Annotated in this window: 43 protein-coding genes and 7 pseudogenes; 27 read left to right on the forward strand and 23 right to left on the reverse strand. The window is 68.7% G+C overall.

Features of this window, described 5'->3' with window-relative positions; genetic code table 11:
* The coding region (locus tag ABZ904_RS37425) for a PAS domain-containing protein (protein WP_361828641.1) at positions 1–337 on the reverse strand (337 nt) is incomplete at its 3' end.
* 323 nt (positions 338–660) lie between these two features.
* Positions 661–1,047, reverse strand: a pseudogene (locus ABZ904_RS37430) (hypothetical protein); the annotation flags it as partial.
* 690 nt (positions 1,048–1,737) lie between these two features.
* On the opposite strand from ABZ904_RS37430, the gene ABZ904_RS37435 reads away from it, so the two are divergent.
* Both ABZ904_RS37435 and ABZ904_RS37440 read left to right on the forward strand, forming a co-directional pair.
* Positions 1,738–3,201, forward strand: a complete 1,464-nt coding sequence (locus ABZ904_RS37435; protein WP_359403339.1) for a SpoIIE family protein phosphatase — start codon at positions 1,738–1,740, stop codon at positions 3,199–3,201.
* 136 nt (positions 3,202–3,337) lie between these two features.
* Positions 3,338–3,883 (forward strand): SMI1/KNR4 family protein, encoded by a 546-nt coding sequence (locus ABZ904_RS37440; RefSeq protein ID WP_359403336.1) that lies wholly within the window; start codon positions 3,338–3,340, stop codon positions 3,881–3,883.
* A gap of 27 nt (positions 3,884–3,910) precedes the next feature.
* Here ABZ904_RS37440 and ABZ904_RS37445 read toward each other — a convergent pair whose 3' ends face one another.
* The 3 genes from ABZ904_RS37445 to ABZ904_RS37455 form a co-directional block, all read right to left on the reverse strand.
* Positions 3,911–4,828 (reverse strand): class I SAM-dependent methyltransferase, encoded by a 918-nt coding sequence (locus ABZ904_RS37445; RefSeq protein WP_360994757.1) that lies wholly within the window; start codon positions 4,826–4,828, stop codon positions 3,911–3,913.
* 277 nt (positions 4,829–5,105) lie between these two features.
* The gene (locus ABZ904_RS37450; RefSeq protein WP_359403331.1) at positions 5,106–6,284 is read right to left on the reverse strand and encodes an SPFH domain-containing protein; all 1,179 of its coding nucleotides are present in this window, start codon (positions 6,282–6,284) and stop codon (positions 5,106–5,108) included.
* Positions 6,285–6,294: 10 nt separating this feature from the next.
* Entirely contained in the window at positions 6,295–6,546 is a 252-nt protein-coding gene (locus tag ABZ904_RS37455) for a hypothetical protein (protein ID WP_311700470.1), read from the reverse strand.
* Between the two features lie 354 nt (positions 6,547–6,900).
* Here ABZ904_RS37455 and ABZ904_RS37460 point away from each other — a divergent pair.
* The 4 genes and pseudogenes from ABZ904_RS37460 to ABZ904_RS37475 form a co-directional block, all read left to right on the forward strand.
* A pseudogene (locus tag ABZ904_RS37460) lies at positions 6,901–7,122 on the forward strand (two-component sensor histidine kinase); the annotation flags it as partial.
* Positions 7,119–7,784: a response regulator transcription factor gene (locus tag ABZ904_RS37465; RefSeq protein ID WP_361828645.1), complete on the forward strand. Its 666-nt coding sequence runs from the start codon at positions 7,119–7,121 to the stop codon at positions 7,782–7,784. The pseudogene ABZ904_RS37460 and the gene ABZ904_RS37465, both read left to right, overlap by 4 nt.
* Before the next feature lie 857 nt (positions 7,785–8,641).
* The gene (locus ABZ904_RS37470) at positions 8,642–9,874 is read left to right on the forward strand and encodes a GNAT family N-acetyltransferase (protein WP_359403328.1); all 1,233 of its coding nucleotides are present in this window, start codon (positions 8,642–8,644) and stop codon (positions 9,872–9,874) included.
* A 104-nt stretch (positions 9,875–9,978) separates the two neighbouring features.
* The gene (locus ABZ904_RS37475; protein ID WP_360994769.1) at positions 9,979–10,446 is read left to right on the forward strand and encodes a hypothetical protein; all 468 of its coding nucleotides are present in this window, start codon (positions 9,979–9,981) and stop codon (positions 10,444–10,446) included.
* A gap of 228 nt (positions 10,447–10,674) precedes the next feature.
* Here ABZ904_RS37475 and ABZ904_RS37480 read toward each other — a convergent pair whose 3' ends face one another.
* The 3 genes from ABZ904_RS37480 to ABZ904_RS37490 are packed head-to-tail and all read right to left on the reverse strand — an operon-like array spanning position 10,675 to position 13,619.
* Positions 10,675–11,601, reverse strand: coding sequence for an NADP-dependent oxidoreductase (locus tag ABZ904_RS37480; protein WP_359403319.1), 927 nt, complete (start codon positions 11,599–11,601; stop codon positions 10,675–10,677).
* 58 nt (positions 11,602–11,659) lie between these two features.
* On the reverse strand, positions 11,660–12,946 hold the full coding sequence (locus tag ABZ904_RS37485; RefSeq protein ID WP_361828648.1) for an MFS transporter: 1,287 nt from the start codon (positions 12,944–12,946) through the stop codon (positions 11,660–11,662).
* 34 nt (positions 12,947–12,980) lie between these two features.
* The gene (locus tag ABZ904_RS37490) at positions 12,981–13,619 is read right to left on the reverse strand and encodes an HD domain-containing protein (RefSeq protein ID WP_361828650.1); all 639 of its coding nucleotides are present in this window, start codon (positions 13,617–13,619) and stop codon (positions 12,981–12,983) included.
* A 133-nt stretch (positions 13,620–13,752) separates the two neighbouring features.
* On the opposite strand from ABZ904_RS37490, the gene ABZ904_RS37495 reads away from it, so the two are divergent.
* Positions 13,753–14,721 (forward strand): GlxA family transcriptional regulator, encoded by a 969-nt coding sequence (locus ABZ904_RS37495; protein ID WP_359403310.1) that lies wholly within the window; start codon positions 13,753–13,755, stop codon positions 14,719–14,721.
* Between the two features lie 695 nt (positions 14,722–15,416).
* On the opposite strand, the gene ABZ904_RS37500 is transcribed toward ABZ904_RS37495, so the two are convergent.
* On the reverse strand, positions 15,417–16,307 hold the full coding sequence (locus ABZ904_RS37500; protein ID WP_360994781.1) for a LysR family transcriptional regulator: 891 nt from the start codon (positions 16,305–16,307) through the stop codon (positions 15,417–15,419).
* A 132-nt stretch (positions 16,308–16,439) separates the two neighbouring features.
* Here ABZ904_RS37500 and ABZ904_RS37505 point away from each other — a divergent pair, with 132 nt between their 5' ends.
* The 4 genes from ABZ904_RS37505 (at position 16,440) to ABZ904_RS37520 (ending at position 19,753) form a co-directional block, all read left to right on the forward strand.
* Entirely contained in the window at positions 16,440–16,901 is a 462-nt protein-coding gene (locus tag ABZ904_RS37505) for a hypothetical protein (RefSeq protein WP_359403299.1), read from the forward strand.
* 40 nt (positions 16,902–16,941) lie between these two features.
* Positions 16,942–17,367, forward strand: coding sequence for a nuclear transport factor 2 family protein (locus tag ABZ904_RS37510; RefSeq protein WP_359403296.1), 426 nt, complete (start codon positions 16,942–16,944; stop codon positions 17,365–17,367).
* A gap of 382 nt (positions 17,368–17,749) precedes the next feature.
* The gene (locus tag ABZ904_RS37515) at positions 17,750–18,808 is read left to right on the forward strand and encodes a zinc-dependent alcohol dehydrogenase family protein (protein ID WP_360994785.1); all 1,059 of its coding nucleotides are present in this window, start codon (positions 17,750–17,752) and stop codon (positions 18,806–18,808) included.
* A 342-nt stretch (positions 18,809–19,150) separates the two neighbouring features.
* Positions 19,151–19,753 (forward strand): hypothetical protein, encoded by a 603-nt coding sequence (locus tag ABZ904_RS37520; RefSeq protein ID WP_359403290.1) that lies wholly within the window; start codon positions 19,151–19,153, stop codon positions 19,751–19,753.
* A gap of 487 nt (positions 19,754–20,240) precedes the next feature.
* Here the strand turns inward: ABZ904_RS37520 and ABZ904_RS37525 are convergent, their stop codons facing one another.
* Positions 20,241–23,969, reverse strand: a complete 3,729-nt coding sequence (locus tag ABZ904_RS37525; RefSeq protein WP_361828654.1) for a S8 family serine peptidase — start codon at positions 23,967–23,969, stop codon at positions 20,241–20,243.
* 1,210 nt (positions 23,970–25,179) lie between these two features.
* On the reverse strand, positions 25,180–25,839 hold the full coding sequence (locus ABZ904_RS37530) for a PadR family transcriptional regulator (RefSeq protein ID WP_359403284.1): 660 nt from the start codon (positions 25,837–25,839) through the stop codon (positions 25,180–25,182).
* A 100-nt stretch (positions 25,840–25,939) separates the two neighbouring features.
* Between ABZ904_RS37530 and ABZ904_RS37535 the strand changes: the two genes are divergently transcribed.
* A complete protein-coding gene (locus tag ABZ904_RS37535; RefSeq protein ID WP_361828656.1) occupies positions 25,940–26,428 on the forward strand; it encodes a hypothetical protein in 489 nt (162 codons plus the stop codon).
* Positions 26,429–26,462: 34 nt separating this feature from the next.
* The gene (locus ABZ904_RS37540; protein WP_361828658.1) at positions 26,463–27,659 is read left to right on the forward strand and encodes an NAD(P)/FAD-dependent oxidoreductase; all 1,197 of its coding nucleotides are present in this window, start codon (positions 26,463–26,465) and stop codon (positions 27,657–27,659) included.
* A 411-nt stretch (positions 27,660–28,070) separates the two neighbouring features.
* Here ABZ904_RS37540 and ABZ904_RS37545 read toward each other — a convergent pair whose 3' ends face one another.
* Both ABZ904_RS37545 and ABZ904_RS37550 read right to left on the reverse strand, forming a co-directional pair.
* Positions 28,071–28,916, reverse strand: coding sequence for an alpha/beta fold hydrolase (locus ABZ904_RS37545; protein ID WP_361828660.1), 846 nt, complete (start codon positions 28,914–28,916; stop codon positions 28,071–28,073).
* A gap of 195 nt (positions 28,917–29,111) precedes the next feature.
* Positions 29,112–29,348, reverse strand: a complete 237-nt coding sequence (locus ABZ904_RS37550; protein ID WP_360994803.1) for a hypothetical protein — start codon at positions 29,346–29,348, stop codon at positions 29,112–29,114.
* Between the two features lie 106 nt (positions 29,349–29,454).
* Here ABZ904_RS37550 and ABZ904_RS37555 point away from each other — a divergent pair.
* A pseudogene (locus ABZ904_RS37555) lies at positions 29,455–29,556 on the forward strand (IS630 family transposase); the annotation flags it as partial.
* A 13-nt stretch (positions 29,557–29,569) separates the two neighbouring features.
* Here the strand turns inward: ABZ904_RS37555 and ABZ904_RS37560 are convergent.
* A complete protein-coding gene (locus ABZ904_RS37560; RefSeq protein ID WP_359403269.1) occupies positions 29,570–30,352 on the reverse strand; it encodes a DUF3592 domain-containing protein in 783 nt (260 codons plus the stop codon).
* 572 nt (positions 30,353–30,924) lie between these two features.
* Between ABZ904_RS37560 and ABZ904_RS37565 the strand changes: the two are divergent.
* The 4 genes and pseudogenes from ABZ904_RS37565 to ABZ904_RS37580 all read left to right on the forward strand — a co-directional run.
* Positions 30,925–31,110 (forward strand): annotated as a pseudogene (locus tag ABZ904_RS37565) (leucine zipper domain-containing protein); the annotation flags it as partial.
* A gap of 749 nt (positions 31,111–31,859) precedes the next feature.
* Positions 31,860–32,054: a hypothetical protein gene (locus ABZ904_RS37570; protein WP_360994806.1), complete on the forward strand. Its 195-nt coding sequence runs from the start codon at positions 31,860–31,862 to the stop codon at positions 32,052–32,054.
* On the forward strand, positions 32,051–32,392 hold the full coding sequence (locus tag ABZ904_RS37575; protein ID WP_359403259.1) for a DUF6221 family protein: 342 nt from the start codon (positions 32,051–32,053) through the stop codon (positions 32,390–32,392). The genes ABZ904_RS37570 and ABZ904_RS37575 overlap by 4 nt, the downstream gene beginning before the upstream one ends.
* 8 nt (positions 32,393–32,400) lie before the next feature.
* A complete protein-coding gene (locus ABZ904_RS37580; protein ID WP_359403256.1) occupies positions 32,401–32,688 on the forward strand; it encodes a hypothetical protein in 288 nt (95 codons plus the stop codon).
* Positions 32,689–32,763: 75 nt separating this feature from the next.
* On the opposite strand, the gene ABZ904_RS37585 is transcribed toward ABZ904_RS37580, so the two are convergent.
* Positions 32,764–33,189, reverse strand: a complete 426-nt coding sequence (locus ABZ904_RS37585; RefSeq protein ID WP_359403253.1) for a DUF6223 family protein — start codon at positions 33,187–33,189, stop codon at positions 32,764–32,766.
* A gap of 196 nt (positions 33,190–33,385) precedes the next feature.
* Here ABZ904_RS37585 and ABZ904_RS37590 point away from each other — a divergent pair, with 196 nt between their 5' ends.
* Both ABZ904_RS37590 and ABZ904_RS37595 read left to right on the forward strand, forming a co-directional pair.
* Entirely contained in the window at positions 33,386–34,513 is a 1,128-nt protein-coding gene (locus ABZ904_RS37590) for a histidine kinase (protein WP_361828663.1), read from the forward strand.
* Positions 34,510–35,172 (forward strand): response regulator transcription factor, encoded by a 663-nt coding sequence (locus ABZ904_RS37595; protein ID WP_360994813.1) that lies wholly within the window; start codon positions 34,510–34,512, stop codon positions 35,170–35,172. Before ABZ904_RS37590 ends, ABZ904_RS37595 begins: the two co-directional genes overlap by 4 nt.
* A 92-nt stretch (positions 35,173–35,264) precedes the next feature.
* On the opposite strand, the gene ABZ904_RS37600 is transcribed toward ABZ904_RS37595, so the two are convergent.
* Both ABZ904_RS37600 and ABZ904_RS37605 read right to left on the reverse strand, forming a co-directional pair.
* Positions 35,265–36,461: an FAD-dependent oxidoreductase gene (locus tag ABZ904_RS37600; RefSeq protein ID WP_359403245.1), complete on the reverse strand. Its 1,197-nt coding sequence runs from the start codon at positions 36,459–36,461 to the stop codon at positions 35,265–35,267.
* A gap of 93 nt (positions 36,462–36,554) precedes the next feature.
* Positions 36,555–37,499, reverse strand: a complete 945-nt coding sequence (locus ABZ904_RS37605) for an RNA polymerase sigma-70 factor (protein WP_361828666.1) — start codon at positions 37,497–37,499, stop codon at positions 36,555–36,557.
* 364 nt (positions 37,500–37,863) lie between these two features.
* Here ABZ904_RS37605 and ABZ904_RS37610 point away from each other — a divergent pair.
* From ABZ904_RS37610 to ABZ904_RS37625, 4 genes and pseudogenes are all read left to right on the forward strand, one after another.
* A pseudogene (locus tag ABZ904_RS37610) lies at positions 37,864–37,980 on the forward strand (transposase); the annotation flags it as partial.
* Positions 37,977–38,168, forward strand: a complete 192-nt coding sequence (locus ABZ904_RS37615) for a hypothetical protein (protein WP_360994822.1) — start codon at positions 37,977–37,979, stop codon at positions 38,166–38,168. The pseudogene ABZ904_RS37610 and the gene ABZ904_RS37615, both read left to right, overlap by 4 nt.
* A 378-nt stretch (positions 38,169–38,546) precedes the next feature.
* Positions 38,547–38,888, forward strand: a pseudogene (locus ABZ904_RS37620) (transposase); the annotation flags it as partial.
* A 276-nt stretch (positions 38,889–39,164) separates the two neighbouring features.
* A complete protein-coding gene (locus tag ABZ904_RS37625; protein WP_361828668.1) occupies positions 39,165–41,219 on the forward strand; it encodes a PA14 domain-containing protein in 2,055 nt (684 codons plus the stop codon).
* A gap of 1,055 nt (positions 41,220–42,274) precedes the next feature.
* On the opposite strand, the gene ABZ904_RS37630 is transcribed toward ABZ904_RS37625, so the two are convergent.
* Complete coding sequence (locus ABZ904_RS37630; protein WP_361828670.1) at positions 42,275–46,282, reverse strand: S8 family serine peptidase; 4,008 nt, start codon at positions 46,280–46,282, stop codon at positions 42,275–42,277.
* A gap of 391 nt (positions 46,283–46,673) precedes the next feature.
* On the opposite strand from ABZ904_RS37630, the gene ABZ904_RS37635 reads away from it, so the two are divergent.
* Together ABZ904_RS37635 and ABZ904_RS37640 are read left to right on the forward strand one after the other, a co-directional pair.
* Positions 46,674–46,925 (forward strand): hypothetical protein, encoded by a 252-nt coding sequence (locus tag ABZ904_RS37635; RefSeq protein WP_361828672.1) that lies wholly within the window; start codon positions 46,674–46,676, stop codon positions 46,923–46,925.
* Positions 46,868–47,068 (forward strand): annotated as a pseudogene (locus ABZ904_RS37640) (site-specific integrase); the annotation flags it as partial. The gene ABZ904_RS37635 and the pseudogene ABZ904_RS37640, both read left to right, overlap by 58 nt.
* A 240-nt stretch (positions 47,069–47,308) precedes the next feature.
* Here the strand turns inward: ABZ904_RS37640 and ABZ904_RS37645 are convergent.
* Together ABZ904_RS37645 and ABZ904_RS37650 are read right to left on the reverse strand one after the other, a co-directional pair.
* Positions 47,309–47,800, reverse strand: a complete 492-nt coding sequence (locus ABZ904_RS37645) for a hypothetical protein (protein WP_361828674.1) — start codon at positions 47,798–47,800, stop codon at positions 47,309–47,311.
* Positions 47,801–47,856: 56 nt separating this feature from the next.
* Complete coding sequence (locus ABZ904_RS37650) at positions 47,857–48,570, reverse strand: DUF4145 domain-containing protein (protein ID WP_360994832.1); 714 nt, start codon at positions 48,568–48,570, stop codon at positions 47,857–47,859.
* Between the two features lie 63 nt (positions 48,571–48,633).
* Between ABZ904_RS37650 and ABZ904_RS37655 the strand changes: the two genes are divergently transcribed.
* Positions 48,634–49,296, forward strand: a complete 663-nt coding sequence (locus ABZ904_RS37655; RefSeq protein ID WP_359403230.1) for a M15 family metallopeptidase — start codon at positions 48,634–48,636, stop codon at positions 49,294–49,296.
* A gap of 250 nt (positions 49,297–49,546) precedes the next feature.
* Here ABZ904_RS37655 and ABZ904_RS37660 read toward each other — a convergent pair whose 3' ends face one another.
* The 3 genes from ABZ904_RS37660 to ABZ904_RS37670 all read right to left on the reverse strand — a co-directional run bounded on the left by ABZ904_RS37660 (position 49,547) and on the right by ABZ904_RS37670 (position 51,213).
* A complete protein-coding gene (locus ABZ904_RS37660; RefSeq protein ID WP_360994838.1) occupies positions 49,547–50,032 on the reverse strand; it encodes a DUF1801 domain-containing protein in 486 nt (161 codons plus the stop codon).
* Positions 50,033–50,110: 78 nt separating this feature from the next.
* Positions 50,111–50,755 (reverse strand): glyoxalase, encoded by a 645-nt coding sequence (locus ABZ904_RS37665; RefSeq protein WP_361828677.1) that lies wholly within the window; start codon positions 50,753–50,755, stop codon positions 50,111–50,113.
* On the reverse strand, positions 50,755–51,213 hold the full coding sequence (locus tag ABZ904_RS37670; RefSeq protein WP_361828678.1) for a helix-turn-helix transcriptional regulator: 459 nt from the start codon (positions 51,211–51,213) through the stop codon (positions 50,755–50,757). The genes ABZ904_RS37665 and ABZ904_RS37670 overlap by 1 nt, the downstream gene beginning before the upstream one ends.
* Positions 51,214–51,327: the final 114 nt, after the last annotated feature.

Here is a 51,327-nt window from a genome sequence, read left to right on the forward strand (position 1 = left end):
CCAAGATCCTCCCCTGCGGGCTTTCCAGTCGAGAGGCCGAGACGGAGAACAGGTACTCCGGCCCCGGCGCGCCCTTCGGACGCACCCCCACCAGTCGCCCCTGTGCCGGCGCGCCGCTCTTCAGCACGTCGCCCAGCATCGCCTCCACGTCACCGGGTGCGGAAAGGTCGTATACGTCGGTGATGTGCCGACCGACGATCTGTTGCAGGGGCGCTGCGTGCAGCACGGGCCTGGTGAGGTTGATCCGTAGGATGCGCAGCTCCGTGTCCAGGATCAGCAGGCCTGTAGGGGACTGGTCGAACAGGGCTTCCAGTACTGCGGCGTCCTCGACGGGCAAGATGGCTTCGTTTCGCGCCACGACAACCCACCTCCACTAACCAGACTGCCCCTGGCACCAGCGCGCCGCTTCCTTGCTTCGGGAGACGTGCAGGACGTCGGGGGCCGGATGTGGGTCTGGAGGCGGCCTCCGCGGCTTGGGTCGTCCTCTGAGTGCGCCCGAGGGTGGGGCGCGAACCCGGGAGACAGCGGCAACGAGACAGGGCAGGAGCCGGCCGGACTGAGCCCCGCCCTCTCGTGTCGGCATCCGTCCTGGTCAGCCACCAAATGCGGTAGGTGTTCGGGCGAGTGCCCTCGGCCGGGGCGCCCTGGCCCGGGATGGCGTCAGACCGCGACGGCCTCGCCGATTTCCTCCTCGGCCGCCTCGTCTTCGGCGTCCTGCTTCGCGTTCGCCGGTGGGGCCACTGCCGGGGCAGGGGCGGCGCGACGCTCGGCGACCGCGGCGGCGGCCATCAGCAGCAGTCCCGCGACCAGCCAGAGAACCAGGGTGAGGATGCGGCCGGCAGAGCCTGCCGAATCGAAGTAGAGCAGGCTGCGTGCGCCCTCGACGAAGCCGGCGCCGTTCCAGAAGGCGTGCAGTGCGCCGAAGAAGCCGTTCTGCAACGCGGGCTGGAAGATGCCGCCGGAGCTGGTGAAGTTGAGCATCACGAACAGCACCATCATGGCCAGCGTCGTCCAGCGCTTGAGGAAGGTGTGGAGGGCGATGCCGATGGTTGAGCCCGGGGCGACAGCACCAGCCGGCGTCCCCTCTCGGTCACACGCCATGAGCCCCCACATCCCGCGCCCGTCCGGCTCCTTCCCCAGCATGTGACGACGTTCGACCTCGTCTGGAAGTCGGCCACGGAGAAGATCTGCGCCGGTGACGACTTCTACGCTCCGCCGTACGCGGGGCACGCGCGGGTGCCCGGTGACTCCGCGACTTCGGTCGTGTCCCCCGCGACATCTCCCCCTGCCAGGGGAAGATCGGGATCACCCCGTTCGGGCACGCGGCCTGAAGGCCCACGACCACACATGGGATGAGCGGGTCGGCGCGACCACCCGCGGGAGATGCCCGCACGATCATCACCACCCCGCGTGGCCCTGTGACTTGCGGTTGAGTCCGTCGGAGTGCGTCAGTGACACAGGCGGTGTCGGAGGTGTGCCGGGCGCGCCAGGCGTCTCCGCGCGGCTCGGCCCACCTGGGCGCCCGGGCCTGCCGCGGACGCTTACGAGTGCACGCCCGGAGGGGTCGATGAGCTGCACGGGGGAACCCAGTAGGAGCCGGGCAAAGTGTCGTGCCCACGCTTCTCCGCAGGGTGGCGAACGCCGTCGAAGGCCTCGACCCGGTGAGGTTCCGGCCAGGTCCGTATCGACCGGCAGCGCCACGTGAGCGCTTTACACCAGAGTGAAGGGAGGTGTGGCATGCCTCGTGATCCGGTCAAGGGGCTGACCGCGCTTCTTGCGGCTGTGGCAGTCCCGCTCGCCATCTGCGCGCTTCTGCTGCCCGCCGGAGACGTTCTGTCCCACACCAACGTGGCACTGATCCTGATGTTGGTCGTCGTGACGGTGGCCGCCTTCGGTTACCGCTGGGTAGCGGTGCTCGCGGCCTTGTCCGCCGCGGTGTGGTTCGTCTTCTTGTTCACCGCTCCGTTCGCGAGCTTCACCCGCATAAACAACGTGGACGATGTCATCACCGCCGGGCTGCTGCTGGTCGTCGGCCTTGCGGTCTCTCAGCTGGCTCGCAGCTACACCCGCGAGCGTGCCATCGCCACCACGCTGCAGCGCAGCCTGCTGCCCCGGGTACTGCCGGACACCAGCACCGTCCGGCCGGCGGTCCGGTACGTGCCCGCCGAGGCCGAGGTCGGCGGGGACTGGTTCGACGTGATCCTTCTCCCAGGCTTCCGCACCGCCCTCGTGGTCGGGGACGTGGTCGGCCATGGCCTGCGCTCCGCGGTCACCATGGGTCGGCTGCGCACCGCGGTATGCAATTTCTCCACCCTTGACCTGCCGCCCGACGAGTTGCTGGCCCGCCTCAACGAGGTGGTCAATCAGATGGATGCCGAGGTGGACGCCGGTGAGGAGGGGATCGCGGCTACCTGCCTGTATGCGATCTACGACCCGGTCTCCTGCAACTGCGTGATGGCAAGAGCGGGTCACCTTCCGCCTGCCGTCGTCTCTCCGGACGGCCGCGTGGAGATTCTCGATCTGCCCGACAACCCCCCGCTCGGTGCATGCGGCCTGCGTTTCGAGGCGGACGAGCGGCAGCTGCCGGAGGACACGCAGCTCGTGCTCTACACCGACGGGCTCATCGCGAACCGGAACCGCGACATAGAGGCCGGCCTGAGGCTGCTGTGTGACTCGCTCTCCGGCGCGGGGACCGACCCGGAGGAGACGTGCGAGACGATCCTGAAGACGGTGCTGCCGGCCAGTCCAGTCGATGACGTCGCTCTCCTGATCGCCCGCACCCGCGCGTTTCCGCGTGACCGTATCGCCGAATGGGACATCCCGTCCTTTCCCGCCGCGGTGCCCGCCCTGCGCGCCGAGGTGTGCGCGAAGCTGGCCGACTGGAACCTGGAGGAGACGGCATTCACTACCGAACTCATCCTCAGTGAGCTGGTCACCAACGCCATCCGCTATGCGGCACCCCCTGTCCACCTGCGCCTTCTGCGCGACACCAACCTGGTGATCGAGGTCAGCGACGGCAGTAGCACCTCCCCGCACCTGCGCTACGCAGCGGACACGGACGAAGGCGGTCGCGGCATCTTTCTCGTCGCCCAGCTCGCCGAACGGTGGGGAACCCGCTTCACTGCCACCGGGAAGATCGTCTGGGCCGAGCAGCCGGCCCCGTCGGTTCCCGTCGCCCCCGTCCTGGCATCGGCTGCATGACCGGGCCGGACCGCCGGCCGGTGACCGGGCCGGACCGCCGGCAAGGACGCCCGGCTTGCCTCATCGAGCCCTCGTACACAGCTCTAGGGCCACCCACCCCGTGATCTGACAGTGGTGGGTGATAGCTATGCGCCACATGGACACTGAGCACGCGCGCCCCGAGGAACTGGCCATGCTCCGGGCGGCATTCGACACCGGGGAGCCGCTGGGCTGGGAGGCGGTCCGCGCCTTCGAGACGGAACACGGGATCACACTGCCCGAGCCCTACCGGACCTGCGTCGCGGAGATAGCCGACGGCTGCGGCTTCGGCCCACCCGACTACGGCCTCGTGCCGCTCGGCGAGCTGCCCGATGACCGGGACGACGACACGGTCCGTGAGCTGGCCAAGCCGTTCCCGCTCACGGAGATGTGGGTGTGGGAGGACGACGACCTCCCGGATGACGAACTGGGCCCGATGCTGGATCCGGTCTTCGGCCATGGGTCGATCGTGCTGGGCACCGACGGCTGCGGTATGTACTGGCACCTCATCGTCACCGGCCCCCACCGGGGACACGTCTGGAACATCAGCGGCGAGGGTGCCGGGCCGTTCGGGTCCGAGTTCGGGTTCACCACCGGCGAGTCCGGCTTCGCCGGCTGGGTCCGTCACTGGGACGAGGGCAAGCCCTGGTCGGACGCAATGTGAGCTCGCAGCGGCTTGTGGGACCTCACGTCAGCGGCTCTCCGCCACGGCTACCCGACCCGACCGCAAGGACGATCGCCGTTGTGCCGGGCTGCCGAGGGTGTGTGCGAGGGCGAGCAGGGAGTCGTCCGACACCACCCGAAGGCCGTACTCCGCGAGCAGTGCGGCCATCCGCTGCGGCCGCCACAGTGAGCGCCACGGCTCGCCCGCCGTGACGGAACTGCCGAGCACGCGTGTCAGCAGCCGCCCTGCGTCCGCTTTCACCGACGGCGCCTGATAGTTGACGACGAGTGCACTGCCCGGGACCGTCCGGGCGGCGAGCGCCGCCACCGTGGCACGCACCTGGTCGCGTGTGAGGTACGGGACGACGCCTTCCCACAGCCATGTCGTCGGCGCGGACGCGTCGTGCCCGGCGGCGTCCAACGCTGCACCGAGATCATCGACGGCGAAATCGACCGGCGTGAACCGAACGGAACGGGCGAGGGCCGGTAGCTCGGCGCCGGTGCCTTCGCCCGCATCCGGCTCGGGCCCCACGTGCGCGGCCTCGGCGAGGCGGGCGCGCTTGTCCTGCTGGGAGGCCGGATGGTCGACCTCCCACACATCCGTCTGCGCGAGCTCGGGCAGACGCCACGCGCGCGTATCCAGACCGGCGCCGAGGATCACGAGCTGGCGGGTTCTGTGGGCTCGCAGGGCGTCGTCGATCGCGACCGTCCGCGGTACGACCACCTCGGCGCATGCCCGCACACTCTCGTACGCGGTGCGCGCCTGCCAGCCCTGGGGCGGAGTGCTCGCGCGTACCTCGTCCACGGGCGTCCGCTCCGCGCCGCGCAGCAGCCGCACCGCCACCCGATCCGCGAACCGGCCTGTGGCAAACCGTCCGTCAGCGGCCGCCCGCCCCTGGCAGACCAGCACCGCCGTCCGGCTCGCCGCGCGCCCACTCTCGTTCACGGAGCCGTATTCAACACCACCCTCAGGTGCCTTTCCCCGCTTTCCGCTGTGGGCCGCTGATGTCCCTGTGGTTGGGGCGGTCCGGCTGTGCGGTGCCATGACGACCCGCGGAGGGCGGCGCGTGCCGCGCGGCCCTGCATCGCGGCGGCCACCTCGCGTGATCACGTAGCCGAGGGAGGCCGGACGTGCCTATCACTGATCAGCAAGGCAGTTCTCCGACCGCGTGGTGCGGCGAGCACCGCGCAGCCGGAGAGCCCCGAGAGGGACCTGAGGCCTACTACCTCTCCTCGCCGGCGTCCTGCCCCGGCGTACGCGGGCCCTGCAGTTCGAACCGGCCGTTGCCCTCCTCGGGGCGGCCGCTGGTGTTCTGGCCGCCCTGGCCGTTGAGGTTCTGCCGGACCGAGTCCAGGATCGTCAGGCCCTGGGCGACCAGACCGGCCGCGATCTCGCCAAGACCGTCCGCGCCGTTCAGGACGTTGACATTGGCACCGGAGAGGCCGCCCGCGGCCTCCTTCACGATCTGCGGGAGCTGGTCGATCAGCATGCGGTCGAGGGCGACCCGGTCGTGCGAGGCCGCGGCCTCCGCCTGGATCTTCATGCGCTCCGCCTCGGCGATGGCGAGGATCCTGACCCGCTCCGCCTCGGCCTCCGCGGGCTTCACGACCTCGGCCACGAGCTGCTGCTGCCGCAGCTTGGCCTGCCGCTGCGCCAGCTCGGTCTGGGCGGCGAGCACCTCCTGCTGGGCGTGCGCCTGGGCGAGCGGTCCGGCCTGGGAGGAGTGCGCCTGGGCGCGGTCCACCTCGGCCGAGTACTCGGCCTTCACGACCGCCGTCTGCCGGGCGTACTCGGCCTGCTTGCGCGCCGCGTCCTGCTCCGCCTCGGCCGCGGCCTGGTTGGCCTGGGCCTGGGCGATCTGGGCCTGCCGCTGGATGGCCGCTTTGTGCGGCGCGGACATCGCGTCGATGTAGCCGGTGTCGCCGTCGTCGATCGACTGGATCTGCAGCGAGTCCACTATCAGGCCGATCTTCGCCATCTCGGTCTTGGAGGTGTCCAGCACCTCGGCAGCGAGCTTCTGCCGCTCCGTGACGATCTCCTCGACCGTCATCGAGCCGATGATGGCGCGCAGATGGCCGGCGAAGATCCGGCCGGTCAGCACCGACATCTGGTCCTGGTCGGAGAGGAATCGCTGTCCGGCGTTGATGATGCTCTCGTTGTCGTTGCCGACCTTGAACGCGATCACGGCACGGACGTTGAGCGCGATGCCCTGCCTGGTCACGCAGGTCTCGGTGACCTCGGCCTCGCACATCGACAGGGTAAGAAAGCGGACCTTGCGGACGACGGGAAGCACGAACTTGCCGTGCCCCGTCACCACCCTGAACGGCGCGCCCCCCAGTCCCCGCCGTCCACCCGAGATCAGCATCGCCTCGTCGGGGGCGGGAACGCGGTAACCGAACATCCTCTTCTCCTTAACCGACGTCGGCGGCATCGCCGCGCAACGTGTCCAATGGATCGCCCCACTCGATGACGTCGACCTCACGACACCCTCGGGACTCGACCACAAGCACCGTCGTCCCGATCGGCAGGGGCTCCTGCGACCAGGCGAGGAAGGTTTCGGAGCCGCCTCTGACCCGCACCAGGATCTCGCCGGGACCGGCGGATCCACGCGTGCCGATGAGCAGTTCCCCCGTGCAGCCGATCACGGCCTCGTCCTGCGCCATTTGCCGACTGCCTCCCATCGTTCTGACCCTGATATTCCGACCTTAGACCCACCCGTGACAGGCGCCTACACTGCGGTCGAGCCCTGCTTTTCAGCGCGGCGCACCACCCGTCCCGGCCAGGCATCCGGCCGCGTCGACACCGGGATGACAGCGCTGGCACGCATGAGGTCCCGGACCCGCGGTCGGCCAGGACGTCGAGGGCGACGAGCTCGATGAAGACCGAAGACCCCTGGTTCATCGGAGCCCTCGCCGTCCATCCCGGACCGCCGACCTGGTCGCCTGCACCGCCTACCAGGCGGTGCCGCGCACCCCAGACCGCCCGGCTCAGGTGGACACCGCTCGCGCGTCGATCTCGGCGAGGTCGGCGTGCAGCTGAGGTTCGCCGACGGATCGACCGCACTGACGATCCGCAACCGCCCCGCCACCAGACAGGTGACCACGGGCCCGGGCAACGGGATGGGACTGATCGGAATGCGCGAACGCGTCGCCCTGCTCGGCGGCAGCATCACCACGGGACCGATCACCGAGGGACCGGACCGGGGTGGCTGGCAGGTGGAGGCGGTGATCCCGGGATGAGCGAGTCCACCGGTGCCTCCCGGCCTGTCAAAGTGATCGTCGCCGACGACCAGGCCGCCGTCCGGGAACCGCAGGCCGCGGTCCTTTCACTGGCCCAGGACATCGACGTCGTCGCGACCGCGGCCAACGGGAACGAGGTTCTGGCAGCTGTGGCCGCCGACCCGGTGGACGTCGTCCTCATGGACCTGAGAATGCCCGTCATGGACGGGACCGCGGCGACTCGCCGGCTGAGCGAGGCGCACCCGGGCGTGGCCGTGGTGGTGCTCACCACCTTCGCCGAGGCCGACTCGATCATGGCCGCCCTGAGCGCGGGAGCCCGCGGCTACCTGACCAAGAACGCCGGGCGCCAGGACATCACACGAGCGATCCGGGCCGACGCCGCCGGCCAGTCGGTACTCGACCGCGAGGTCCAGGACCGGCTCCTCGCCGCCGTACGGACCAAGCAGCCGGCATCCCAGGAGCCATTGCCGGCAGACCTCACGCCCCGGGAACGCGAAGTGCTCACCCTGATCGGCCAGGGCCTTCCCAACCGGGCCATCGCCGAGCGGCTCTTCATCAGCGAAGCCACGGTGAAGACCCACATCAACAACCTGTTCGCCAAGGCGGACATCCGCGACCGGGCCGACGCCGTCCGCCGCGCCATCGACGCCGGACTGGCCTGACGAGCGGAGGCCTGACCAGGTTTCCCTGCCTCTGCCCACTGCACGTCACGCGCCGGGATGTACCCCTGGGACCCGGAGGCGAGCAGATTCGTTGGCGCCGACCAGGCGAAACGGGCGACAGCTGGACGGTCGTCAAGGGCAGCCGGTGTCGGTGTCACGCGGGCGCAGGCGCTGGATGCGCTGCGGCGGCAGGTGCCGGCGTGCACGCACCGCCGAGCGGATACCGCGCTCGGTTTAACGGAGCAGGCCGCCGGGCGGGCCGGGTGCCGCAGTCGTAGGTGATCGCGGAGAATTCCCCTGTGGAATTTACCCGAAACCTATTGACTTGCGACATATAGGGAGCACCCTGGTTATTAGGCCATAACACCGAAAGAGCTGCAAAGTCGATGAGGACGCCTAGTCGGCGGAGTGACTTGGACAGGATGTGGTTTAGGCCCCCGGCAAGCCGGCGCGATACCGAGGCGACAGTGACGACTGAAGCTTCAGGACACGGGCAGCACTACCGGGGACTGATTTGCTTAGGAGCCTTCGCACAGGCCGGGTGCCGGTGCGAAGGCTCTGGCATGCCCACTCTCCCAGCAGGGGCCGAAGAGCAGCAGACGTAGCCCGTTCCTGCAGAAAGACGACGTCGCCTCTTTGGCGGTTGGCGGTTGCGGATCGATCCGCTCGTTGACGCAGACTTGTTGATGCCGTGCCCGACCGCCGCGACTTCCCCCGGGGCCGGGCTGGGACCTGGCTGTGCTGTGACCGGCCGCGGGCCCGACCGTAATCCGCTTGACCCGGTTACGGGTCAACGCTGCACTGTGGCGGGGCACCACGAGTCGTGGTGCCGGTATCCCGGGGAGGCAGCGGCAGCAATGGAGATACGTTCCACGACCGACCAGGACCACGACGTCTTCGTCGACACTCTCCATGCCGCGTTCGGGCGCTTCCCGGAGACTCCGACCGAGGGCCGCGGGGTCTGGTGGTCGGCGCTCGAAATGGACCGCAACCTGCTCGCCATGACGGCGGACGGGCGGCCCGTCGGCACCGCCGGTGCGTACTCCTTCGAACTCACCCTGCCCGGCGAGATCCTCGCCCCGGCCCCCGGAGTGACCGCCGTCGGCGTCCTGCCCTCGCATCGACGCCAGGGCGTGCTCAGCGCGATGATGCGGCATCAGCTCAACGATCTGCGGGCCCGAGGGGAGTTCCTCTCTGTACTGCTGGCTTCCGAGGCCTTGATCTACCGCAGGTTCGGCTACGGACCGGCGACCTACACGCAGCGGGTGACGGTGCCGCGTCACAAGGCCGCCCTCGCCCTGCCCCGGGCGCGCGGAACGGCCGACGCTCCGGCGACCGGGTCGGACACCGGCTCGATCGAGCTGCTGCGGCGTGCCCACTGCGGCGAGATCCTGGAAGAGGTCTACGACCGGTACCGCCGCGCACAGCCCGGCGCGCTGTCCCGACCGCACCGCTGGTGGGCCCTGGGCGCGGGGCAGCCCCCGGTCTCTCCGGCGCGACGCCACGTCGCCGTCCACCGTGACGCCGACGGCGTGCCGGACGGGTACGCCAGCTACTCGCTGAGCGAGCCCGACACCTTGACGGTCGACGAGACCATCGCCACCGACGACGCCGTCTTCACGGCCCTGGCCCGGTTCGTGCTCGGACACGACCTGGTCAGCCAGGTCGTTTTCAAGCACGTCCCGCCCGACCACCCGCTGCGCTGGCAGCTTGCGGACTTCCGCGCCGGCCAGGTGAGCAACGACACCGACTGGCTCTGGGCGCGGCTGCTGGACGTCCCGCGTGCGCTGACGGCGCGCGGCTGGTTCACGGACGGCGAGCTTGTCCTCGACGTCGACGACCCGTTCCTCGGCGAGCACGGCCGCTACCTGCTGACCGTCCGCGACGGCAAGGCCGACTGCGTCCCGACGGACCGGGAGCCCGACCTGTCGCTGGACGTGAGCGACCTGGGTTCCGTCTACCTCGGCGGCACCGCCCCGAGCACGCTCGTGCGTGCCGGACACATCCGGACCCACAGCCCGGGTGCGGCCACCCTCGCTGACGCCCTCTTCCGCGCCGAGCGCTCCCCGCACTGCCTGCACTGGTTCTGACCGCGCGCTCGCCGACCCTGCACACGTCTCGGCAGGTGCCGTTTTTGGGCCGGCTGGTGCGTTGGGCTTGATGCGAAGGGTCTCGTTGAGCGTCTGGCGCCGGCGTGCGCCGCGACCTGGCAGCCCTGGAGCGGCACGACCTCAAGCGCCTGGTCTACGCGCCGGCCGTCCTGGACGACGACCGCCTGGTCGTGCTGCACCGGCCCTCCGGGACCAGGTTCGAGGTGCGCATCGGCGGCATCGGGGACAACGTCCAGTTGGACAGTCGGGCACGCTGCTCGCCCACGTCCTCGTCGGCGGCCATGTGCCCGGCACTGCGCCTTCGGCTGAGAGCGTCCGCCTGGCACGGACCCCGAGCCCGCCCGAGGACGCAACGAGGATGCACCGAGGCCGTCGCCACCGGGGCCCTCGAACTCTTCGCCCCGGACGGCGAGCGGACTGGAACGAGGGGCTGCCAGACGACATCCCCGTGGTGGAGGGATGCCGTCTGCTCGTGCTGGACGAGTGGATGTATCACCGCAGTTGGAGTGCCGACCGGTTCTTTCAGCTTCTCCCGGGTGCGGCCGAGCTGACCCGCGTCCTGTCCGCCGACGAGGCACGGACCTGGTTCGCCCGTACCTCGTTCGGCAACGGGACCGGGACCTGCCGGTCTTGCTGACTCGGTGGCTCCGGCCGTCACCGCGCGGCGGCTGGAGCCGGAGCTCGGACCTGATCCCCTCCGTCGAACAAAGAGTGCGCCGGGGTCCTGTCGAAACTGCTGAACATCTTCCTGGTGATCACGGAGTTGCGACACTCTGTGATCACTGGGGATCCTCGACGACCCGGATGATCGTCCTGCCGGTGACGCGCCGCTCAGGGGTGAAGGCGGCGGCTGCCTCGGCCAGCGGGCGGACCGCGCCGACCCGCACGTCGAGCCGCCCGTCCCGGAGCCGCTGCGCAAGATCCGCGAGGCGTGCGCGGTCGGGTTCCACGACGAAGAACAGCGCCCGTCCGTCCTTGGGCCGGACGGTGGGTGGCTCGGCGATCGTGACGAGCGTGCCACCGGCGCGGACGAGCGCCGCCGAGCGGTCGAGGATGTCACCGCCGATCACGTCGAATACCACGTCGACCTCGCCGGAGTCCTTCAGCCGGCCGGCCTCGAGGTCCAGGAACGTATGCGCGCCCAGAGCGAGGATGGTGTCCCGGTCGGCGGACCGACCGGTGCCGATCACGCGGGCTCCCGCCTCCAGCGCGAACTGCACCGCGATCGAACCGACGCCCCCCGCGGCGCCGTGGATCAGGACGGTCTGGCCTGTCATGATCCGCGCGTGGTCGAACAGGCCCTGCCAGGCGGTCAGCCCGGAGATCGGCAGCGCGGCCGCCACCGTGTGGTCGACATCCGCGGGAAGCGGGGCGAGGTTGCGGGCCTCCACGGCGACGTACTCGGCCAGCGAGCCGTTGCGGGCCCAGTCGGTCAGTCCGAAGACCCGCTGGCCGACGGTGAGGCCGGTGGTTCCGTATCCGAGCTCCGCCACGACACCAGAGACCTCGTGCCCGGGCACGCTCGGCGTGCGGTCGCGGCCGGCACGATCGGACCACGTTCCGGGCCAGTCGAGCTCTCCACGGGTGAACCCCGCGGCATGCACCCGAACGATGACGTCGTTCTCGGCGGCATGGGGATACGGCAGGTCGGTCAGGGTCAGCCCGCTGACGCCGGCGTCGCGGTCTGAGGCGGTGATGGCTTTCATGACTGTTCCTCTGTCTGGCTTTCCGAAGAGCGCATGTATCGATCACATCAGTGGATCTTTACCGTCGTGCCGTTGCCACTCGCAGGTACCGACAGACGACCGCCTGCACCGGCCCGGTACGGCCGATACGGCCAGCATGACCGGTGGGTCCGTCGGCACGTGACCGACCGGCATGGACGAGGGCAATCAGTGACAGAACCCCGACGAACCCGATGGAGAGATAGCTCGTGGCTTTGAGCCCCCATGAAGGAGCCAGGAGGCCGGCCGCGAGGGACGGAAGACTCAGCGCCGCGTAACTGACGACATAGACGGCCGAGAACACCTCCGATCGCGAGTCCGCCATGGTGATCTCTCCGATGGCGCGGAGGTTGCCGTTGAACGTCAGGCCGGCCCCCAGTCCCGCCACGACGGATCCGCCCGCAAAGGTGACCGGCGACGACACAGCGATGGCCACCGCCGGTCCCGCCGCCCCGAGGGCCAGAAAGACCGCCCCCACCAGCGTGGCCGACCGCGCCGCGTGCCGGAGGGACCACAGGCCCCCCATGCCGCTGGCCAGGAACAACGCCGCGATGTCGAGCCCGCCCGCAGCACCCCAGGTCACGTGCAGGACGCCGGTGACCACAGAGGGCGTCAGCGCGAGGAACAGCCCCGTCACGGACCATCCCGCGACAAGGGTGGGTACGGCGGCCAGAAACGGGGGCCGGGCTCCGTGCGGAACCCGCACCCTCGGGCGTAGCGCGACCCGCACCCCGGCTCGCGGCGCAACCGTCTCGGGGATCCGGACAACCGTCACCGCGAGGATCACGAGGACGAAGGTGAGGACGGAGAAGACGAACGTGTCGGGGCGGGGGATCGATTGCACCAGCAGCCCGACCACCGCGGCACCGGCGGCCAGGCCGACACTCGTGCCGACCACTGTCACCGTGGTGCCCAGGTGCGGACGTCTCGCGGGCGAGAACTCGACCAACCCGGCGGCCAGACTGCTCATGGCCGTTCCGGTGGCGACACCCTGCACCACCCGCGCGAGCACGAGGGACAGGACGCCGTCGGCTGTCCAGAAGATGGTCGTACTGGCCGCCGCCAGCAGGAGTGCGGTGAGCAGCACCGGACGGCGTCCGAGGTGGTCACTCAATGACCCGAGTGTCAGCAGGGCACCGAGCAGCCCCACGACGTACACGGCGAAGACGACCGTGACCATGGTGACCGGGAAATCCCAGCGTTCCCGGTACAGCGGATAGAGCGGTGACGGTGCGCTCGCGGTCGCCATCATCACCACGGTGGCGAGCGCCAGCACTGTGAAGGCGGCAGGCCGTCCAAGACGACGATGATTGTGACCGGAAGCCACCGGTGTCATCGGATCGCCTCTGGCTTCTTCGAAATCAATTCGGCCAGGGTGCATCAATGACGCGCTCGACCATGGTCTTGCGGCGGAAACCTGGAATGAAGTGTTCCAGTACGTCCGCATTCACGGTCCCGTAGGTGGTGTCCGGACGATTCTGGAGCCCGTCGACGAATGCCTGCAGGAATTCCTTCTTGAATTGTCCGCGCGGATGGGCGGCGATGATCGCGTCCACCTGGCCGCCATCCAGCCGGTCCAGCCCCCAGCCGACCGCGTCGGTCAGCACGCCGTAGTTCGTGGCAGCCGTCTCCGGGCCCATCCGGCCGGGAATCCCCGGCGTCGTGTGCAGCGCGATCGCTGTCCAGACGACCTCGGCGGCGCTCTTCGGGAACCCGCGGTCGAGCAGGAACTTACGCGCGTGGTCGGCGCTGTCGAGTTCGAAGCGCTGTTCCACGTCGGAGAACGGGGTCGAAAGCCCCGTGTCGTGGAACATCGCGGATATGTAGAGCAGCTCCGGATCAGGCTGGAGGCCGAGTTCGCGCGCGTGAAGAGAACCGAAGAGGAAAACACGCTGGGAGTGATGGAAGATGAGAGGACTGGTCGTTTCACGAAGAAAACTGGTGGCCTCCGCCACTGCCGCGGTCTCGGGTATTTCCACTGCTGCAATGATGGCTGTCATGATGTTCGCGCTTTCGATGCGGTGGTGAGGAGCAGGTGGTGCGTCTGGTCTCTACGATGCCGATTGCGCGGCTTCGCCGCCGCCTCGGTTCGGCCGTGAACCACTCGAATCCAGACACCTGAGGAATGGGACTGTGAGCTCCGAAACGCATCAGGTCGCGATCCTCGTCTATGACGGGGTCGCACTGCTGGACGTCGCCGGCCCCGCAGAGGTGTTCGGGGAAGCGAATCGACTTGGCGCCGACTACCGGATCGCCCTGCTGTCGACGACCGGTGCCGACGTCGCTTCGTCGATCGGCGTACGGATGGCCGTCGACGGCAGCCCCGCCTCCGAGCCGGACCCTGACACGTTCGTGATGCCGGGCGGGGTCGTCTATCCCAGAGCTCCCGTCACCCGGGATCTGATCGAGGCCGCGAGGGAGCTGGCGGTCCGATCCCGCCGGGTCGCGTCGGTCTGCTCCGGAGCATTCGTCCTCGGCGCCAGCGGCCTCCTGGACGGCAAGCGTGCGACCACCCACTGGAAGATCGCGGGCGAACTCGCCGCCCGGCACCCGAAGATTCGCGTGGAACCCGATGCCATCTACGTTCGCGACGGGACTACCTACACCTCGGCGGGCGTCACCGCCGGCATCGACCTGGCGCTGGCTCTCGTCGAGGAAGACCACGGCCCTGACCTGAGCCGGGACGTCGCCCGCGCCTTGGTGGTCTACCTGCAACGCGCAGGCGGCCAGTCACAGTTCTCCGCGCCCCTGCAGGGCCCACCGCCCCGGTCCCCGGCCCTTCGCACCGTCGTCGACCTGGTGACGGCGAATCCCGCGGGGAACCACTCCCTTGGCGAACTCGCCGGGCACCTCCACCTCAGTCCCCGCCATCTCACGCGGCTGTTCCGGGAGGAGTTGTCCACCACACCGGCCCGCTACGTCGAGTCGATCCGGTTCGATATCGCGAAGGCGTTGCTCGACCAGGGGCATACCGCGACCCAGGCGGCGTCTTTGGCCGGGTTCCCGAGTTACGAGAGTCTCCGACGGGTCTTCGCACGGGAGTTGTCCATCAGCCCCGCCGCATACCAGCGCCGCTTCAGCACCGCCCGCCGTACCCGGTAGCACCGAGCGACGCCGACGGCAGTTGCCGCATCGCTTCCGGCGGCGGTGGGATGCGCGTTGGGCGATTGACCGTCGAGCCAAATGACATGTGCCTGCCTGAACTCGCGAACGCGATCAGGCGTTGTAGCCGAGTTGCCTCACACCGGGCGCCCACTTCGCTGCGACCTCGGCGAAGCACTCGCGACACAGCGGGTTGCCTCCAGACCCGTACCGCTTGCACCTCGCCATGCAGCGTGAGCACAGGCCTTCCTCGGCCGCCGTCCAGACCGGAGACGGGTAGTCGCGAAGCTCCATAGATGTGGCCATCGGACAGGTCCTGTTCTACGCGCGCGGCCGAACAAGGTGGATTCGAACAAAGAATAGAACAGTCCTGGGATGTCGGCATCACGCCACGCGGAGTGGGTATGTCCGAATTTCTTGACCTTGTGGTCAGGGCGCGCCCGACCTGAAGTAGGGGAACGGCGGGACCCGCCTTCGACACTCAGCGCTGTCGACGTGGCTCAACTCCGGAGTGGATCCGACCGAAGTGGCCGAACGTGCGGGCAACAGTGTTGAGGTGCTGCTGAGCCGCTACGCCAAATGCATTGATGGACGGTAGGAGATCGTCAACCGCAAGAGTCCCGGCCGCACCATGCCGCGACGCGCCGTCCGACATCCCCCAATCGACAAGGTGACAACGCTCTTTGAGGCGATGCTCACCCTTGCCAGAGGAATTCGTGCGCCATCGCGATCATGGCACGCGCCGCAGCACCAGGCGTTCGCTCGGACGGAACGGCCAGGGAGAACGGCAATTCCAGGTCGGCGTCGTCGACGGTCAGGGTGGCGACGTCCTGCTCCTTGCCGAGGGCGATCCGCGGCAGCAGCGCCACGCCCAGGCCGTTTCGGACGTAGGCGACGCCGGTGGTGAGGTCGGTGATCTCGATGGCGACGCGATGGGGGACGGAGGCGGCGGCGAAGGCCCGGTCGGCAACGGTCCGGTTGCCGTAGCCCTCGGGGAAGTCGACGAAGTCCAGGCCGGCCAGTTCGGTGATCGGCACGGTGCGGCGTTTCGCGAGCGGATGGTCGGCCGGCACGACGAGGTCGAGCACCGAGGTGGCGAGGTCGGTCAGCGTGATGCCTGTCGGGCACGGTCCGGGCCCCGAGACGAAGGCGAGGTCGAGCCGCCGTTCGAGGAGGGCTTCGATCAGGCCTTGGGAGCCGGAGGGGGCGGCGCTGGTCCGCAGGAACACGCCGGGATGACGCCGGTGGAATTCACCGAGGAACACGGGAAGGTCGATGAGCCCAACCGTGGTGATCGCGCCCAGCCGCAGTGTGCCGCGCAGTCCGCTGCGGACCTCGGCCACCGCGTCTGCGGCCTCCCGGGTGGCGTCGAGAGCGGCATGGGCGCGCGGCAGCAGGGCAGCACCGGCATCGGTGAGCAGCACGCGTTTGGGGGTGCGTTCCAGCAGCGTCGTGCCGAGTTCTCGCTCGAGGTTCTTGATCGTGGTGGAGACCGCGGACTGGACGACGTGCAGCCGTGCGGCCGCACGGGTGAAGTTCGCTTCCTCGGCGACGGCGACGAAGTACTCGAACTGGCGCAGTTCCACCCTCCGAGTATCCCTCAGAAAGCCCTCAAGGTATCTCTCAGAGAGATGGCGGCAGTCTCTGACTTTCGTTGGACAGCATCTGTTGCGTCCAGCGATTCTGTTAGAAGTTCAACCGATAGAGGAGGCTGAAAGATGACCTACAAGACGCCACCGACATATCTGGGCAGCGGCGATCCGGCGCGGCAGCGCAAGGACTACTATCCCCCTTGGCTGGACAATCTTGCCGATGATGTGACGCTGGAGGCCGGGGTCTTCAACGGGACCATCCATGGAGCCAAGGACGTTCGAGCGATACTGTCCTACGCGCGCACCCTGTACGAATTCCAGGACTTCATCTACCTCGGTAAGTACGGAGAAAACGGCTTCGTCGAGGACTACGCAGCGACGGTGGACGGTAGGCCGATCGCCAACATCGCTGTCGTCTACAAGAATGAAGAGGGGAAGACGCAGCATCTTGTGATGAACCACCGTCCGCTGCCGATGCTTCAGTACTTCTCCCGGAAGCTGGGCGAGCACTTCGCTGGGACAGAGTACGCGAAGTACTGCGCCGACCCGTCAGCGGACGCCGATCCCTCGGATGCCGACCGCGACTGAACGGATTCCCCGCTCACTTCTTCTGCGGTATGGAGGAAACATGTCACGGAATCAGGCGATCGTGGATGCTTGCTGGCGAGCATATTCCGGATTCGAGGAGAACGATTCCTCTGACCTGGTGGCCCTGATGTCACCCGAGGTGATTTTCGACTTCCCCACCTCCCTGCCTTATGGTGGGACATTCCATGGGCCTGAGGGGTTTCTCGCCTTCTACCGGGATATCTACGATCACTACTACGAGACCTTCAACTACGACGCACACACGGTGCTCGATGCCGGGTCGCACGTGGTCGTTCCCGTCAGGGCCAGGGCGAAGGCGAAGACCGGCCGCACCATGGAGAACGAACACTGTCTGCTGTTCACCGTGAACGACGGGCTGATCACCGAGGCCCGGCTTTACGCGGACACCGCCAAGGGGCGTGACTCGATCGACGGCCTTCAGATATACCCCTCGGCGGCCTCCTGAGCCCGAACCGGCGCAGTAGGCATTCGCGCCACGCTGCATCGTCCGCCCCCCGGGAATCTTTCCGGGGCCGGGCGCGACGCTCCCGAAATGACAGATTCGTAATCCGAACTCAGAGCAAGGCGCGGCGGCGAGCGGTCCTGATCACGAACCTCGGTAGACCGCACGAACCCAGCGCGCCTACGTGATCATACTGAGTGAGCCGGTAAAGGCCCAGAGGGAGCCTGACACTGATGAAACTCTGCGCACGGGCCGGTTCCATGGAAAAGGAAGGGTCCGGAGCCTGGATGCCGACTAGGATGCCGGCCCCAGAACGGTTTTTGTTTAGAACGCCCGCCGAGTTCATCGGGCGCTGAAAGACGAAAGGTCGCTCATGCCTCAATCCATGCGCGCGCTCGTAGCCGGAAAGGTCGGCGAGCCGACCGATGTCCTGCGGCTGGAATCCCGGCCTGTTCCCACGCCGGAAGCCGGTCAGGCTCTGATCCGCGTGAAGGCGACTCCGATTCACGCCAGCGATCTGCACGTGCTGCGTGGCCGCTACGGTTTCTCCCCCGAGTTTCCCGCTGTCGGTGGTCACATGGAATGCGTGGGCCGTATCGAGGCCCTGGGCCCGGATACCGAGGGACTGAAGATCGGCGAGCGCGTGGTGGCCGTTGCAGTCCCGGCGGTACCCGGTCCCCCTGTGGCCGGCACGTGGCAGGAATACCTTGTTGCCGATACACGAAGGCTTCTGCCGGTCCCTGACCATCTGAGCGACTCCAGCGCCTGTCAACTCGCCGTGAACCCGTTGACCGCACTGCTCCTCGTGACGCGCGAACTCGACGTGCAACCGGGTGAATGGTTGTTGCAGACGGCCGCGGGCTCGACCGTCGGCCGGCTCGTCATTCAGCTGGCCAGGCATCTGGGTATGCGCACGATCAATGTCGTACGGCGGCGTGATGCCGTCGAGGAGATCAAGGCGCTCGGTGGTGACGAGGTCATCTGCACTGAGGACGAGGACCTGTTGCAGCGTGTGGCTGAGATCGCAGGACCGGCCGGCGTGCACAAGGCCATCGACTGCGTCGCGGGCCACGTGGGCGCCCAGGTATCCCAGGCATTGGCTCCGGGAGGAGAGGTCGTGGTCTACGGTGCGCTCTCTACCCATCGGCAGACTGACCCGGCAGCGCTGACGATCCCGTTGCAGGCACGCTCGGTCATCTACGAGACCAAAGCAGTCCGGGGCTTCTGGCTGAACCGCTGGTTCGGCACTGCCTCGCCTGAGGATGCGCTGCGCGCGCTGTCCGAGGTTCGCGGTCTCGTCGCTGATGGGGTGCTGAGCATCCCCCAGGGCCAGCCGTTCCCACTCGAACGCTTCACTGAAGCCATCGCGCTCGCCGAAACACCCGCACGTGGCGCCAAGCCACTCTTCGTCTTCGAAGATGTCCGGGACAACATCGACAGGTAGGAAGCGACCCGGCCGGTGCCGGCGGCGGTGCGGGGCGATGATCTAAGCAGCCGAGTACGCATGATGCAGCGGTGGTTGTGAGCGAGAGCGGGCCCGCCGGAGTCTGAAGCGTGTTTGCCTCAGCGATCTTGAAGCCCCTGACGGTTGTGCGTCCTGCCCCGGCCGGCCGGATGTGGCGGGGGTTCTGTGGGCCCTGAGGCCGCATGGCAGTGTGTGCTCGTGCTCCCTTCCGCTGATGATCTGCCAAGAGTCCTGTCCACTTGCTGGCTTTACTGGATCGCTGTACCCACGGGTGATCAAGCAGGGGTCATGGAGATGATGGGGCTTGTCCAGCCTCGTCCCGTGACGTTCGCCGAAGCCGAGGACATCATCGACGACGACGGCCACGGCGAGTCGGAGGGCAATCCCGACGGGATGGCTCGGGTGTACGTCAGCCCCGAGCTCGACGGGTGGACCTTGGTCATCGGCCCGTGGTGCGACCCGTGCGACGTTGAGCGCAGCGAAGACGTGCTGCATCTGTGCAGGGACCTGAGCGCCCGTTACGGCCAGGCACAGGCGTACTACTTCGGGGCCCAGGGCGATGGTTCGGCCTGGCTCGTCGCTCAGGACGGTGTCGTGCTGCGGCGCTACTGCGAGACCGGTGAAGGAGAGGACGCCTACTTGACGCTGGGGGAGCCCCTGCCCGTCGAACGGGCTCACCGAGAGCAACTCGGATTGCCGACGGTATGGGACGAGGCGACGGAATCAGACGAGGACGAGGACGAGTGGAAGTGGGCCGCGTTCGACCTCGCTCCCGAGATCGCCGCGGCTCTGGGTGTCAGCCCGCTCCAACTGACGGCGGAGACGCGCGTTGAAGGTACTGGGGTCATCGCTCTCACCCCGAACGCGACAGAGGTTCAAGCTGAGTCCTCGCACGTGGACCATGAGGCCGGCCAATCCACCTGATGGCATCCCTGGGCCTTGGACCCGGCGGGCGCCGGTCCACAGGGCTGGCTCGGTCCATTCGGGTGCATCCGCCGACCGCGTAGAGCCGGCCGTCGAGTACGGCCCCGGCCGCCCCGAAGCGCCCCTCAGGGATGTCAGGGGCCCTTGGTTCTGCACCACGCAGGAATTGGCGTATGCGGTCTGACGTCACTCCGAGGGCTTCGCCCTCCCCAGCAGCCACCACCTGCTTCCGCCAACACAAGCGCAGACCGTTGACTTTGTCCGGTCTCCCCGCTGCGCACGGAATCGTTGAGGCGACGGTACCTGTCGTGATCGTAGCCGCGGTCGGCGAGCACGACGTCGGGTCGGCGCCGTGGCCGGCCGCGCTCGGCCAGAGCGGCCGGAAGAAGCGCTCCCACCAGTACACCGCCATCGACGACTGCGGGGGCGGGGCCGCCGGATGCGGCCCCGCCCCCTGCCGGTCAGCCAAGGCTGATCCGAGAGGTACTTACTTCAGGCCGAAGGCCCGGGTGATGCTTTGCGTGACGGTGTTGCCCTCGGTGTCGCCTGCGCTGGTGCGCAGCGTCACGAACCGCGCGTGGGCGGGGGCGTTCAGCTGAGTGCTCCAGCCCTTGGCGGTGCGGGTCAGGGTCGTGTGCTGCCAGGTGGCACCGTCGTCGTAGGAGACGTCCAGGCTCACCGTTTTGATGGTGTCGGAGCCGGGAGCGCCCGGGAGGTGCGAGGGAGTGACGGTGATGCCGGTCCGGCGGTGTGCCTTGCCGGAGGCGTCCACGCCCTCGACCGTGTAGTCGAGCTGGATCAGCGGCAACGTCTCGAAGACGCCGGCCGCGCCCTGCTGGGAGGTGAAGCCCCACTCGGTCCGGGTCGTGGTCGAGTAGTCGTTGGCCCAGGTGCCCCGGGCGTTCTCCGACACCAGGCGGTACCGCGACTTCTCGGGGGCCAGGATGAGCGGGAACCGGTAGCTGCCCAGAGTGTCGGTGTCGGATGCCCTGAGCAGGGTGTCGCCCTGGTACATCTTCACCTTGTTCTCGACACCGACGTTGTTGAAGGTCGTGCCGACGTGTCCGGGAACCGAGTCGCCCCAGCCCGGGACCTCCACGTAGACCGCGTTGTTCAGGCGCACCGGTCGGTAGGAGGCGTTCATCCGAGGACGCTGGATCGGCCCGAAGTACTCCACGTGGGAGGTCGTGCCGGCCGGGTACCGCGTCAGGGAGTCACTGGAGATCTGAAGCTGCTGGTTGACCTGGGCGCTCTGAGCCCAATCCGTGTCGCTGGACACCCAGTCGGTGCGCTCGGCCTGGGTGGGGGTGGGCAACATGTTGTATCCGTAGTCGCCGAGCCAGACAGCGGAACGGAACTCGGTCCCCTTGGCGGGCCGGTTGTTGCGGAAGGACACATTCACCCGCGCAAGATCACGGCGCTGCGGCCGGTAGGTCAGGTCCGCCGGGATGCCAGTCGCGTCCCGGGAGATGTCGTAGAGGTAGTCCGTGGTCGGGTGGGAGGTGACCTCAAGCGGCGTCCTGCGGCCCTGCTTGATCTGGGCGATCAGCTCGTCGCCCTCGTCCGCGGTCAGCGTGGCCACGGTCAGGGGAGGCAGGTGCTCGGTGTCGGACCAGGGGAAGTCGTTCCACGGGTCCAGACGTCCGTCGCCGTCGTTGACGACGAGCAGCACACTCGCGCCGGCCTTGGCTGCCGTCTCGGCCTGCTCGGCCTGATCGACGGCATCGCTGCGCCGGACCACGACGACCTTGCCCCTGGCGTCGAGCCCCACGTAGTCGGCGGCGCCGCCCTCTCCGGCATAGACGGCCTCGTACTGGCGCGTGCCCTCCTTGAGCGGGATGCGTCCGCGCTCGACGATCATGTCGTCAAAGGTGCGCGTACGAGACGCGACCGTCAGGGCCGGCTCCGTCTGCCGCCAGTTGAACCCGGACTCGAAGGTGCCCGTGGAGACCGGCTTGCTGGGCAGGGCCCAGATGCTGTCGTAGGCGGCATTGTCGTACGTGGGATTGGGCCACCGCGTCATGGTCAAGGAGCTTCCGTTGTCGAACCCCCGGTAGAGGCCGATGCGGGTCTCGGCGGGAGTGGTCTCCTGTGGGGTCACGACGGAGACCTGCTTGGCCTTGGAAGCGTCCAGGTTCACCGTGGTGTCCTGGTCGACGACGACCTCGGGAGCGGTCAGGATGGCCTTACCCATGGAGTGCGGCCCGTGAGTTCCCTGAACATCGCTCTCCAGGCTCACGAAGTACTTGCCCGCAGGCAGGTTGACCGTGCCGGTTCCCGAATCGTCCAGTTGCAGCGGCAGGAAGACCTTGTCGCTGAACACGTACACCTCGCCGCCCATCGGGCGGCCGTCGCGGTCCTTGCCGTTGAGGGTGAGGGCATAGCGCGGGGCCTGGTTGTAGGCGCCGATGATGGTGTGGGCCAGCAGCGTGCCGGACGCGTCGGTGGCGAGGATCTGCCCCGAGGTCGGGGTGTCTTCCTTCACCAGATCGAAGCTGGTGGTGAGGGTGACCTTGCTACTGCCGTGCGCGGGGACGGTGACCTGAGGTGCCGACAGCGAGAACGCGCCGGCGGCCGCACCAGGGGCCTGCAGCGCCAGGTCGAGGGTGACCGGAGCGTCCCCGGTGTTGGTGTACGTCACCTCCTTCTCGGACTTGTCGCCGGCCGGCTCCTTGCCGTCGCGGTAGCCCCCGAAGACGCTGCCGGTGGCGAACACCGTGCCCTTGACAGCGGCCGCGACATCCAGACGGCCGCTTCCGCCCTCGTACGGCGTGTACTGGGACGTCGCCTTGGTGGTGCTGACCAGGGCGTCCTTGAGCTGCTGCCCGGTCCAGTCAGGGTGGGCCTCGGCGAGCAGGGCGGCGGCACCGGCGACATGCGGGGTGGCCATTGAGGTCCCGCTCAACGTCTGGTAGTAGCCCTCGCCGTCCTCGGCGTACTGCGAGCGCGCGGCCAGCACGTCGACGCCGGGTGCGGTCAGCTCCGGCTTCAGGCCGGCATCGCCCTGCCGCGGACCAGTGCTGGAGAAGTAGGCGAGCTGGTCCGAGCCGTCCACGGCGCCGACGGACAGCGCGGCGTCGGCGACACTGGGCGTCGAGACGGAGTGCTCGCCGGCGTTGCCGGCCGCGATGGTGAACAGCGCACCGGTCTCGGCGCTGAGCTCGTCGACGGCCTCGCTCATCGGGTCATGGCCGTCGCTGGGCCCGCCGCCGAGACTCATGCTGATGATCTTGGCGTGCTGGTCGCGGGCGGCCCACTGCATGCCCGCGATGATCCAGGACTCCTGGCCGCTGCCCTCGTTGCTCAGAACCTTGCCGATGTGCAGGCGCGCGCCGGGGGCAACGCCCTTCTCCTTGCCGTCCGAAGCGGCGCCCGTGCCGGCGATGGTCGAGGCGACGTGCGTGCCGTGACCGAGGTGGTCCTCGATGTCCTGGTCGGGCACGAAACTCGCACTCGCACTCACCTGACCGACCAGGTCGGGGTGCTGGGTGTCGATGCCGGTGTCCAGCACGGCTACGTCCACACCCTGGCCGGTGTCGCCGCTCGCCCACACCTGGGGAGCGCCGATCTGCGCGGTGGTGTCGGCCAGGTCGGCCTTGACCTTCCCGTCCAGCCAGACCTTCGCGATCCCGCCCCGCAGCTGGGGCTTGGCTCCGGCGCTGCGACCGGTCGCCGGCGCGGTCCCGCCGGTGAGGGCGGTCCAGAAGTCGTCGGCCTTCGACCGCGACTCTGACAGCGCCGCGCCCTGAATGCTGCTCAGGGCGAGGGCCTTGGTGGCGCCGGCGGGCACTGCCTGCGTGCGCGCACGGGCGGCAGCGTCGGTGTACGTGACGATCAGGGGCAGACCGCTGCTGTGCTCGTCGTCGTAACCGTCTGCCACCAGTTGGGTGACGTTGAACAGCTCGCGGTCCAGCTTCCCGGCAGCGATGTACGGAAGGGCGCTGTCCGGGTACACGTAGGTGTCTTTGCCGACCTTGTAGGTCACGAAGCCGGTGAGTGCACCGTTCGCGCCCTGCACGGCACGGGTGACCCTGCCGTCGGCAGCGGTGTTCACCGTGACCTTGTCACCGGTCACCAGGGTGACGGTACGTGAGGTCGGCTGATGGAGGGCGATGCCGGTCAAGGGCCGGTCCGGGGTGTCGGCCCTGGGCGCGGCCAAGGCGGAGACCATCGGCTGCGCGGCCAATACGGCCAGCGCAACGCCGACAGCGGTCAACGCCCGTCTACGGGCAGGTATGGATGGCAAGGATGATCCCTTCGCTGGAACAGCAATCGCTGCGTCTGACGTGGCACATCGTCGGGTTGCACAACGCCATCAGGGGCCGCACGGGCAGGGAGGGAAGCAGGCGATTTGCCGTGCCTCAGTACACCGGCGCGGACATGGGCAGGGCTGGTAGGGCCGCCGAGGAAAACCCGGCTGGAAACGAGGCCGCGCTGCTGCCGCAGAGCGGCGACGAAGCGTCAGATCCCACAGCGCGAGTCCCCGGTCACACTCCGGAGAGCACGCGCGGCAAAGCGAGCCTTCGGCACGGCGGCAAGACGAGCGGCGCTCCCCGTAGATGCCGTCGGCGCCGCGACTGCAGCCGGCAAGCCTCTGGCAATCAGCAGCAATCCTGTCGATAGTGCCGCCTGCAGGCGGATCCAGGCCATCAGCGAAGCACCTTTCGTTCAGCTGGCAGTCACAACCCGCCCGAAAGAATCCGCTGATGAAGCCGGACATGTCACTGGCCTCACGTGTCGCAACTGCGACACGTCCCAACGATGACATGGTCCCTGCGCTCCGCTGCCAGGCTGTCAGCGGCGATATACGGGACGTTCGGAAGGACGTGCAGGTGCCGAAAACTCCATCGCATGTGACGTGCAGGTTCTCCGTGAACGGCCTTTCACTGCTGCACGGTTGTGTCTGACGGATCGGGCTGTTGCGACTGCCCTACCTCGCGGTGTCGAGTGTGTTCGCCTTGATACGCCTGCTGCCGATGAGCGATGCGGACAAGGACATCGAAATAGTGTCACTGCGACGCCAGTTGGCCCTCCTGCAACGGCAGATCGGCAGACCGCGCCGCGAAGCCGGATCGCCACATCGCATGCTCGGGACGCCATCCTCGCGAGTTGGCCAGTGTGTTGGACGCTCCGCGTGACCAGCTCTGCCGTCCTGATGTGGGTTGCAGTACGGGCAGGCCGAGGGGGATCGGACGCTGGTGGACGCTAAATATTTCGCTTGGCGCCCGCAGGAGAGGCACAGGTCAGAGGGGGGTGAGTGATCCCTCGCTGCTGTGCAGCTTTCCACTCAGGTTCCGACTCATGGCGTGATCACTGTCAGCGCGGTGCGGCAGTTGCGGGGTTCTACGTCGCGCGAGTGGAAAATCTCCCGGACATGCAGAATCCCAGGTCCACGACTTGGGGTCGCCGTGCTGCACGGCTTGTGGTCACTGCACGTCGTGGTCCGGCTTTGAGGGCGTTTGGCCGGCCAGGGCCTGCTGCCCGGTGCTCTGGGCGAAGCCGATCAGCTCCTCAGGACTCCAGCTGAGCCGACCGCTGCGCAGATCGTCTGTGACGGCGCGGATCCAGTCCAGTTCTGCGGCGGTCATGGCGCGCAGATACTCCCCTTCGAGCATGGTCACCCGCGGCAGGCCGTGAACCTCCGACTCCTCCGTCAAGGACTTGTCGTGCGCGTGAAGGGTCTGCGCGAGGGCCGTGGCGCGCTGTTCCAGCACGTCCAGGGCCTCCTCCGGGGCGAGCATGAGGACGAAGGACAGCGCGGCGGGGAACTGAGGGAACTCCTGTTTCGGCGCGGCCAGCATCTCGTTGAGCCAGACGCGCATGGTGGAGCGCCCCGCGTCGGTCAGCTCGTACACCGTCCGCTCGGGGTACTGCTGGTCGCGGCCGGTCTCCCGGACCGTGACCAGGCCCGTTGCGAGGAGCCGGTCGATCGTCCGGTAGAGACTCGCGCGCTGGCCGACGTTGACGACCTGGTCCTTTCCCCACTGCTTGATCAATCTCTGGATTCCGTACGGGTGAAGCGGCTGGAAGTGCAGCAGGGCCAGCACGGTCAGGGCCAGCGGGGAGTTGCGGGGCGGGGTGCTCATGCCCGCATACTACCCACGGTGCAACTAGTTGACATGAGACTAGTTTCATTGCAACTATCAATCAACGAACAGGAACCACGAGCGGACGGAGACCACGGAGATGATCACCGCCAGCACTGAGACGACCGCTGCCGAGCGCGTTCACGCCGACCACGCCGTGACCAAGCGGCTGGGCAACTGGACCCGCGCCGGACACATCCAGGTGCGCGCCCGCCGGGGCCTGGCCGTGCTCGACCTGCGCTCCCCGGACCTGCCCGACGACATCGAGCTGCGCCTGGAACTCCAGCGCGCCACGGTCAAGCTGCTGGTGCCGGACGACGCCGTCGTCGAGCACTGGGACCTGCGCTGGACGGGCCGCGGCAAGGTCAAGGACGCGCAGGGCCGGACCGCCGAGGGATCGGCTCTCGCCGGCGCTCGTCGGATCCGACTGACCGGTGTCGCAACCGACAGCGAGGTCCGCGTGCAGCGCGGCGGCATCGCGGTCCTCAGCGCCATGTGCTCCCGCGCCTACCTCCAGGACCTGCGGCTCGCTCACCGGACCGGCGGGCACCCGACCGTCGACGACCCGGCACGCTCGCACGGCCACTGAACATCCGACCCAGGCACGGGAAAGGGGCAGACCCATGAGCGCGATCAAGACAGCGGCCGTCATCGGAGGCGGCATAGCCGGACCGGTAACGGCCCTCGCACTGCGCAGGGCGGGCATCGAGGCGACCGTCTACGAGGCCTACGAGAACACGGCGGACGGCCTCGGTGGCATGCTGATGGTCGCCCCGAACGGGCTCAACGCCCTCGAAGTCGCCGGTGTGGACCAGGGCTTGGCCGGTCAGCCGATCCACCGCATGGTCATGACCGATGGACGGGGCCGACGGATGGGCGAGTTCGGCGGGCTGACGGGCCTGCCGCCCAGCCAGGTGATGTGGCGTGCCGACCTGTACCGGGCGGTGCGCGAGCGGGCCGCCGCAGCGGGCGTACGGACCGTGTACGGCAAGCGGCTGGCCGGGGTCGAGGAAACGCCGGCGGGCGTCAGCGCCGAGTTCACCGACGGGACCCAGGTGACCGCGGATGTCCTGATCGGGGCCGACGACATCCGGTCGACGGTCCGGCAGCTGATCGACCCGGCAGCGCCCGGCCCCCGATACGCCGGCCTGCTCGGCTTCGGTGCGTACTCGAAGGCGGAGGTCCCTCAGGCGCGGCAGGACACCATGTACTTCGCTTTCGGCGAGCACGCGTTCCTCGGCTACTGGCCAGTGCCCGGCGGAGGCACCGCCTGGTTCGGCAACCTGCCGTACGACGAGCCGCTCAGCGCGGAGCAGACCCGTGCGACGCCGCCGGCCGCATGGATGCGGATCCTGCGGGAGAAGTTCGCCGGGGACGTGCCCGGCCGCGACCTGCTCCGGGGCACGGGCGACGACGAACTGCTCACGTTCGGAGGGCTGGAGATCCTGCCTTCGGTGCCGAAGTGGTACCGGGGACGGACGGTCCTGGTCGGCGACGCGGCCCACGCGCCGTCCTCCAGTTCCGGACAGGGCGCGTCCCTCGCGGTGGAGAGCGCGGTGCAACTGGCGCGGTGTCTGCGGGACATCCCCGACGTGCGCGCGGCCTTCGCGACGTACGAGCAGCTGAGGCGGGGCCGGGTGGAAAAGGTCGCGGCCCAGGCCGCGAGGACCAACAGCCAGAAGTCGATGGGCCCGGTCGCGACGAAGATCACGGCCCTGCTGATGCCGCTGGCGACGCGGACGTTCCTGACGCCGGAGAAGATGTTCGGCTGGACGCACCGATACCGGATCGACTGGGACGCGCCTGTGGTGCCCGCCTGACGGGCAGGCGACATCCGGCGGTGACTACCCGGTCCGGGCGCGTAGGTGGTATCCCCTGGTCGGCTTGCTGCTGATCTGCGCCCGCGCGGTCGCCTCCGGTGCCCGGACCGTCACCGAGATCACCGAGTGAGGACTGCGCGCCGGCACCGTGGTGCTGGAACACCTCGGCATCCGCCGCCACCTGCCCGGACGTCGAGCAGTTGATGCATCCGACGGCTTCTCACCCAGCCCCGGCGCGTAAGAGCCTGCGCACCCGTGCCGCCTGTCGACCAAGCGCGTATCCAGAACTCTTGCGCATGACGGGGGGACGTGGCCGCCGGGGGCGGCGGGCGTTGTGGTCCACCGGGTCCACTCGGCCCAGTCGTCACCGGACGCGGCGTCGCCGTGATGTCCGGCGGCAACCTCGACCGGCTATGCGGCGAGTGTCGCCAGTATCTGCTCGGGTGCGGTGACGATCGAGAAGTGGCCTTGGCCGGGATGGACGTGAAGGCGTGCGCCCGGTATCGCCGCGGCGAAGCGGCGGGCGTGCTGGAGCGGGACGGTGGTGTCGGCGTCCCCCTGGTGGATCGACGTGGGCACCCTGATCGACTCGAGGTCGAAACCCCACGGTCGGGTCAGCACGCGCAGATCCTGCCCGACTCCCCAGCTGCCGCGGTGGAACGCTCGCAGGTAGTTGGTCAGGAAGGCCGCGCGCGCGTCCGGCTGGGCGAGGGCACGCCGGTCGCCGGCGGGCATCTCGCTGGTCGCCAGGCGAAGGAACTGCCCTGGTTCCCGGCGCGCCAGCATGGCCAGGCGGCCCAGGAACCAGCCACCGAAGGCCGGAGCGTGCCGGGCGATCTGCAAGGCCGCGCGCTGTCCGGCTGCCATCCCGCGGGTGGGCCAGGCAGGCAGGCCAAGGGGCGCGATGAGCAGCAGGCTGCGGACGCGGTCAGGCAGCTCGCACGCGCAGGCAGCCGCGAACGCTCCGCCGCCCGAGACGCCGAGCAGCGCCACCGAGCCGACGTCCAACGCGTCCAGGACCAGGGTGGCTTCCGCAACCCAGTCCACGACCCGCGGCAGGCGACGGACGTCGGTGCCGCCGATGCCGGGGCGATCCGGGGCGATGAGGCGCAGTCCGAGCGCATGGGCCGCGCCCGCGAAGCCGTACGCGGCCAGCCGGGAGTCGGCCAACCCGTGGCAGAACAGCACCGCGGGCGCGGCCGGCTCCCCCACCACCTCGACCGCGATCACCCCGCCGTCGGCTCGCCGCAGCTCCACCCTCATATCGTCTCTCGTGGCCTTGATCCGAGCTGCCTGAGCGGCTTTCCAGAGGTTCTGCCGGTAGCCGGCTGGCAGCCACGGGCAAGTCCGGGGGCTGCGGCGGTCAGGAGCCGGCCCGGTGATGCTCTTCGACAACGCCTGGACCAGCCCCTGACTCCCCGACAGTCACGCGCAGGACTTCGGGAAACGCGCTTAGATGTCGCCGGCTGGTCCGGTGGCCTGGGCTCGTTCTGCGGCGAGTAGGCGCTCGAGGTTGCTCCGCGCGCTGTCGAGCGTGGCGAGCATCTGCGCACGAGTCTGTTCGAAGTGGGGTTCCTCGACGTCGAGGTCATGTCGCAGCGTGACCCGCAGCAGGTACACGCCATCCGAGAGCGGGCCGCTGAACCATGTCTTCGCCCGCTCATACGTCCCGTCCGGGGTGCTCGGCAACTGCTTGACGACTGAGTAACCGACTCCGAGCGCCCTGTTGAGCTTCGAGGCTACGCGCCGAGGGCGGTGCTTCTGTCCTGGGCAGGGGCAGACGTAACACGAAACCCGACACCCCGGTGTCCTCGCCGCCCAGCGCCGCGAGTGCGCCCGCATTCACAGCGAAAGGTGCATCCGCTGGCGAGGCCGCCCGGGCGCTGCAGCCGCGTGACCGCCCCGCGGCACTAGGTCCTGGGGTGGTGGGTGTCTGGCGTCTTGCCTGATTCCGTTTGCCGCTTCGTGCGCACCACCTCTCTGGCAGTGGCCGCCAGGAAGCCTGCCGCGAGCAGCCCGATCAGGATCGAACCCTGTCGGATTCCGTCGGCGTCGCGTCCGTCGAGGTAGGCGATGTGGCGGACCTCGGTGGGGTGCGCCGGGTTGTAGACGACGGGTATGTGCGTTCCTGGCATCGCTTCGGTCGCTGAGCTGACCGCGACATCGATATCCGCGCGCACGGGGCCGGACGGTGTACCAAAGCGCACGGTCACGGAGGTCGCCCAGCCGTCCTCCGACCGGCTGGTGATCTCGACTACGGTTGCGTCCGTCCTGTGCCCCCGGTCCCGGAGGTTCGCCAGCATCTGGTACTCCTGACCAGCTTTCCATCCCATGCCTCCGGCAATGGTGGCGGCTATCAGGAAACCCACGGCGATCGATCGGGCCTTGGCCCAGCGGCGGGCCAGCAGCCACGATTCCGGACCGAGCCGCAGCAGCCCTGCCACGAGCCGGCCCGGCGCAGAGATATGGCCGGCCCCGCTATGAGCCCAGCCCAGGCGGCGTATCAGCAGCCTGGAGACACCGTTCGCTGCAGCCAGCGCCACCGCCCAGCTGAGAACATAGAGCCACAACGGCCCAAGCGGCCCGAATGCCATCCACACCACGATGGCCACGACGATCGCCAGGGCCCCCAGCCCAAAGGGAGGGGCGTACTTATCCCGGTCGCCGCTCAGGGCGGACCTGCGCTCGTCCATGTGCGCCTCCACACCCGTTATGAGACTCACGGGCTGCCGCGCTGGTTTTAGTAGTACCACCCGGCCGCCCCGTGTCAGAAGCCTCGGCCGCTTCCGGGCCTCACCTGCGCCGATGCCCCAAGATCCCGTCCACGGCTCGCCCACGGATCTCGGCACAGGGCCGCTTTCGGCGGCATACGGCTGCACAAACGCGAAGACCCCGTATTCAGCGTTTACGCTGGTGACGGGGTCTTTGGGCACCTCATGCAGGGTGCCCCCGGCAGGGTTCGAACCTGCGCACACGGCGTCGGAGGGCAGGCGCCAGGCGTACGGAAATGAGCCTCTGAACTGGGCGAACGTCCATAGCGCACTTTCCGCACACGTCCCTCACTCGCTGCTCACTCGGAGTCGGGTCCGCGGGGCCGGCGCCACGGCGGACCAACGGTTGCAGCGGGCGCCCGTGCGGCGACTAGGTGTTCTGTCCGGGGAGGTTGTGGACAGGTGAGTCAGGCCTCGGTCGAGGAGGCTTGAACAGGTGAGGGTCTTCCGGGTTCGGCGTGGATTGCGACATCTACACCGACCGAAAGGCCCTCGTGTCCCACCGTGATGCACTCCTGACCGAGACCGGACGCCTGCGTCTGGCCCGCTGCGTGGTCGAAGACGGCTGGCCGCTGCGGCGGGCCGCCGAACGTTTCCAGGTCTCGCCCACCACGGCCCAGCGGTGGGCCGACCGCTACCGCAGACTGATCGAAGCGGGCCCGGTAGACCGCTCCCGCCGGTTGGCGACGGCCCACCCGCCCGGAGGAGCTCCAGCCCTGCCGCATGCGGGTACGTGTCTCAATACCTCGGCTCAGTTGCCCCCTAACGCAGGAGTCGGGGCTCACAACCCCTGTCTTCTCCCGCGGTGCCCGGAGGCAGGGGCCGTCAGGCCGTGGCGAAGCTGACCGGCATGGGCCTCCGCATCAGAACGCGCGACCAATGCATCGCTCGAAGGGCTTGCCGCGCAGCGAGGCTCGCCCCTCCGCTCGCCTCCCTCACACCAGCGAGGCGGGCCCACCTTCCGGGCCCGCCCAGCCGTCGGGACAAACCTGGCGCGGCCACACTTCCGGCCCACCGCCGTGCCACTCGATGAGGTCCGATTCGGCTACGTCCAGTTCATCCCAGCCCGCCAGCCCCGCGTGTCGCAGGAACACTGCCAAATCGCGCAGCGGGTACGCCGTGCCCAGGACCTCGTCATCGATGCGTATGCGGCGACCGCCAGGTCCGCAAGGCGCCTCCACGCTCACGCAACGCGTGACCATGGCCATAGTTTCCCCTGGGCGAGGGTCAACTGCATTCCGAGAATGTGTGATCTTGGAGGTGCCGGCTGCCAGGAGTGCCACATCCCTTCACAGGAACTGCACAGGCCTGCACACTGGCACCCGCCCCCCACGCAGGCCACGACCTAGGGATCGCCATGCCCCGTAACGATCCGCCCGCGTCGGTAAGCGCCCTCGCCATCCTTGCTGGCTTCGCAGCAGCTGTGTGGGTGACTTGGTGCACCATCATCGTCCTCGTCGGCGGCACGATGCCCCTGATCGGCATTCGCCCCGAGACCGGTGGTCTCACCGGCTTCGTCCTGATGCTGTTCGTCGGCGAGCCGATCCTCATCACCCTGGCCTGTCGGGCGAGGATGCTCATCCTCTTGCCCCTGTCGCTCGCCACCTCCAGGAGACCCCGGTGAAAGATGCCCTGGTGGCGTTCCTGCGCGCCCGACTCGATGAGGACGACGAGACCGCCCGTAAGGCCACCGTCCGCCGGACAGGTGGAGAGGCCTGGTCGTACGAGGAACCCGCCGTGCTCGCGCAGAGCGGCATAGTCATCGCCGAGCGCATCGTGCCGGTCCTCGGCGAGCACATCGCCCGCTTCGACCCGGCCCGCGTCCGGCGGCAGACTGCTGTGCTGCGCGACAGGGTCGATCTGTGGTCCTGGATGGTCGGCAGCCACGCGCGGGTCTGCCTTCGCGCCGTGGCGGCCATCTGGGCCGACCACCCTGACTACCGAGAGGAATGGACGCTATAAGCGAGCGCATGACGGCCCGTGTGGGGCTGCTGTTCGGCGACCAGGCGCTCATCGAGACCGCGCACACGGCCGGCGGCGAGCCGGCGCGGGTACCGGTGGACCGCCTCGTCGCCGACACCGGCATTCCGCGGGAGCAGCCGCCCGGTGTCGAGTTGAGGTCGGGGATGCCGGGAATCTCGGTGGATGCAGTCCTGGGCGAGTGGATGCCGGATGTTGTCTCAGTTGATCTGACGCGGTTCAGTTGTTTCGGACTGATACCACGCCTGGGCCCTCAGCCAATGACTGGTAGTCCTTGAAGGTTCGGCCAGGCCGTCGGGCTGCTCTCGCGTATCGAAGAACTTGCCCAGAGGCCGACGAACAGGGGGAAATTTTCAGGCAGATCCGAACGTGCGCTCATATTCGCTGTGGTCAGTCGATGCGGCAGTGCGGCGGGAGCGGGTCAGAGCCAGCCGACCGAGGACCATGGCGATCAGCCCCAGCGCCAAGGCCAAGGCGCCACCGACTACTCCGTTGCCGGTGCCGGGACCACCGTCGGCGACGGCCAGATTCAGCGCACCGTTGAGCACGGCGATCAGCCCGGACACCAGGGCCACGAAAGCCCCCCTTTTCCCACTGTTGCCGATGCGGCGGACGGAACGTGCCAGCGCCAGCCCGCCGATGACCGCGCCGGCCAGCCCCAGCAGCGCGGCCGAGGTGGCCCACAGCCGCGCGGCGGTCAGGGTGTATGAATCGACGTGGGCCGACTGGGCCAAGGCGTGCGCGGCCGTCGGTGCGGCAAGCGTAAATCCGACTGCCATGAGGTACTCCTTCTCGTCCTGCGACTGGTCAGGGCCTGAGCATGTCCGACGGACCCACCGCCGGTCGTTCCGCAGACGCAGACACTTTGCGCTACCGCCGATGCCGCACGCGCCGCGAAACTACCGCGTGCGCGGTAGCCTGCCGCTCGTCCACGAGCGGGACTCGCCCGCCGCGACATCCGGCTAGGGTGCGCGCATGGTCAAAGGACGGATCCGTGTCCCGGCCGCTGTCGCAGACTGGGCGATCGCCGCCGGAGTGGCGGCGCTGCTTCTGGGCACGGGGCGGTCCGGGGAGCACCCCGGCACGGGACCCGATCTGTTCGGCTACGCGCTACTGGCGGCCGGCGGACTGGCGCTGGCCGCACTCCGCCGGGCTCCGCTTGTTGTCCTGGCCGTCACCGGGCTGTGCGCGGTGGGGTATCAGGCGGCCGGTTTCGACGTGCTCGCCGTGTCGTACCTGGTCGCGGTCTACGGCGCGGTGCGCGCCGGGCACCGTGCCATCACGGTGGCGGCGTCCGTGACCATGTTGGTCGCGCTGAACCTGACGGCACTGGTCTTCCACGACGGGCCTGCGGGTGAGGCGCTCGCGCGACCCCGCAGCGTCCTGGAGTTGGCCTGGCTGATCGCCGCCTTTGCCGCGGGGGAGGCTGTGCGGCAGGCCGAGCGGCGGGCGGACGAAGCCGAGCGCACCCGTGAGGAGACCGCGCGACGTCGGGCCGATGAGGAACGGCTGCACATCGCACGTGAGTTGCATGATTCCCTCACCCACCAGATCTCGATCATCAAGGTGCAGTCCGAAGTTGCCGTCCACCTGGCCCGTCGGCGCGGCGAGCAGGTGCCGCACACCCTGCTGGCGATCCAGGAAGCCGGACGTGAGGCGACTCGCGAACTGCGCGCGACCCTTCAAGCGCTGCGCGACGACGACACCGCACCGCCCCATGGGCTCGACCACATCCCCGAGCTGGTGGAGCGGGCCGGCAGCACCGGTCTGAAGACGACGCTGACCATCAAAGGACAGCGGCCCGATGTGTCGGCCGCGGTGGGCCGGACCGCCTACCGGATCGTTCAGGAGTCGCTGACCAACATCGCCCGCCACGCCGCCGCCGCTACCGCGTCGGTCCGGATCGACTACCGGCCCGACGCCCTCGCGATACGCATCGACGACGACGGCAAGGCCACGCCAGACACCGCGCCAACGCTCGGCCTCGGGCTGCTCGGCATGCGCGAACGCGTCACTGCTCTCGGCGGCCGACTGCGCGCCGAACCCCGCGGCGAGCGCGGCTTCACCGTCCAGGCCGAACTCCCCGTGGAGCAGACATCGTGATCCGCGTCCTGCTGGTCGACGACCAGCCACTCATTCGCAGCGGATTCCGCGCACTCCTCGACCTCGAAGACGACATCGAGGTGGTGGCCGAGGCCGCCGACGGGAAGGAGGGCCTGGCGCTGGTCAAGGAACACCTGCCCGACATCGTGCTCATCGACATCCAGATGCCGGTCGTCGACGGCATCGAGGCCACCCGGCTCATCGCCGCAGACCCGGCCCTGGCCCAGGTGCACGTCGTCATCCTGACCAACTACGGCATGGACGAATACATCTTCAACGCGCTGCGCGCCGGTGCCGCCGGATTCCTCGTCAAGGACATCCTGCCGGAAGACCTCCTGCACGCCGTACGCGTCGCAGCCCGCGGCGACGCCCTTCTCGCACCGTCCATCACCCGCAAGCTGATCAACCGGTACGTAGCCCAGCCGCTCAACACCACTGCCGGCACCGGACTGGAAGAGCTGACCAACCGCGAACGCGAGGCGGTCGCACTGGTCGCGCAGGGCCTGTCCAACGACGAGATCGCCGACCATATGGTGATCAGCCCGATGACCGCGAAAACCCACATCAACCGGGCCATGGCCAAGGTCCACGCCCGTGACCGCGCTCAGCTCGTCGTCCTCGCCTACGAATCCGGCCTGGTAGCCCCGCGCAACTCCTGACATCCACGGTCTGGGTGCAGGCCTGACCGCCGATGAACCTCTGGGGAACGCGCCGGCTCACGGCCAAGTCGGGCGCCCTCGCGCTGTGCGAGTCAGACCGACGCCTTGACCGCCGAACCCGCCCGGGCCGGCTCCCGCAGGACGCGGCGGCGCCGGGTCGGCATCCCGAGCGTCGGGTTGGCGACGCCCCAGGCCGCGCCTTTGCAGACCAGTTCCTTGTAGACGGCGGCGAGCCGTCCTGTCATGGCCGCCCTGACGGCGCGGTCGTCGGCGGTGACGTACTGAATCACGCCCTCCTTACGGCCCAGCGAGATGCACTGGTTGAAGTAGCGGATCGACACGGTCGGCAGCTTCCCGCCGGTCAAGCGCGCCGCGATGGCGTCGGCGGCCTGCCACGCGGTGGGGACGCCCGAGGCGCACGACATCCGCAGCGGCCGGTCGCCGGGGCCCATCACCATGGCCGCGTCGCCGATGGCGTACACGTCCGGGTGCGAGACCGAGCGCATGGTCCCGTCGACCACGATCTGGCCTGTGTCGGTGACGTCCAGGGCGGTGGCCTTCGCGATCGGGTGGACGGCGAAGCCGGTGGTCCACACGGTGACCGCGGCCGCGATGGAGGTGCCGTCGGCGGTGACGACGCGGCCGGCCTCGACGCCGGTGACGGCGGCATGCTCGTGCAGGGTGATGCCGAGCTTGTCGAAGACCTTCCGCAGGTGGCGACGGCCCTTGGGCGAGAGCCAGCCGCCGAGGCCGCCACGGGCGGCGAGGGCGACGTCGAGGTCCGGTCGGGCCTCGGCGATCTCGGTTGCGGCCTCAAGTCCGGTGAGGCCACCGCCGACCACGACCACGGTCTGTCCGGCGACCAGGCGGGCCAGGCGCTCGCGCAGCCGGAGCGCTCCGGGGCGACCGGCGATCTCGTAGGCGTGCTCGGTGGTGCCGGGGACGCCCTGGTCGTTCCAGTCGCTGCCGAGGGCGTACACGAGCGTGTCGTACTCCAACTTCTCGGCGCCGTTCGCGTCGATGACGGCGACTGTCCTGTGGTCGACGTCGACGCCGGTGACCTTCGCCTGCTTCAGTTCGACGCCGGTGCCCGCGAACATCTCGCTGAAGGGCCGGGGCTTGAGGTCCTGGCCGACCGCAAGCTGGTGCATCCGGACGCGCTCGACGAAGTCGGGCTCGGCGTTGACGAGGGTGATGGCGACGTCTTCGCGGTGCAGCCGCTTGGCGAGGCGCCCGGCGGCGGTGGTGCCGGTGTATCCGGCTCCGAGGACGACGATGCGGTGCTGCATTTCCTGGCTCCTGTCTTGAGCGGATTCGCCACCTGAACCGGGCGGCCCGCCGTTTCCTGACAAGAACGCGATGTGAAGCACCTCACATCAGGGTCAGAAGGCGTTGAACAGGGGTTCGCCGTGGTCGGCGGCCGCCCACCGCTGGGTCGCGCGTTCGAGCTTGTCGGGGTTGACCTGGTTACGGATGGCGGCGATGCCCTCGGCGGTGACCTCCAGGCACATGACGCCGACGACCCTGCCGTCGATGACCGCCACGATGGCGGGGTCGCCGTTGGCGGTCATGGCGTAGACCTCGGGTGAGCCGCCGACCAGGGCGCGCTTGGCCTTGCTGGGTTTGAACAGGCCCCGCATGAACTTCGCGACCTCAAGGGCGCCTTCGAACGCCTTGGCGCGGGCCGGGACCTTCCCGCCGCCGTCGCCGATCGAGATGGCGTCCTGGGTCAGCAACCGCACGAGCGGCTCGGTCTGGCCGCTGGTGGCGGCAGCGAGGAACTCGTCGATGATCCGCCGGGCGGCGGCCTCGTCGATCTCGGCGCGGGCCTTGCCGTCCGCGACGTGCTTCTTGGCGCGGTGGAAGACCTGCTGGCTGGCGGCCTCGGTGATGTCGAGGATCTCGGCGATCTCCCGGTGCGGGTAGTCGAAGGCCTCCCGCAGCACGTACACCGCCCGCTCGTTGGGGGAGAGGCGTTCCAGCAGGGCGAAGACCGCGTACGAGACCGACTCGCGCTGTTCGGCGGTGTCGGCCGGGCCGAGCATCGGGTCCCCGGTGAGCAGCGGCTCGGGCAGCCATTGGCCCACATAGGTCTCGCGCCGCGCGCGGGCCGAAGTGAGCTGGTTGAGGCACAGATTGCTGAGAACCTTCGTCAGCCATGCCTCGGGGACCTCGATGTGGTCGACGTCGGCGGCCTGCCAGCGCAGAAACGTCTCCTGAACGGCGTCCTCGGCCTCGCTCGCGGAGCCGAGGAGGCGGTAGGCGATGGCCTCCAGGCGAGGCCTGGACGCCTCGAACCGGTCCACGTCGTTCATGGTCAGAGCCATGGCCCGGATCCTAGCTCTCGCGGCGCGCGACTGCCGCTGCATTGCGGCCCTCTGCTGTTCGGCCGGTGCTGTTCGGCTTCCCGTACGCAGTAGCGCGGTGCGCGTCTCATGTGGGTGTGCGGGCGACGGCGCAGTACGGGGCAGCAGGGCTGCAGCCGCGTGACCGCCCCGCGGCACTAGGTCCTGGGGTGGTGGGTGTCTGGCGTCTTGCCTGATTCCGTTTTGCCGCTTCGTGCGCACCACCTCTCTGGCAGTGCCCGCCAGCAAGCCCGCCGCGAGCAGCCCGTCAGGATCGAACCCTGTCGGATTCCGTCGGCGTCGCGTCCGTCGAGGGCAACCTGCATGAGGTGCCCAAAGATTCTCCTCGGCCCGCAAGCTCGCCTCCTGGGCCGGACTCACAGCTACCGTGCGCGGCTCGGACCGCACGGTGCGCTATGGACACATTTCCAAGCAGGGCGACCCTGGCTGCGCTGGATCATGAACCAGGCCGCGCAGACCGCCAAGCGCACCTCGCCCTATGCCGCCTGCTTCGAGCAGATCGCCCACCGCCGCGGCCGGAAGATCGCCACCATTGCGGTGGCCCGCAAGCTCCTCACCCAGGCCTACCACGTGCTGCGCACACTCGACGCGGCTCAACAGCAGAAGGAGTCGGCTCCCGCGACCCGATGACCACACTCCCAGGACGGGACACCAAGCCCCGGTTGAGCTCGCTCTGCCGCATGAGCCGGCAACGGCCGCGCTCGTTGACCTGAATGAGCAGCCCGGCCCGAAAGAAGGTCATGATCCGGCCTGCTCGGTCGCGATCGAATGGGTGCGTGCGAGTCCTCTGCGCACGACCACGACTCGGGGGACCACGGCCACCGGCCCTGTCCACAACGGCAACCAACCCGGCGCCAGCACAACGCCGGGCCGGGGCCCTATACGCCTTGACAACCCCAGCCCTCATGGGTGCGGCGGAGCGGGTCGATGGGCGTCCGCGACACCGAGTGTGTCGGAGGTGTGTCAGAAGATGCGATCGGCCGAGGCGTCCGTGGTGCGGGATCCGCGCTGCGGGTTCGCCGGGCCGGGGTGCGGATCCGCCGGGCGCACCCTGGGGAGGACCTGCCGGTGTGCCGGCTGCCGGCCGAGTGGCCCGCCAAAGAGCCGGAGCCGGCGAAGTGCTGGCTGTCCACGCTGTCGGCGCATGTCCCGCTGCGGTGCCTGGTGCGGTTGGCGAAGGCCCGCTGGCGGGTGGAGCACGACTACCGGGAGCTGAAGACCGCGCTGGGACTGGGGTACTTCGAGGGCCGGACCTGGAATGGCTTCCACCGGCACTTCGCCTTGGCCTCAGTGGCCCAGGCGGTTTGCTCCCTGGAGCGGCTGCGCCCACCAGCCACAGCCGCGGCCTGACGACCTACCAGGTCGTGACCGAACTCCCGATCTTGCTGGTCTGCTGGGCGCGGTGGTGCCCCACGTGCCGAAGACCTGTATCTCGACATGCCGGTCCCGCCCCGACCTGACCAAGCCCTACTAGTGGGCCTGCGCTGTTCACCGGTACGCCGACGCGTGCCGAACGTCCGTGAAAAAAGGGAGGGGCGAGACAACCCTGCCCCCGCCTCATGGGTCACACAGGCGCCACCTGTTCACAGGTTTTTCAAAGGTCCGAAAGGTGCCCCGCTCTCTGTGATGACTCGTACCCGGCTGACCGCGCTGGCCGCGACGGCCACCGTCGCCGCCGTCGGCGGCCTGATCACCGCCGCCCCTGCCTCCGCGGCCGTCAGCTGCACCTCTCCCGTCTGGAAGGCGCAGTACTTCGGCAACTCCACCTTCAGCGGCACGCCGAAACTGACCGCCTGCGACTCCGTCATCGCCGAGAACTACGGCTACGGCGACCCGCCCGGCGTCACGCTGCCCAAAGACAACTTCTCCGTCCGCTGGTCCCTCACCCGGGACTTCGGCTCCGGCGGGCCCTTCCGGCTCTCCGCCGCCACGCAGGACGGCATGCGCGTCTACGTCGACGGCGTGCGGAAGATCGACCTGTGGAAGAACGTCTCCACCACCGCCCGCAAGACCGTCGACCTGACCGTCCCGTCCGGCAAGCACACGCTCCGCGTGGACTACGTCGCCTGGACCGGCACCGCCAACGCCGCGTTCACGTACGCCCCGCGCACCGAGGCCGCCGTCGACAGGGTCAAGCCGCTCGCCCCGACCGGCTTCACCGCCGCGTACAACCGGGACACCAGGAAGACCACCCTGCGCTGGGCCGCGAACAAGGAGATGGACCTTGCCGGTTACCGCGTGTACCGCCGGCTGAGCACCACCCAGTGGGCGAAGGTCAGCGGTTCGTCGCTGCTCACCTCGCCCTCTTTCGTGGACGCGCCGCCCGCCACGGGCCAGACCTTCCTGTACGAGGTCCGCGCCGTCGACAAGGCGGGCCGCGAGTCCGCCGGCAGCCTCGACGCCACCGCTGTGACCGTGGACCGCACGGGGCCGGCGGCGCCGACTGGTCTCACGGTCGCCGGTGACAACTGGTGGGCCACCCTGGCCTGGCAGGGGGTCGCCGACGCCGCGAAGTACGAGGTGTACGCCGCCCCTGCGGCCACCGGCCCGTTCACGCTGCTGGGCACGACGACCACGACGTCGTACCGCACCGACGCACCCGTGAACACCGTCCGGTACTACCGGGTCCGCGCCCTCGATGCGCTCGGCAACCCGTCGGCGTACGCCGCCGTCACCGGCGACGGCGTCGACCGGACACCGCCGACGAAGTCCCCGACCTCTCTCGGCTCCGTCGTCAACGTCGGCGACACCGAGGTGTACTGGGACCAGCCCGACGGCTTCGACGAGGACTTCGGCAACGGCGGGTCCTACCGCGTCTACCGCTCGCCCGGCAAGGCCCTGGACCCGGCCGCGCTCACCCGCGTGACCTGCGCGGAGGGGAGCGACGAGACCGGCACCGGCGGTATCTGCCACGACCTGGAGATGCCCGCGGGCACCTACGTGACGTACGCGGTCGCGGCGGTGGACCCGGCCGGCAACGAGTCGGCGCTGTCCGCCCCGCTCGTCGTCCGCACCGGCGACCGCGTCGCGCCCGGTCCGGTCACGGGCGTGAAGGCCACCCCGCGCGCCGACGGCGTGCTGGTGAGCTGGGCGGCCTCGACCGAGGACGACGTCGAACGCTACGTGGCCTGGACCGGCGCCCGGCAGGCCGACGGCACGGTCAAGTGGCTCAGCTTCATCTCCTGCTGGGAGGGCACGAGCGACCCGCTCGCAATCCTCTGCGGCGACCTGCCTGACGGCGAGACGTACGTGTACGCGGTCGTTGCCAAGGACCGCTGGGGCAACGCGCTGCCCCCGAGCGATCCGAAGGTCACGGTCGTCGAGGCCACCGAGCTGGACGTCCGGCCGTCCGTGACGGTCATCCGGGACTGGAACCTCGGCAGCCTGGCCAACGACGCCGTGATCGGCGGGCCCGACCTGGACGGGCTTTCCATCAACTGGCGATGCGACAAGACGGCTGTGTGCGACACCGTCGCGGGCTACCGGGTCAGCCGCTGGAACGCGGCCACGAAGGCGTACGAGCCGCTGCACGCCGGACTGCTGCCCGCGGAGACCCGTGGCTACAAGGACACCACGGCCGTGCGGGGGACCACGTACTTCTACACGCTCGAGGCGGTGCGTGCCGACGGCAGCGTCGCGGGCACCTACGTGTGGAGCTGCGTCTTCCAGGACCGCGTCTAGCTAGTACGAGGTCGTCGGAACGGCTTTGGGCTGGAGCTGCTTCGGCGCGAGTGAGCACGGCCCCGTAAGCTTCCGGCGCGTCGGGCAGGTAGTGGACCAGCCCGGTAAAGCACGACGTTGGGGCCATGATCTTCGAGGGTCGCGCCAAAGCAGCACCGTAAGGCCGCAGAACCGACCACCCCAGCCACGACGTACCCCCTCTCGGGCATCAGGCAGCTGCTTGCTCTGCGCGCGGCACGGGCGCCGGGCGGGCTGGAGCGGGCGGAGACCGGAGCGCCGGCCCGGTCGGGGGCCGCGCCGCAGACACGGCGCGCGCCCGCGCCGTGCGCGGGCCTTGATCGGGTAGGGGAGGTTTCGCGTCCTGCAGTTCACGCCTCGTGAGGCAGAGCGGATCGGAAGTCGCCTTCGGCTCCTACGCCTATTGAGCAGTCGGCTTCACCGAGGGGCTGCAACACCCCGGGTGTGCTGCAGCCCCTCGGTGACCGGACAGCCCGGACACCAGCACATTGAGCTGTCCGGGTCGTTTATGCAGGTGAGCGGCATAGCCGGACAGCCGGACAGCCGGACAGGTGGGACAGCGAAGGGTCGCGCGAGGGCCCGCACTTTCGGACGCGGGCCCTCTCACAGCGTTACAGGCGTAACGGCAGAATCCGAACCTGCGCACGCGGCTCCGGAGTGAATGCGTCGATCACCCCCGCATAGCTCTTTGACCTGCGGCGGAGTTCGTCATAGGGCACCAGCGGCACGGACTGTGTCGGAGGTGTGTCGGGTGCCCTCCTTACGAGATTCCTCCCAGCCCGCTGAGCGTTCACGGGAAGGAGGCGGCGCCGGCAGATTTACAGGCCGCGCCCAGCGTCCTGGCTGACCAGGTGCTTACTCCGTGACCGCCTCGCGCCCCACGCAGACCTCGCAGGACCAATCAAGGCTTGAGGAGCAGCGCTTCAGGAGTTGGCGTCTGATCCTTGAACCCCTGTTCTGCCGAACCAGGGTGCGCCAGGGGGCGAGGAACGGACTGCCGTTCCTCGCCCCGGTACCTGACGGTGGTCAGCTCACCATCAGTAGGAGAACTGCTGGATCTCTCGACGGTCGATGCCGATCGTGTATCCGGTGCGGGTGGTGGGGTCCAGCTGAATGGACTGCCCGTCCTGCTGCCCCGCCCCCGTGAGGACGGGGAACGTCATCAGCGGGCTGCCGTCCGGGTACGCGTAGGTGCCGTTGATCATCTTCACGCGCTCTCCGGTCTTGAGGTCCACGACGTCCATCTGCCCTATCGCGTTGTTGTCGAAGACCAGCGTCGGAAGCCCGTAGAGGTGGATGCCGTCAGGGCCGGCGAACTTCTCGAAGGCGAGGTCGCGCCCGCCGTCGAGGGTGAGTTCAAAGCCCGGGTCCTGACGGACCAGGATCGGGTCGGACGAGTCGCTGGGGTCGATCTTGGTGATCAGACTGGGTCTGGGCAGCCTGTTGCTCCATCCCGAGTTCGACGCGTTGTAGGCGTTGCCCGCGTCGTCGATCGCGAGGCCGTGGCTGCACCGGGGGGTGTCCCCGGCCAGCGTCGCGGTGCCGGTGTCGAGGTCCATGCGAGGCGCGTTGACGGTGCCCGAACAGAACGAGATACCGGTGGGCAGCAGGACGACCGTGCCGTCCTTGGGGTCGATGGCCAGCTGCGACCACTGGACGGGGGCGGCGCTTGGGTCTGTGACTCCCGCGCCGGAGACGGGGATCGGAATCACCGGGGAGGGGGCGCCCGTCGTCAGACTGATCGGCAGCAGGACGTCGGTGTTGTCGGACACCCGGTGGAGCAGGACGACGCCCCGGTTCCGGGCGGGATCGACCTTGGCGTTCACGAAGGTGTAGTCCGAAGCGGAGAGCGTCTGTTGGGCGACCATCGTCCGGTTCGCGGTGTCCCAGATCTGCAGGTCGACGTCGCCGTTCGGCTGGGCCCGGTGGGCCACAAGGGCCCGGTGGGTGGCGGCTGACACCCCAGTCACCGCGTAGGTGGACTTCGGCGTGCTGTCGGTGGTCAGGGCGGGGCCGTAGGTGCCTGTTGCCGGGTCGTACGGCCGCACCATGGACGTACCGTCCGGGTCCAGCAGGGAAATCAGCGAGTCCTTCCCGGCGAAGGCGAAGTCGAGCACCGAGGCGTCGTCCGGAGCGAGACCGTCGTCGACCTCCAACTCCGCGGTCGGCGAAGCCTGTCCGATGACCTGGTGGTCGCTGTCCAGGGCCAGCACGCGCACGTTGTACAGCTCGGAGGTGGGCAGCCCCAGCTTCAGGATGTCCAGGCCGGCCGTGCCCGACGTTCCGGACAGCGTCTGGTGGAGGACGGACGGCGTGTTGATGCCGTCATTGTCCAGTTGCGACCCATTGGGGTTGTCGAACGTGTTGTACCTGTTGCCACCCGTCGGCCCCGGCGCAGAGAACTCCACCTCGGCCGCGGCCGCCCCGTGGACGGCACTGGCGTCGTACGTGAGACGGAACTCCGGGTGGGCCCGGTCGGCCATGGCGAAGTGGCCGGGGACTCCGCTCGCGTCGGTGATCAGCGGCGCCACCGGGCGGTCCTCGGCACGGTCGGTGCCGATGCGGATCGGAGTGAACTCGGCGTAGACGTTGTTGGCGAGGTTCCCGGACCTCTGGATGATGCCGATGCCGTAGAGGCCGGCACCGCCGTGGAAGGCGCTGGCCGGAATGGTGAGGCTGCCGGAGGTGCCGGTCAGCGGCTGCGTCCAGGCCGGGTAGAAGATCGGTCCGAGTCCGGGGTTCCAGTGGCCCACGCCGGACACGGCGATGGCCGGGTTGGACATTCCGCTGACACCGGTCAGGTCGTAATGCACGGTGACCGAGTGTCCCAGCGGGGCGACCGCGGGCGCCGTCGGCCCGTGGGCTTCCGCATAGGTGCCGTCGGAGGGACCGACGGTGATCGTACGGGCGGCACTCGCCACCACGTTGCCCTTGACCAGCACGTCGTAGCGCAGGTCGACGGTGCGGTCGCTCGTGGATACGACCGGCAGACCGGCCGCGGTGAGCAGTTGACGCGGTGTCACACGGATGGCCGGGGTGTCGGACGTCCACACGGTTGAGCCCACGGTCAGCCGGTACTGGGCGTCCGTGTCGCTGGGCAGGCCCGTGACGTCGCCCGCGAAGGTGACCGGACCCACCAGGCCCTCTCCGTTGCCTCCGGAGGCGGCGTCGCCGAGATCGATGCGGTTCGGGTCGGTGGTCTCCGTGAACATGCCGCCGAGGCTGCCGCGGGTCACCCGGTGCGCGACCGACAGCCGCACCAGGGCGGGCTTGTCCTGGTACGCGGAGCCGAGAGCCGCCTGGGTGGCTGCGGTGACGTCGATCTGCGGTCCCACGTGCAGGGTCTGGTCGATCTGCCGCGGGCTGGCGACGCGTCGCCCGGTGTGCTCCAGCAGGGTGCGGACATCGGCGGGCGTCAGGTGGTGTCCGGCCAGATGGGACGCCTGCAGCACCACGGCCGCCGCTGCGGCGATCTCCGGTGCGGACGCGGACGTGCCGCCGTTGAGGCTCACATTCACGTCCGAGGGTCCGCCGGCGGGAGTGAACGGCGTCTGGACGGGGTGGACGAACGCGGGGATGTTGTCGCTGGGTGCGGAGAGGTCGACGCGGGTGCCGAAGCCGGACGAGAACGTGCCGAAGCCGCTGATGCGGGTCTCCGCCACGGTGGGACTGCCCGCCGGGTCGGCGAGCGTGTCGTCCAGGGTGGTGCCGCCGGCCGCGATGGCGCCGGTGTCCGGATCCCGTGAAGGCACCGAGGAGAACGCGACGTCGTCGATGTTCGTGGCCGCGGCATCGTCGGCAGCCAGGTCGGTCGGTGTGCTGCCGCCGTCCGGGCCCACCGCCGCCTTGGTGAACAGACGGGTGCCGTCGTTGGAGGAGATGACCACCACGATGCCGTCTTGCTTGACGATGTGCTGGACCGTGGCGCGGACGACCGGGTCGTCCTCCAGGTAGCGCCCGGCGAAGCCCAGGGTGTCAGTGCCGATGCCGAGACTGGCGGTGATCACGTTGGGGCGGGGCGACTGGTTGGCCGCCGCCATGAGCGCGGAGGCTATCTGATCGGTCGTCGGGGTCTGCGGGACGACGAGACGGTACTTGGCACCAGGCGCGATGCCGAGCAGGTCGGTGTAGCCGCTCCCGACCCGGTCAGGCCGCTGCAGGTCGTGGGGCAGCGGGCTCATGACGCTGAAGTCCAGCAGGACCTCGTCCAACGCGGGGTCCTCACCCTGGACCGCGGCGGAGCCGCTGAGGCCGCCCTGCCCATCGGACACATAGGTCGGGATGAGCGGCATCGACGGCAGGTCGAGGTAGCGCTGACCATCCTGCAGGATGGTGGTGGCTCCGCTTTGGACAGCTGCCGGGTTGCTGTCGTTCACCATCGACTGGTCCACCAGGTCTCCGATGGAGACGTTGGTGATGATCTCGCCGTCCCCGGGCTCCTGCCCGAACTTGTCCTTGAGCGTCGCGAAGGCGCCCGTCGCGTCGACCCCGCCGGCGTTGAGCAGCGCCTGAGCGGAATCCGCCAGTCCGTAGTTGGTGGGAATTCCGTCGGAGTCGGCGCCGGCCCGTCCTGCGCCCGACGGGGTCGCATGAGCCTGCGCTGCCGCCGCCCGTGCGGCGGCCTTGACCACGGACGCGGGCAGCTGCTGGCCCGGCACGTCCAGCGTGTTGACGTAGCGGTCCGGTTCCGCGTACGCAACGCCAGGCGTCTTGCGCAGTTTCTTCGCCACCGCCTCGGAGTCACGCTCTGCCGTCTGGAGCACGTAGGTGCGCGACAGAGCGGAGTCTGCGGCCGGCTGCGAGGCGGCGTTCTTGCGGAGCGCAGTTCCAGAAGACTGGGACAGCGCCGGGATGACGGTGCGCATCGTCTTGGCGCCGACCGCACGAAAGGCGGAGTTAACAGCCGCTTTGTCCGTCTGCGGAGCCACCGTCGCCAACCGGTGGCCGGTCAGTGGCTTCCCGGTGACCGACGTACCCGCGGACAGGGTCACCACGACCTGGCCCGGCACCTGGCCGGTGCGCTGTCGTGGCTGCTGAACTGGCACGCCTTTGCCCAGTGGCGTCTTGACGGCGGGCGTATGGGAGGCGGAAGACGCGCTCGAGCCGGGTGCCGGGGAAGACGACGCAAAGGCGGAGGCGGCCACCGCAGACGTGGAAGGGAGCATGGCAGCACTGGTGGCCATGACTGCGAGAAGGACGGTATTGAGTCGCCTTCCCGGTCTATGGACATTCATTGAGGAACCTCCTGCAGGTCGAGCCAGTGCGCCGCGGAGCAAGGCGGGGCGGCCCGAGAGATGTGGATCGCACGGTTCCGGATGAAGGGTTCGGGCCGCAAGATCTTCGGATGGCGAACTCCCGCCATGCGGCAGGGATCCGCCAGATGATCGGCTTCTGTTAAAGGCCGTCTCTCAAGCCGCCCTGGGGGACGGGCTGCCGGTGACCGTGCTGGCGCTCGACTACCAGCGGATTCTGGGCGTGTTGGAAGAGCGGCGATCAGCAGGCAAGGGTCCGGTGAAGGCGAAGGAGATCGCAGCGGAGCTGGGCCTGGAGACGACGCTGGCGAAGGTCGAGGGGGTGCGGTCAAAGGCCCGGCGCGCCGGCCGAGCGCGGGTGGCCCGGACCTTCAGGCGTCCATCCTCGGAGGGCGGCCGTACGACCTGCGACACACCTGCATCACGACGTGGCTGAACGCCGGCGTACCCGTGGCCGAGGTCGCCCGTCGGGTCGGCAACTCGCCTGAGGTGATCCATCGCGTCTACGAAGGGTGCATTTACGGCCAGGAGCAGGCCATGAACAAGAAGATCGAAAAGGAGCTGGATTGGTTCGAGTGACGGGCCGGTGTGGCTACGGCCGGGGCATGCGGATGTGCCCCGGCTATCGGGTGGCTCTCGGTATCTACCAGAAGGCGTTACGGCGTTCCCGTCCGGAGGCTTCCTGTTATTGGCCCGAACTCCTCAGGCTACTAGCGAAGAACTCCAAGAGATCATGGACGTTGCTGCGCGCGTCGACGTAATCCAACGCTGCTCGCACAGTGATCTCGGGAAGTCCGGTCGGACTAACGCTCTCGTTCCTCAACCGCTGCAGCTGACTACGGATCGCGCCGTGGAATCAGGCAGTCCTCTGGAGCGCAAGCCGTCGACCACAAGGCGAACATCGATGGCCGCGACGGTACCGCGCGTCCGGCGCGGGATGCCGAACTCGTCCGCGATGGCTTCCAGCCGTCGGACCAGGAAGGCCCAACCCTGCACTACTGAGGCCCCCGGCGCCAGTTGAGCGGAATCACGCAATGCATTCATAAGGTCCCGCAGGGAGTCCTCAGATGACGCGGAGGTCAGGAGGAGCTGCGGATGTTCCAGGGGCAGTTCCGCAGCGGCGGCCCCAGTCTCCGCCCTCGCCTCAGCGGCCAGTTCCGCGAACTCTGCCTCCGCTACTCCTCCACGGAGTACCTTCAACCGGTCCAAGAGAGCCTTGACCTGCTCTCGGAAGAAGATCGCTGCGGCTACGAGAACCAACGGCCATATCAGGGTCTTGACGTAATCCAGTACGAGCCGCGCCACATCCACACCGCCATCGTGCAAGATCCTCTGCCGCTAAGGCCTCAGGTTCGCGATTTCTCCGCCTATATGCAAATTGCACTTATTGTGCGAACTTCTCGCAGTCTCGGGCATTGAGGCCGCCTAGTTCTGAGAGCTGTTCTCACCGGTCCCCGCGGCCTTGGCGCGTCGTTCTTGAAGACTGTGAACTGCGCTGCGAGAACGTGAAGGTAGTCCAGAAGTGCCTCGACGAGGGCCAGCCCGTCGGCAGCGTCCTCGCGGCTTACGCCTGTACCAGTGAAGTGCGCTCCCTGGTTACCGAGAACTCGGAGTTCCTGAGCCCACTCCAAGAGCCGTCCATCGATCTTTCCCTCGTTCTTGAGCTGCTCAAGCATCTTGACGAGAGGCTTCGATCGGCCGTTCGCGCCCGACACTCCCTGCTCGCTGCAAACACCTTCGAGCGTGCGGCGGACCATGACTGCCGTGGCTGTGTACGCCTTGGCCTTGAAGCACTGGCGTGCTTCCTCGTGTTCTCGCCGCAAGGACTGAAGAACGTGATGACTCAAGGGACGGAGGTGCTCGGGCCAGAGCACGCCTGGCCCATCCCAGCCTTGCCCGTAGTCCTCTTCGACGGTGAGGAATGGTTGGTTGCAAACGCTGCATCGGGCCAGCTCAAGCAGGTATGGCGGTTCTTCCTCGCCACCGCCGGCGGCTTCGCCAGTGATCGTGGCCAACGCAGGCTTCTCGCAGTGTGGACATATGAGGGGGAAGGTGTACCCGACCGTGTACTCACGGCTCATGAGGCGAGGCTAGTGCTCTGACCGGGAAGGTTCACCGGGTGAGTCCTGCGAGATGATCGCGTTATGAGTGAGATCGTCTTGATGTCTGATCCGAAGGTTGCCGCCATACCCGTTGCGGAGTGCGGTGAACGTCTCGTAGACGTCCGCCGGGGCGGCTCGTTGCTGGTCGATTCGCGCAAGCAGGACCCGGCAGATGCCTACGCATATCTGCGGGAAGGTGTGGTGGAGCGGCTGATGAAGGCCCAGGAGCTTCTCCCGCAGGGCCTGCGACTGCTGTTTGTTGAGGGATACCGGCCACCCTCGCTCCAGCGCGCGTACTTCGAGGAGTACGCCAGCCAGCTGCCGGCCATCCATGCCGACTGGTCCGCCGAGCAGATCCACTCGGCGGCGAGTCGGTACGTATCACCGCCCGATATCGCTCCGCACAGCGCCGGCGCGGCCGTGGACCTCACCCTGGCTGATGCCGAGGGGCGCGAGCTGGACCTGGGCACCCGGATGAACGCGGACCCCGAGGAGAGCGAGGGCGCCTGCTACACCCACGCCGCCAACATCGGCACGGAGGCCCGGGCCAACCGGAAGCTGCTGGGTTCCGTACTCACCGACGCGGGGCTGGTGAACTACCCCACCGAGTGGTGGCACTGGTCCTTTGGCGACCGATATTGGGCTCTGATCACTGGTGAGACCGCAGCCCTCTATGGCCCGAAGGAGATGGCCTCGTCAGCCTGACCGGCCCCGGACTTGCTGGACGACTGGTCACGCGGCAGCGGGGCTTCCGCCCCAGCGGATGCTCTTCTTGCTGCGGATGCGGGCGCGCTCGCGGCGTTGGGCGGCGAGCACGTCGGGTGGGGGCAGAACTGACGCGTTCCAGCTCGCCTTCCTGTTGGACCAGTCAGCCGTGGCGGCGCACCGCGTCTAGGGCGCGGGAACGTCTTCCACGGCTCGGTCGCTTTCGCCGCTGGTTCCGCCCCGGTCGGCCTCAGCCCACCGCCTTCTTCACGAGCGCGCTGATGAGCTGTTCGTCGGCCGCGGTCAGCTCCTTCAGGGCGTAGGCGGTCGGCCACATGGCGCCGTCGTCGAGTGCCGCCTGGTCGCTGAAGCCAAGCGTGGCGTACCTCGACTTGAACTTCTCCGCGCTCTGGAAGTGGCAGACGACCTTGCCGTCCCTGGCGTACGCGGGCATCCCGTACCAGAGCTTGGGCGCGAGGTCCGGAGCGGCGGTCTTGACGATCTCGTGGATCCGCTCGGCGAGGACCCGATCCGTCTCCGGCATCTCGGCGATCTTCGCGAGCACGTCCTGCTCCGCTGCCGCCTCCATCTCCGCCCGGGACGAACCGCGCCGCGCCGCCGTCTTCTTCTGCTCCTGCGCGTGCTCCTTCATCGCGGCCCGCTCCTCGGCGGTGAATCCGTCGTACTTCTCGGTGGTCGTGCCGGAGTTCCCGGCGGGCGACTTCGTGGACGGCATGGCAGGTTTCCTCTCGTACAAGGTGAGACAGGGCGGTGCAAAGGTGCGGGGTCGGGAGTCAGGATGACGTGGGGCGAGCTACGCCGCGGCCTCCCAGGCGAAGCCGTCCGGGTCGATGAAGGTGTCGGCGGTGCTGCCCAGGACGATGTGGTGCGAGCCGGTGCCGTCGGCGGGAACGCCGAGGTCCTTGGCCAGGGCGCGGCGCTTGTACAGCGCCAGCTTGACGGAGCTGGAGGCGCCGGAGGCGAACTCGGTGTACTTGCCGCCGAAGCTCTTGGCCACGGTCAGGCCCCGGCCGACGTAGAACTGCTTAGTGGCCTTCACGTCCTCGACGCCGAGCAAGAGGACGACCTCGTCGATCTCGCGGGTGGCGGGGCCGGTGTCCTTCTTCGCCGAGGTCGCGATCTTCCAGATCGTTCCGTCCGGGGCCTGGACGACGACGCCGTAACCCCACAGCGACTTCGCGGCGGGCTTCAGCACCGTGGCTCCGGCATCCACAGCTGCGGCGACGTAGCCGTCGACGGTGGCCGGCCCGGACACCGTGAGCGCCAGGGTGAAGCCGCGGAATCCGGTGGAGTGGACCTCGGACGCCCGCAAACGTATGTACGTGTCCACGCCGAAGGCGCTGTAGAAGCGGCGGGCGGCCTCGGGGTTGGCCACCTCAAGGGTGACGGACGCGAGGGACGTGTGGGCTGCGGTGGAAGTGGTGGTTGCCATGACCATCACGTTAGGGGCCGCGCGGCGGCCGGGGCTTCTCGATTCCTGACCGGTCTCGCGACTTGCTTCGCCACGCACGCGGGCATCCCTTCCACCGTGATCGCCGAGCCTGCGTCGTGGGCCGTACCCGCGGCATCGGCATCGTCGGCGGCCGCATAGACCGCCTGGCGCCGGAAGGCCCCGGGCGGCATGCCGACCAGCTCGGTGAAGCGGGTGGTGAACGTGCCCAGCGACGCGCAGCCGATCGCGAAGCAGACCTCGGTGACGCTGAGGTCGCCCCGCCGCAGCAGCGCCGCCGCCCGCTCGATGCGACGCGTCATCAGGTACGCGTACGGCGACTCACCGTATGCGGCCCGGAACTGCCGACTCAGGTGCACGGCGGACAAGTGCACATCACGGGCGAGCGCCTCCACGTTCAGCGGCCGCGCGTACTCCCTGTCGATCCGGTCGCGGACACGGCGCATCCGCGCGAGATCAACCAGGCTCTCGGCGACGGGTGAAAACGGACCGCTGATCGGCGGATGAACGGTGACCCACTTCGCGATCTTCTGATCATCCTGATCTTCTTCGAGGATCAG

The sequence above is a fragment of the Streptomyces sp. NPDC046900 genome, assembly GCF_040644975.1.
In the GTDB taxonomy this organism is placed as follows: domain Bacteria; phylum Actinomycetota; class Actinomycetes; order Streptomycetales; family Streptomycetaceae; genus Streptomyces.

Coding starts and splice junctions, on each gene's coding strand:
- ABZ904_RS37435 (WP_359403339.1), top strand. CDS start 1,738: ATGCCTCGTGATCCGGTCAAGGGGCTGACCGCGCTTCTTGCGGCTGTG.
- ABZ904_RS37440 (WP_359403336.1), top strand. CDS start 3,338: ATGGACACTGAGCACGCGCGCCCCGAGGAACTGGCCATGCTCCGGGCG.
- ABZ904_RS37450 (WP_359403331.1), bottom strand. CDS start 6,284: ATGTTCGGTTACCGCGTTCCCGCCCCCGACGAGGCGATGCTGATCTCG.
- ABZ904_RS37455 (WP_311700470.1), bottom strand. CDS start 6,546: ATGGCGCAGGACGAGGCCGTGATCGGCTGCACGGGGGAACTGCTCATC.
- ABZ904_RS37465 (WP_361828645.1), top strand. CDS start 7,119: ATGAGCGAGTCCACCGGTGCCTCCCGGCCTGTCAAAGTGATCGTCGCC.
- ABZ904_RS37470 (WP_359403328.1), top strand. CDS start 8,642: ATGGAGATACGTTCCACGACCGACCAGGACCACGACGTCTTCGTCGAC.
- ABZ904_RS37480 (WP_359403319.1), bottom strand. CDS start 11,601: ATGAAAGCCATCACCGCCTCAGACCGCGACGCCGGCGTCAGCGGGCTG.
- ABZ904_RS37490 (WP_361828650.1), bottom strand. CDS start 13,619: ATGACAGCCATCATTGCAGCAGTGGAAATACCCGAGACCGCGGCAGTG.
- ABZ904_RS37505 (WP_359403299.1), top strand. CDS start 16,440: ATGACCTACAAGACGCCACCGACATATCTGGGCAGCGGCGATCCGGCG.
- ABZ904_RS37510 (WP_359403296.1), top strand. CDS start 16,942: ATGTCACGGAATCAGGCGATCGTGGATGCTTGCTGGCGAGCATATTCC.
- ABZ904_RS37515 (WP_360994785.1), top strand. CDS start 17,750: ATGCGCGCGCTCGTAGCCGGAAAGGTCGGCGAGCCGACCGATGTCCTG.
- ABZ904_RS37530 (WP_359403284.1), bottom strand. CDS start 25,839: ATGAGCACCCCGCCCCGCAACTCCCCGCTGGCCCTGACCGTGCTGGCC.
- ABZ904_RS37535 (WP_361828656.1), top strand. CDS start 25,940: ATGATCACCGCCAGCACTGAGACGACCGCTGCCGAGCGCGTTCACGCC.
- ABZ904_RS37540 (WP_361828658.1), top strand. CDS start 26,463: ATGAGCGCGATCAAGACAGCGGCCGTCATCGGAGGCGGCATAGCCGGA.
- ABZ904_RS37560 (WP_359403269.1), bottom strand. CDS start 30,352: ATGGACGAGCGCAGGTCCGCCCTGAGCGGCGACCGGGATAAGTACGCC.
- ABZ904_RS37580 (WP_359403256.1), top strand. CDS start 32,401: ATGACGGCCCGTGTGGGGCTGCTGTTCGGCGACCAGGCGCTCATCGAG.
- ABZ904_RS37585 (WP_359403253.1), bottom strand. CDS start 33,189: ATGGCAGTCGGATTTACGCTTGCCGCACCGACGGCCGCGCACGCCTTG.
- ABZ904_RS37590 (WP_361828663.1), top strand. CDS start 33,386: ATGGTCAAAGGACGGATCCGTGTCCCGGCCGCTGTCGCAGACTGGGCG.
- ABZ904_RS37600 (WP_359403245.1), bottom strand. CDS start 36,461: ATGCAGCACCGCATCGTCGTCCTCGGAGCCGGATACACCGGCACCACC.
- ABZ904_RS37605 (WP_361828666.1), bottom strand. CDS start 37,499: ATGGCTCTGACCATGAACGACGTGGACCGGTTCGAGGCGTCCAGGCCT.
- ABZ904_RS37615 (WP_360994822.1), top strand. CDS start 37,977: ATGAACCAGGCCGCGCAGACCGCCAAGCGCACCTCGCCCTATGCCGCC.
- ABZ904_RS37625 (WP_361828668.1), top strand. CDS start 39,165: ATGACTCGTACCCGGCTGACCGCGCTGGCCGCGACGGCCACCGTCGCC.
- ABZ904_RS37650 (WP_360994832.1), bottom strand. CDS start 48,570: ATGAGCCGTGAGTACACGGTCGGGTACACCTTCCCCCTCATATGTCCA.
- ABZ904_RS37655 (WP_359403230.1), top strand. CDS start 48,634: ATGAGTGAGATCGTCTTGATGTCTGATCCGAAGGTTGCCGCCATACCC.
- ABZ904_RS37660 (WP_360994838.1), bottom strand. CDS start 50,032: ATGCCGTCCACGAAGTCGCCCGCCGGGAACTCCGGCACGACCACCGAG.
- ABZ904_RS37665 (WP_361828677.1), bottom strand. CDS start 50,755: ATGGTCATGGCAACCACCACTTCCACCGCAGCCCACACGTCCCTCGCG.
- ABZ904_RS37670 (WP_361828678.1), bottom strand. CDS start 51,213: ATGCGCCGTGTCCGCGACCGGATCGACAGGGAGTACGCGCGGCCGCTG.